General features: G+C 60.4%; 58 protein-coding genes and 1 tRNA gene (2 of these 59 cut by a window edge). 32 read left to right on the plus strand and 27 right to left on the minus strand.

Annotated features, from left to right (window positions below):
* Positions 1–1,060, plus strand: the 3' portion of a protein-coding gene (locus tag ACRWA7_RS20845; protein ID WP_438395834.1) for an autotransporter family protein. 386 nt of this gene lie to the left of the window's left edge; 1,060 of the gene's 1,446 nt are visible here — the last part of the coding sequence; its start codon lies off the left edge, out of view; the stop codon is at positions 1,058–1,060.
* Between the two features lie 195 nt (positions 1,061–1,255).
* Positions 1,256–2,215, plus strand: coding sequence for a hypothetical protein (locus tag ACRWA7_RS20850; RefSeq protein ID WP_438395836.1), 960 nt, complete (start codon positions 1,256–1,258; stop codon positions 2,213–2,215).
* Positions 2,216–2,313: 98 nt separating this feature from the next.
* Here the strand turns inward: ACRWA7_RS20850 and ACRWA7_RS20855 are convergent, their stop codons facing one another.
* From ACRWA7_RS20855 to ACRWA7_RS20870, 4 genes are all read right to left on the minus strand, one after another.
* The gene (locus ACRWA7_RS20855; RefSeq protein ID WP_060817078.1) at positions 2,314–3,432 is read right to left on the minus strand and encodes an ABC transporter ATP-binding protein; all 1,119 of its coding nucleotides are present in this window, start codon (positions 3,430–3,432) and stop codon (positions 2,314–2,316) included.
* A 123-nt stretch (positions 3,433–3,555) separates the two neighbouring features.
* Positions 3,556–4,413, minus strand: a complete 858-nt coding sequence (locus ACRWA7_RS20860; protein ID WP_075643223.1) for a carbohydrate ABC transporter permease — start codon at positions 4,411–4,413, stop codon at positions 3,556–3,558.
* Entirely contained in the window at positions 4,403–5,281 is an 879-nt protein-coding gene (locus ACRWA7_RS20865) for a carbohydrate ABC transporter permease (RefSeq protein ID WP_438396725.1), read from the minus strand. Before ACRWA7_RS20865 ends, ACRWA7_RS20860 begins: the two co-directional genes overlap by 11 nt.
* A gap of 219 nt (positions 5,282–5,500) precedes the next feature.
* A complete protein-coding gene (locus ACRWA7_RS20870) occupies positions 5,501–6,754 on the minus strand; it encodes an ABC transporter substrate-binding protein (protein WP_060817075.1) in 1,254 nt (417 codons plus the stop codon).
* Positions 6,755–7,284: 530 nt separating this feature from the next.
* On the opposite strand from ACRWA7_RS20870, the gene zwf reads away from it, so the two are divergent.
* From zwf to ACRWA7_RS20885, 3 genes are all read left to right on the plus strand, one after another.
* The gene (gene zwf / locus ACRWA7_RS20875; protein WP_438395838.1) at positions 7,285–8,745 is read left to right on the plus strand and encodes a glucose-6-phosphate dehydrogenase; all 1,461 of its coding nucleotides are present in this window, start codon (positions 7,285–7,287) and stop codon (positions 8,743–8,745) included.
* Between the two features lie 168 nt (positions 8,746–8,913).
* Positions 8,914–9,636, plus strand: coding sequence for a 6-phosphogluconolactonase (gene pgl, locus ACRWA7_RS20880; protein ID WP_438395839.1), 723 nt, complete (start codon positions 8,914–8,916; stop codon positions 9,634–9,636).
* Positions 9,614–11,542: a bifunctional transcriptional regulator/glucokinase gene (locus tag ACRWA7_RS20885; protein ID WP_438395840.1), complete on the plus strand. Its 1,929-nt coding sequence runs from the start codon at positions 9,614–9,616 to the stop codon at positions 11,540–11,542. Before pgl ends, ACRWA7_RS20885 begins: the two co-directional genes overlap by 23 nt.
* 568 nt (positions 11,543–12,110) lie before the next feature.
* Here the strand turns inward: ACRWA7_RS20885 and ACRWA7_RS20890 are convergent.
* From ACRWA7_RS20890 to ACRWA7_RS20905, 4 genes are all read right to left on the minus strand, one after another.
* Entirely contained in the window at positions 12,111–13,262 is a 1,152-nt protein-coding gene (locus tag ACRWA7_RS20890) for a porin (RefSeq protein ID WP_060817071.1), read from the minus strand.
* Between the two features lie 544 nt (positions 13,263–13,806).
* On the minus strand, positions 13,807–14,586 hold the full coding sequence (locus ACRWA7_RS20895) for an ABC transporter ATP-binding protein (protein ID WP_060817070.1): 780 nt from the start codon (positions 14,584–14,586) through the stop codon (positions 13,807–13,809).
* A gap of 20 nt (positions 14,587–14,606) precedes the next feature.
* On the minus strand, positions 14,607–15,320 hold the full coding sequence (locus tag ACRWA7_RS20900; RefSeq protein ID WP_438395842.1) for an ABC transporter permease: 714 nt from the start codon (positions 15,318–15,320) through the stop codon (positions 14,607–14,609).
* 59 nt (positions 15,321–15,379) lie between these two features.
* Complete coding sequence (locus tag ACRWA7_RS20905) at positions 15,380–16,069, minus strand: ABC transporter permease (protein WP_060817068.1); 690 nt, start codon at positions 16,067–16,069, stop codon at positions 15,380–15,382.
* A gap of 563 nt (positions 16,070–16,632) precedes the next feature.
* Here ACRWA7_RS20905 and ACRWA7_RS20910 point away from each other — a divergent pair.
* Positions 16,633–17,331 (plus strand): pirin family protein, encoded by a 699-nt coding sequence (locus tag ACRWA7_RS20910; RefSeq protein WP_438395844.1) that lies wholly within the window; start codon positions 16,633–16,635, stop codon positions 17,329–17,331.
* 100 nt (positions 17,332–17,431) lie between these two features.
* Here ACRWA7_RS20910 and ACRWA7_RS20915 read toward each other — a convergent pair whose 3' ends face one another.
* Positions 17,432–18,025, minus strand: a complete 594-nt coding sequence (locus ACRWA7_RS20915) for a periplasmic heavy metal sensor (protein WP_060817066.1) — start codon at positions 18,023–18,025, stop codon at positions 17,432–17,434.
* 256 nt (positions 18,026–18,281) lie between these two features.
* On the opposite strand from ACRWA7_RS20915, the gene ACRWA7_RS20920 reads away from it, so the two are divergent.
* Together ACRWA7_RS20920 and ACRWA7_RS20925 are read left to right on the plus strand one after the other, a co-directional pair.
* Complete coding sequence (locus ACRWA7_RS20920; protein ID WP_060817065.1) at positions 18,282–19,004, plus strand: response regulator; 723 nt, start codon at positions 18,282–18,284, stop codon at positions 19,002–19,004.
* On the plus strand, positions 18,988–20,334 hold the full coding sequence (locus ACRWA7_RS20925; protein ID WP_060817064.1) for an ATP-binding protein: 1,347 nt from the start codon (positions 18,988–18,990) through the stop codon (positions 20,332–20,334). The genes ACRWA7_RS20920 and ACRWA7_RS20925 overlap by 17 nt, the downstream gene beginning before the upstream one ends.
* A gap of 45 nt (positions 20,335–20,379) precedes the next feature.
* On the opposite strand, the gene ACRWA7_RS20930 is transcribed toward ACRWA7_RS20925, so the two are convergent.
* Both ACRWA7_RS20930 and ACRWA7_RS20935 read right to left on the minus strand, forming a co-directional pair.
* Positions 20,380–20,643: a double-stranded DNA-specific endonuclease gene (locus ACRWA7_RS20930; RefSeq protein WP_060817063.1), complete on the minus strand. Its 264-nt coding sequence runs from the start codon at positions 20,641–20,643 to the stop codon at positions 20,380–20,382.
* Between the two features lie 149 nt (positions 20,644–20,792).
* Positions 20,793–22,469, minus strand: coding sequence for a sensor domain-containing diguanylate cyclase (locus ACRWA7_RS20935; RefSeq protein ID WP_060817062.1), 1,677 nt, complete (start codon positions 22,467–22,469; stop codon positions 20,793–20,795).
* A gap of 588 nt (positions 22,470–23,057) precedes the next feature.
* Here ACRWA7_RS20935 and ACRWA7_RS20940 point away from each other — a divergent pair.
* The 3 genes from ACRWA7_RS20940 (at position 23,058) to ACRWA7_RS20950 (ending at position 30,080) form a co-directional block, all read left to right on the plus strand.
* The gene (locus ACRWA7_RS20940; protein ID WP_060817060.1) at positions 23,058–24,845 is read left to right on the plus strand and encodes an ABC transporter permease; all 1,788 of its coding nucleotides are present in this window, start codon (positions 23,058–23,060) and stop codon (positions 24,843–24,845) included.
* A 68-nt stretch (positions 24,846–24,913) separates the two neighbouring features.
* A complete protein-coding gene (locus ACRWA7_RS20945) occupies positions 24,914–26,269 on the plus strand; it encodes an ABC transporter ATP-binding protein (protein WP_438395847.1) in 1,356 nt (451 codons plus the stop codon).
* 334 nt (positions 26,270–26,603) lie between these two features.
* Positions 26,604–30,080, plus strand: a complete 3,477-nt coding sequence (locus tag ACRWA7_RS20950) for an autotransporter outer membrane beta-barrel domain-containing protein (RefSeq protein WP_438395848.1) — start codon at positions 26,604–26,606, stop codon at positions 30,078–30,080.
* A gap of 39 nt (positions 30,081–30,119) precedes the next feature.
* On the opposite strand, the gene ACRWA7_RS20955 is transcribed toward ACRWA7_RS20950, so the two are convergent.
* The 3 genes from ACRWA7_RS20955 to ACRWA7_RS20965 form a co-directional block, all read right to left on the minus strand.
* Positions 30,120–30,635: a hypothetical protein gene (locus ACRWA7_RS20955; RefSeq protein WP_438395850.1), complete on the minus strand. Its 516-nt coding sequence runs from the start codon at positions 30,633–30,635 to the stop codon at positions 30,120–30,122.
* Positions 30,632–31,186 (minus strand): hypothetical protein, encoded by a 555-nt coding sequence (locus ACRWA7_RS20960; RefSeq protein ID WP_060817057.1) that lies wholly within the window; start codon positions 31,184–31,186, stop codon positions 30,632–30,634. The genes ACRWA7_RS20955 and ACRWA7_RS20960 overlap by 4 nt, the downstream gene beginning before the upstream one ends.
* A 259-nt stretch (positions 31,187–31,445) precedes the next feature.
* Positions 31,446–32,522, minus strand: a complete 1,077-nt coding sequence (locus tag ACRWA7_RS20965; RefSeq protein WP_438395851.1) for a sigma-54 interaction domain-containing protein — start codon at positions 32,520–32,522, stop codon at positions 31,446–31,448.
* A 506-nt stretch (positions 32,523–33,028) separates the two neighbouring features.
* Between ACRWA7_RS20965 and ACRWA7_RS20970 the strand changes: the two genes are divergently transcribed.
* The 9 genes from ACRWA7_RS20970 (at position 33,029) to ACRWA7_RS21010 (ending at position 40,040) form a co-directional block, all read left to right on the plus strand.
* A complete protein-coding gene (locus ACRWA7_RS20970; RefSeq protein ID WP_438395852.1) occupies positions 33,029–33,364 on the plus strand; it encodes a hypothetical protein in 336 nt (111 codons plus the stop codon).
* Between the two features lie 56 nt (positions 33,365–33,420).
* A complete protein-coding gene (locus ACRWA7_RS20975; protein ID WP_438395854.1) occupies positions 33,421–33,738 on the plus strand; it encodes a DUF883 family protein in 318 nt (105 codons plus the stop codon).
* Positions 33,739–33,807: 69 nt separating this feature from the next.
* Positions 33,808–34,065 (plus strand): hypothetical protein, encoded by a 258-nt coding sequence (locus ACRWA7_RS20980; RefSeq protein ID WP_438395856.1) that lies wholly within the window; start codon positions 33,808–33,810, stop codon positions 34,063–34,065.
* A gap of 368 nt (positions 34,066–34,433) precedes the next feature.
* Positions 34,434–35,840 (plus strand): sigma-54-dependent transcriptional regulator, encoded by a 1,407-nt coding sequence (locus tag ACRWA7_RS20985; protein WP_060817053.1) that lies wholly within the window; start codon positions 34,434–34,436, stop codon positions 35,838–35,840.
* Positions 35,841–36,149: 309 nt separating this feature from the next.
* Complete coding sequence (locus ACRWA7_RS20990; protein ID WP_438395858.1) at positions 36,150–36,398, plus strand: hypothetical protein; 249 nt, start codon at positions 36,150–36,152, stop codon at positions 36,396–36,398.
* Between the two features lie 169 nt (positions 36,399–36,567).
* Positions 36,568–36,840, plus strand: coding sequence for a hypothetical protein (locus ACRWA7_RS20995; protein ID WP_060817052.1), 273 nt, complete (start codon positions 36,568–36,570; stop codon positions 36,838–36,840).
* Between the two features lie 198 nt (positions 36,841–37,038).
* A complete protein-coding gene (gene otsA / locus ACRWA7_RS21000) occupies positions 37,039–38,481 on the plus strand; it encodes an alpha,alpha-trehalose-phosphate synthase (UDP-forming) (RefSeq protein WP_060817051.1) in 1,443 nt (480 codons plus the stop codon).
* Between the two features lie 133 nt (positions 38,482–38,614).
* Complete coding sequence (locus ACRWA7_RS21005) at positions 38,615–38,971, plus strand: chemotaxis protein (RefSeq protein WP_244163910.1); 357 nt, start codon at positions 38,615–38,617, stop codon at positions 38,969–38,971.
* Positions 38,972–39,191: 220 nt separating this feature from the next.
* The gene (locus ACRWA7_RS21010) at positions 39,192–40,040 is read left to right on the plus strand and encodes a YihY/virulence factor BrkB family protein (protein WP_438396726.1); all 849 of its coding nucleotides are present in this window, start codon (positions 39,192–39,194) and stop codon (positions 40,038–40,040) included.
* Positions 40,041–40,092: 52 nt separating this feature from the next.
* Here ACRWA7_RS21010 and ACRWA7_RS21015 read toward each other — a convergent pair whose 3' ends face one another.
* On the minus strand, positions 40,093–41,577 hold the full coding sequence (locus ACRWA7_RS21015; RefSeq protein ID WP_438395860.1) for an RNA polymerase factor sigma-54: 1,485 nt from the start codon (positions 41,575–41,577) through the stop codon (positions 40,093–40,095).
* Between the two features lie 489 nt (positions 41,578–42,066).
* On the opposite strand from ACRWA7_RS21015, the gene ACRWA7_RS21020 reads away from it, so the two are divergent.
* On the plus strand, positions 42,067–42,399 hold the full coding sequence (locus ACRWA7_RS21020) for a BON domain-containing protein (protein WP_438395861.1): 333 nt from the start codon (positions 42,067–42,069) through the stop codon (positions 42,397–42,399).
* 171 nt (positions 42,400–42,570) lie between these two features.
* Complete coding sequence (locus ACRWA7_RS21025; protein WP_060817192.1) at positions 42,571–42,858, plus strand: hypothetical protein; 288 nt, start codon at positions 42,571–42,573, stop codon at positions 42,856–42,858.
* A 214-nt stretch (positions 42,859–43,072) separates the two neighbouring features.
* Here ACRWA7_RS21025 and ACRWA7_RS21030 read toward each other — a convergent pair whose 3' ends face one another.
* The 6 genes from ACRWA7_RS21030 to ACRWA7_RS21055 form a co-directional block, all read right to left on the minus strand.
* Entirely contained in the window at positions 43,073–43,528 is a 456-nt protein-coding gene (locus ACRWA7_RS21030) for a PA2169 family four-helix-bundle protein (protein ID WP_060817047.1), read from the minus strand.
* 193 nt (positions 43,529–43,721) lie between these two features.
* Positions 43,722–44,327 (minus strand): hypothetical protein, encoded by a 606-nt coding sequence (locus ACRWA7_RS21035; RefSeq protein WP_060817046.1) that lies wholly within the window; start codon positions 44,325–44,327, stop codon positions 43,722–43,724.
* Positions 44,328–44,380: 53 nt separating this feature from the next.
* The gene (locus ACRWA7_RS21040; protein WP_438395864.1) at positions 44,381–44,737 is read right to left on the minus strand and encodes a DUF1488 domain-containing protein; all 357 of its coding nucleotides are present in this window, start codon (positions 44,735–44,737) and stop codon (positions 44,381–44,383) included.
* Between the two features lie 71 nt (positions 44,738–44,808).
* Positions 44,809–45,363: a type 1 glutamine amidotransferase domain-containing protein gene (locus ACRWA7_RS21045; protein WP_438395865.1), complete on the minus strand. Its 555-nt coding sequence runs from the start codon at positions 45,361–45,363 to the stop codon at positions 44,809–44,811.
* Positions 45,364–45,476: 113 nt separating this feature from the next.
* The gene (locus ACRWA7_RS21050) at positions 45,477–46,844 is read right to left on the minus strand and encodes an MFS transporter (protein ID WP_438395867.1); all 1,368 of its coding nucleotides are present in this window, start codon (positions 46,842–46,844) and stop codon (positions 45,477–45,479) included.
* A gap of 137 nt (positions 46,845–46,981) precedes the next feature.
* Positions 46,982–47,485: a YbhB/YbcL family Raf kinase inhibitor-like protein gene (locus ACRWA7_RS21055; protein ID WP_060817042.1), complete on the minus strand. Its 504-nt coding sequence runs from the start codon at positions 47,483–47,485 to the stop codon at positions 46,982–46,984.
* 171 nt (positions 47,486–47,656) lie between these two features.
* Between ACRWA7_RS21055 and ACRWA7_RS21060 the strand changes: the two genes are divergently transcribed.
* Positions 47,657–49,156 carry a sensor domain-containing diguanylate cyclase gene (locus tag ACRWA7_RS21060; RefSeq protein WP_099050473.1) on the plus strand — a complete coding sequence of 500 codons (1,500 nt, stop codon included), beginning with the start codon at positions 47,657–47,659 and terminating at the stop codon, positions 49,154–49,156.
* A gap of 4 nt (positions 49,157–49,160) precedes the next feature.
* Here the strand turns inward: ACRWA7_RS21060 and ACRWA7_RS21065 are convergent, their stop codons facing one another.
* Positions 49,161–49,628 carry a hypothetical protein gene (locus ACRWA7_RS21065; RefSeq protein ID WP_438395869.1) on the minus strand — a complete coding sequence of 156 codons (468 nt, stop codon included), beginning with the start codon at positions 49,626–49,628 and terminating at the stop codon, positions 49,161–49,163.
* 236 nt (positions 49,629–49,864) lie between these two features.
* Here ACRWA7_RS21065 and ACRWA7_RS21070 point away from each other — a divergent pair, with 236 nt between their 5' ends.
* Positions 49,865–50,023, plus strand: coding sequence for a hypothetical protein (locus ACRWA7_RS21070; RefSeq protein ID WP_157766573.1), 159 nt, complete (start codon positions 49,865–49,867; stop codon positions 50,021–50,023).
* A gap of 45 nt (positions 50,024–50,068) precedes the next feature.
* Here ACRWA7_RS21070 and ACRWA7_RS21075 read toward each other — a convergent pair whose 3' ends face one another.
* Entirely contained in the window at positions 50,069–50,362 is a 294-nt protein-coding gene (locus ACRWA7_RS21075) for a hypothetical protein (RefSeq protein WP_060817039.1), read from the minus strand.
* An 82-nt stretch (positions 50,363–50,444) separates the two neighbouring features.
* Positions 50,445–50,843 carry a DUF1090 family protein gene (locus ACRWA7_RS21080; protein ID WP_060817038.1) on the minus strand — a complete coding sequence of 133 codons (399 nt, stop codon included), beginning with the start codon at positions 50,841–50,843 and terminating at the stop codon, positions 50,445–50,447.
* Positions 50,844–51,007: 164 nt separating this feature from the next.
* On the opposite strand from ACRWA7_RS21080, the gene ACRWA7_RS21085 reads away from it, so the two are divergent.
* The 4 genes from ACRWA7_RS21085 (at position 51,008) to ACRWA7_RS21100 (ending at position 52,007) form a co-directional block, all read left to right on the plus strand.
* On the plus strand, positions 51,008–51,229 hold the full coding sequence (locus ACRWA7_RS21085; RefSeq protein ID WP_438395871.1) for a hypothetical protein: 222 nt from the start codon (positions 51,008–51,010) through the stop codon (positions 51,227–51,229).
* A 47-nt stretch (positions 51,230–51,276) separates the two neighbouring features.
* Complete coding sequence (locus tag ACRWA7_RS21090) at positions 51,277–51,480, plus strand: hypothetical protein (RefSeq protein ID WP_060817036.1); 204 nt, start codon at positions 51,277–51,279, stop codon at positions 51,478–51,480.
* 90 nt (positions 51,481–51,570) lie between these two features.
* Positions 51,571–51,732 (plus strand): hypothetical protein, encoded by a 162-nt coding sequence (locus ACRWA7_RS21095; RefSeq protein WP_438395873.1) that lies wholly within the window; start codon positions 51,571–51,573, stop codon positions 51,730–51,732.
* A 104-nt stretch (positions 51,733–51,836) separates the two neighbouring features.
* Positions 51,837–52,007: a hypothetical protein gene (locus ACRWA7_RS21100; RefSeq protein ID WP_157766571.1), complete on the plus strand. Its 171-nt coding sequence runs from the start codon at positions 51,837–51,839 to the stop codon at positions 52,005–52,007.
* 71 nt (positions 52,008–52,078) lie between these two features.
* Here ACRWA7_RS21100 and ACRWA7_RS21105 read toward each other — a convergent pair.
* Together ACRWA7_RS21105 and ACRWA7_RS21110 are read right to left on the minus strand one after the other, a co-directional pair.
* Positions 52,079–52,153 (minus strand) — tRNA-Arg (locus tag ACRWA7_RS21105).
* A gap of 187 nt (positions 52,154–52,340) precedes the next feature.
* Positions 52,341–52,643 carry a hypothetical protein gene (locus tag ACRWA7_RS21110; RefSeq protein WP_060817033.1) on the minus strand — a complete coding sequence of 101 codons (303 nt, stop codon included), beginning with the start codon at positions 52,641–52,643 and terminating at the stop codon, positions 52,341–52,343.
* Positions 52,644–52,809: 166 nt separating this feature from the next.
* Between ACRWA7_RS21110 and ACRWA7_RS21115 the strand changes: the two genes are divergently transcribed.
* Both ACRWA7_RS21115 and ACRWA7_RS21120 read left to right on the plus strand, forming a co-directional pair.
* On the plus strand, positions 52,810–53,613 hold the full coding sequence (locus ACRWA7_RS21115) for a DUF4239 domain-containing protein (protein WP_060817032.1): 804 nt from the start codon (positions 52,810–52,812) through the stop codon (positions 53,611–53,613).
* An 11-nt stretch (positions 53,614–53,624) separates the two neighbouring features.
* A complete protein-coding gene (locus tag ACRWA7_RS21120) occupies positions 53,625–54,359 on the plus strand; it encodes a class I SAM-dependent methyltransferase (RefSeq protein WP_438395875.1) in 735 nt (244 codons plus the stop codon).
* Between the two features lie 19 nt (positions 54,360–54,378).
* On the opposite strand, the gene ACRWA7_RS21125 is transcribed toward ACRWA7_RS21120, so the two are convergent.
* Positions 54,379–54,561 carry a rubredoxin gene (locus ACRWA7_RS21125; RefSeq protein ID WP_060817190.1) on the minus strand — a complete coding sequence of 61 codons (183 nt, stop codon included), beginning with the start codon at positions 54,559–54,561 and terminating at the stop codon, positions 54,379–54,381.
* 372 nt (positions 54,562–54,933) lie between these two features.
* On the opposite strand from ACRWA7_RS21125, the gene ACRWA7_RS21130 reads away from it, so the two are divergent.
* A complete protein-coding gene (locus ACRWA7_RS21130) occupies positions 54,934–55,335 on the plus strand; it encodes a DUF4399 domain-containing protein (RefSeq protein ID WP_374728601.1) in 402 nt (133 codons plus the stop codon).
* A 211-nt stretch (positions 55,336–55,546) separates the two neighbouring features.
* On the plus strand, positions 55,547–55,624 hold the 5' end (the start) of the coding sequence (locus ACRWA7_RS21135) for an ATP-binding cassette domain-containing protein (protein ID WP_438395877.1). Its footprint extends 1,860 nt past the window's final position; only the first 78 of its 1,938 coding nucleotides appear in the window; its start codon is at positions 55,547–55,549; its stop codon lies off the right edge, out of view.

Here is a 55,624-nt window from a genome sequence, read left to right on the forward strand (position 1 = left end):
GGGTCCGTATGAGTATCGGCTGTTCCAGGGCGGCCAACAGGCTCAGGATGGCAACTGGTATTTGCGCACTGAACTTGAACCCACGCCTCCGACACCTCCCACGCCGCCCGCGCCGCCGCAGCCGCTTTTTCGGCCGGAAGTGGCGGCTTACCTGGCTAACCAGCACGTGGCCGCAGAGATGTTCGTCCACAGCCTGGATGACCGCACCGGCGGTACCTCGCAGACAACCGGCAGCGGGCCAGGCTCGGTCTGGCTTCGGATGGAAGGGCGTAACGAAGGCAGTAACAGCGCCGATGGCACCTTCCACGTCAACACGGATTCGTTCTTGATGAACGGCGGCGGCGAGCTGGTGCAGAAAAAGTTGCTCTCAAATGCCGATCTCCTGCATCTTGGACTGATGGCTACCTACGAGACGGCCCGAAGCAACGTGGAGGCCGCAGGCAATTCGGCGCGGGCAAGCGGCAACGTGGCGGGCTACAGCGTCGGAGCCTATGGCACCTGGTATCAGAATGAAGCGAGCCGGCTCGGCGCATACGCGGACACCTGGCTCCAATACGGCTGGTTCAATAACAGCGTGGAAGGCGACGAGTTGCAAACGGTGAATTACAACGCGCACGGATGGGCAGTGTCGGGCGAGTTGGGCTATGCGTTCCCCCTGATCAACGAATGGGTGTTCGTGCCGCAAGGCCAGTTGCTTTACGTGGACTATCACCAGAATTCACTGACCGAACCGAACGGCACACAGGTGGATGGCGCCAGTTCCAGCGGCCCCATCACACGGCTGGGACTGCGTTTGCAACGCACCTTTGAGCGCAGCGCGGGCAAGAAGGTGCAGTTTTATGCAACGGCCAATTGGTGGCACACGAGCACGGACAACACCATCTCGTTCGACCAGGTGCCGGTGGGCAATTTGTATCCCGCCAATCGTTATGAAGCGAAGCTGGGGTTCAACGGCGATCTGGGCAAGAACTGGAGCGCGTGGAGCAATGTAAGCGGCGCATGGGGTGCGCAGAGCTATCACGCCTATGTTGTGCGTCTTGGGCTCAAATATGCGTGGTGACGTGTCAAACCGTGCAATCCATCCGATGCGGCGAAGTATTGCGTCCGATCTCGGCAGAAGGATCCCGCCTGCAGCGCACAAACCGCTGACGATCAAGTCCGTCACAACGGCCGGGAAAGGCGCGGTCATGCCGGATATGCGTCAGCCGGAAGGAAGCGTGATGGCTCGCCGCCGGGAATAGTCGATGACAGCGGATTGTGCCTGTTCAACGCAGCGCACGTGCGCGCAACGGTTGCCTTGGCCAAGTTTTTCGAGATGTGTCGTTCCGCTAGAATGCTTTTCAGCTTGCTCCGGTGCGTGACGGCGGCGGCCCGAGGCGCAAAACCATCGATTTATCATTCCAAAGAAAAGATGACCACTATTGCAAGAATCCCCGCCAATGTTTTCGTGGCAACCCCCAGTTATGGGGGCCTGCTTACAAACGGCTACGTTTGCGGATTGCTGGACCTGTACGACACTGCGGATTTGCACGGGTTTGGTCTCAAGATCAATTTCAACTGCTTCGACAGTCTGATCACGCGGGCTCGAAACACAATGGTTGCCGAATTCCTCGCGGACGAGCAGTTCACGCATCTGATGTGGATCGACAGCGATATCGGTTTCAAAGGTTCGGACATTGTCCGCTTGCTTTTAGCCGATCGTCCGGTGGTGGCGGGTGTCTATCCGCTGAAATCTGATAACTGGCCAGAAACGGGCTTGCCGGAAGCGTTGCCAGCCGGCACGACTCATGCCGATTTCCGCGAACGTTTTGCCAGATATCCGGCTACGGGATTTGCGGACGCACTGGAACCCGATCACAGCGGTTTTGTCGATGCACTCCATGCACCCACAGGATTCATGCTAATCAAGCGAGACGTATTTTTGCGGCTCGTCTATGCCTTTCCCGAGCTTCAATACAAGGCCGGCCTGATCGACCGTCCGGATCACAACACCGGAAAGATGGCCAGATTTCACTACACATTCTTCGACACAATGATTGATCCAGAATCAGGCATCTATCTCTCGGAGGATTACGCCTTTTGCCGGCGGATCGCGCAAATCGGCATAACGCCGGCGATCGATGCACACTCGAACCTGACCCATCAAGGAACGGCGATTTTCAAAGGCGACTTCAACAGGTCGCTGGCCCGTCAACGCGCTTCAACGCCCACATAGGGCGTTCCCGGCGTTCCGTCATTCCCGGTTTGGCTCTAAAGAAAACGCCGCTGGTCCTGAAGACCCAGCGGCGTTTCGTTTATCCGGCCACAATCCGATCAAGCCAACCGCTCTTCCGTCTTTGCATCGAACAACACGGCCTTCGATACATCGAACAACAGCGTCATGTTCGTGAGCGGCTGCGGGTTTGCCGCCGGATGCACGCGGCTCACCACGCGCTTGCCGTTCACTTGCGTGAATACCAGCGTATCCGGTCCGGTCGGCTCGATCACGTCGATCTTCACTTCGACCGGCTGCAGGCGCGCGTCTTCCACGTTGTGCGCGCTGCGCGCATCCGTGATCCGCTCGGGGCGCAAGCCGAGAATCACGTTCTGGCCAATCTTGCCACGCACGGAAGTAGCGTCGAAGGGCAGGTTCAGCACGGAACGCGACACACCCGTGTCCAGCTCGATACCCACGCCCGACCCGGCCTCGACCAGTTTTCCATCGATAAAATTCATCGGCGGCGCGCCAATGAAACCCGCCACGAAGAGGTTCGACGGCGAATCATAAATGTCCTGCGGCGCGCCGAACTGCTGCACAACGCCGTCCTTCATCACCGCGATCCGGTCGCCGAGCGTCATGGCTTCGATCTGGTCGTGCGTCACGTACACAATCGTCGTGCCAAGGCGCTGATGCAGCAGCTTGATCTCCGAACGCATTTCAATACGCAGCTTCGCGTCCAGGTTCGACAGCGGTTCGTCGAACAGGAACATCACGGGATCGCGGGCGAGCGCACGGCCCATTGCCACGCGCTGACGCTGGCCGCCCGACAACTGGCCGGGCTTGCGGTCGAGCAGATGCTGGATCTGCAGCGTATCGGACACGCGCGTGACGATTGCCTGCTGCTCGTCCTTCGGCACCTTGCGGATATTCAGCCCGAACGAGATGTTCTCGCGCACCGTCATGGACGGATACAGCGCGTAGGACTGGAACACCATCGCAATGTCGCGGTCCTTCGGCGAGAGGTTGTTCACCGTCTTGCCGTCGATCATGATGTCGCCCTTGGTGACCGTCTCCAGTCCGGCGATCATGTTGAGCAACGTGGACTTGCCGCAGCCCGAACCGCCAACGAGGATCAGGAACTGACCATCCTCGATATCGATGTTCACGCCCTTCAGAACGGGAACGCCGTTCGCATAAGTCTTGTATACGTCGCGGATTGAAAGGCTTGCCATGCTATGAATCCTTTAATGTCTCTCGCGCGGAGTGTGATCGTCCGTGCATCTGTTGATCTTTATCGCGGAGCGCTGTTGCGGCTCGAACCGGTTGCACGGCGCCCCGCGGAAATCAGCCTTCGGCTAGCCTTTCACCGCGCCCGCCGTCAGGCCACGCACGAAGAACCGGCCGGCGACCATATAGACGAGCAGGGTGGGCAGGGCGGCAATGATCGCGGCAGCCATGTCGACGTTGTATTCCTTCACGCCGGTCGATGTATTCACGAGGTTGTTCAGCGCCACGGTAATCGGCATTGAATCCACGCCCGAGAACACGATACCGAACAGGAAGTCATTCCAGATCTGCGTGAATTGCCAGATCAGGCACACCATGAAGATTGGCAGCGATACCGGCAGCAAAATCTTCGTGAAAATGGTGAAGAAACCCGCACCGTCAATACGCGCCGCCTTCACCAGTTCCGCCGGAATGCTCACGTAGAAGTTGCGGAAGAACATGGTCGTGAACGCAATACCGTACACCACGTGGACCAGCACCAGCCCCGTTGTGGTGTTCGCAAGTCCCAGCAGGCCTTGCAGACGCGCCATGGGCAAAAGGATGGCCTGGAAGGGGATGAAGCAGCCAACCAGCAGCAGCGTGAACACGAGGTCCGCGCCACGGAAACGCCAGTGCGTGAGCACGTAGCCGTTGAATGCGCCGACTATCGATGAAATCAGCACCGCCGGGATCACCATGCGCACGGAATTCATGAAGAACGGTTCCATGCCGTCGCAACGCACGCCGGTACACGATTGCGACCACGCCTTGACCCACGGCGCGAACGTGAACGAAGTCGGCGGCGTGAGCAGGTTGCCGGTGCGCAACTGGTCGAGGTCCTTGAAGGACGTCGAGAGCATCACGTAGATCGGGAACAGGAAATACAGGGCAAACAGGATCAGCGCCGCATAGATGACGGCGCGGCTGATCGTCATCTTAGATTCCATTGCGGGTGCTCCTCGATTCCAGATACATGAGCGGCACGAGCACGGCGACGACGGTAGCAAGCATCATCATCGATGAAGCTGCGCCGAGTCCAAGCTGGCCACGGTTGAACGAAAACGTGTACATGAACATGGCCGGCAGCGACGACGACGTGCCCGGACCGCCCGCGGTCAATGCAACCACGAGGTCGAACGTCTTGATGGTGATGTGGCAGAGGATCAGCAGCACGGAGAAGAAGACCGGCCGCATGCTCGGAATCACGATCTTGCGATAAATGCGCGGCAAGGATGCACCGTCCATTTGCGCCGCCTTGAAGATCTCGCCATCCACGCCGCGCAAACCTGCAAGGAACAGCGCCATCACGAAACCGGTGGATTGCCATACGGCCGCGATCACGACGCAGAAGATGGCCTTGTCGGGGTTGCCGAGCCAGTCGAACGAAAAGCTCGTCCAGCCCCAGTCATGGAATACTTTTTCAAGCCCGAGGCCCGGGTTCAGGATCCATTGCCACGCCGTACCCGTCACGATGAACGACAACGCCATCGGGTACAGGAAAATTGCGCGCAGCGCGCCTTCATTGCGGATCTTCTGGTCAAGAAGGATGGCAAGGAAAAGGCCGAGTCCAACGCAGATTCCAATGAACGGAATGCCAAACCAGCCGAGATTCGCGGCGGACGTCCACCAGACGTCGTTGCTGAACAGCTCGGTGTATCGCTGGAAGCCGACGAAATCGTAGCGAGGCATCAGTCGCGAGTTCGTCAGCGACAGGTACCCGGTGATCAGAATAAAGCCGTACACAAACACCAGCGCGATCAACACACTGGGCGCGAGTACCAGCTTGGGAATATAAGTATCGGCAAGCGCCGCCATGGGCGACGTGCGGCGGGGCGGGGTGCGCGATGTCTTGCTCGCGATACCGCTAGGGGAGGCAGCCACTTCTCGACTCCTGAAAATTTGCCGGCAAGAGTCTCAGGCCGGAACAGGGATACAGCGGTTTTTACGATAATCAACTTGTGCTTTCGGGCGCGCACCTTCCGGAACGCGCCCGTGCGTCACAGTAAAACGCTTACTTCCGTTTCACTTCGCGCCTTACTTCGTCTTCGCTGCGTTCGCGAGAGCGGCAACTGCGCTCTTCGAATCCTGCGTCGAGTTCATGAACTTCGTGACCACGTCGGTAATGGCGCCTGCCGTTGCATCGCCTTGCGCCATGCCGTGAGCCAGCGAAGGAACATAACCACCCGACTTCAGAGCCGTTTGCTCGTCAGCGTAGGACTTCTTCGCGCAATCGTCGAACTTGGCCATCGGCACGCCCAGGCGAACCGGAATGGAACCCTTGTTCAGGCTGAACTGCTCCTGGAACTCAGGCGTCATGATGGTCTTCGCCAGCGCCAGTTGACCCGGCGTGGCATCCTTCGCGCCCTTCTGCTGGAAGAAGACGAACGAATCGACGTTGAACGTGTAAGCCTTTTCCGTGCCCGGAACCGCCACGCAAACATAGTCCGTACCCGACTTCTTGTTCGCGCCCGCGAATTCGCCCTTGGCCCAGTCGCCCATGAACTGCATGCCGGCCTTGCCGTTGATGACCATGGCGGTGGCGAGGTTCCAGTCACGGCCGGTGCGGCCGTTATCAAAGTACGACTGGACGTGGCGAACCGTGTCGAACACCTTGACCATCTGGTCGGAGCTCAGCGTCTTCTGGTCCAGATCCACAATCGCCTTCTTGTAGAAGTCCGCGCCTTGCGACAGCACGACGTCTTCCCACAAGGTCAGGTCTTGCCAAGGCTGGCCGCCTGCCGCCACCGGAACAATGCCGTTCGCCTTCATCTTGTCGGCGAGGGCGAAGAATTCCGGCCACGTGGTCGGCGCTTTGCCGCCTGCCTTGTCCAGCGCGTCCTTGTTGATATACAGCCAGTTCACGCGATGTACCGAGAACGGCGCGCCAACGTAGTGACCGCCTGCGTGCATGATCTTGTCGATTTCCGGCGGCAGGTTCTTCTTCCAGTCGCCCGTGACCGAGTCAATGTTCACCAGCACGCCCTGATCGGCCCATTCCTGGATCAGCGGACCCTTGATCTGCGCGGCGGACGGGGCGTTGCCCGAGATCACCTGCGTCTTCAGTGCGGTCATGGCCGCAGCGCCCGCGCCGCCGGCGACAGCAAAGTCCTTCCAGGTGTAACCCTGTTTGGTCATGTCGTCCTTCAACACGCCAATAGCCTTCGACTCACCGCCAGACGTCCACCAGTGCAGCACGGAAACGGCTTCTGCAGCCTGAACCGCCTGTGCCGTCACGCCGCACAACAGACCTGCAGCGCCGAGCGCGCCCATGAGCTTGCGAAATTTCATTGTTTATCTCCTCCGAACACCTGAACAAAAAACGATTGGCCCCTGATGCCGCCAGGAAGCGATGGCTGGAACTGAACAGACTTGAAGTGGCCGGAGTCGGCAATGGCAGCGGGATGAGACCGGTTGCCCCTGCAATGATCCGTGGGCGCGCCAGTCTGGCCGCAGACCGAACCTCGGCCGTACGGCTCTCAAGAGATGAGTGTGTCGAATCGCAACTGTGTCTCCTCTTTTGATTTTTGCCCGTTCACACTGGCAGGCCAGCGTGGCGTGCGTCGGGGGTTCTGCATCCTGCGGCTTTAGCCGTTGCCATGACATCACCCATGGTGAACCTTTCGGCAAAAGCGTCATTGGCGCAGGTCTATTACCATGCAACTAGACATGAATCTCCGGGAAAACACGCATGTTCTGATTGACTAAGTGTTTTTTTCCGAGATCACGTTACCCCTTGATTTGAATTGTAGTTAAACTACAATTCAGTGTCAAAAAAAATTTTATCGGACTACGGTCCTTCAGAACCCCTGCGGAGACACATGCAAAACGATTCGAATTTCACCTTCGTTCTGTTCGGCGGAACAGGCGATCTTTCGATGCGCAAGATCCTGCCGGCGCTTTTCGAAGCGCATCGTGGCGGCATGCTTGCCGAAGGCGGAAAGATCGTCGCGGTGGCCCGCGCGTCGGAAGATCGCGATGCGTATCTGAGCTGGGTCGACGAACACGTGAAGCCGCATGTATCGAAAAACGGGGTGGACGACGCGGTGTGGAAGGGCTTTCTTGATCGCATCGACTATGTGCGGCTGGATCTTGGCAAGCCGGAAGATTTCAAGCTGCTGCGCGATGCAGTGAACCGGCACGGCGGCACGCGGGTGTTTTACCTCGCGACCGGTCCGTCGCTGTTCGTGCCCATTTGCCGTGCGCTCGCCGACGTTGGCTTGAGCGAAAACGCGCGCATCGTGCTCGAAAAGCCGCTTGGGTACGATCTGAAGTCGTCGCAGGCCATCAACGACGCGGTGGGCGAAATCTTCGCGGAAGAACAGATCTACCGGATCGATCATTACCTCGGCAAGGAGCCGGTGCAGAACCTGCTCGCGCTGCGCTTCGGCAATGCGCTGTTCGAACCGCTGTGGCGTCGCGAATGGGTGGAGAGCATCCAGATCACCATTGCCGAGGAACTCGGCGTGGAAGCGCGCGGCGATTTCTACGACAATACCGGCGCCTTGCGCGACATGGTGCAGAACCACTTGCTGCAGCTTCTTTCCATCGTAACGATGGAACCGCCGCATTCCATGGACTCCGATTCCGTGCGCGACGAAAAGCTGCGCGTGCTGCGTGCGCTCAAGCCCGTCGATCCGCGCGACATCAGCAAGGTCGCGGTGCGCGGCCAATATCATTCGGGCGTGATCAAGGGCACATCGGTGCCCGCTTACGCGACCGAGCATGGCGTGCGGCCCGACAGTCACACGGAAACGTTTGTGGCGTTGAAGGTCGAGATCGAAAACTGGCGTTGGGCCGGCGTGCCGTTCTTCCTGCGCACTGGCAAGCGGCTCGCGGACCGCACGGCTGAGATTGTCGTGAATTTCAGGCCGGTGCCGCACTCGGCGCTCGGCGCCAACGCGTTGCGCGCCGGCATGAATCGTCTCGTGATCCGCCTTCAGCCGAACGAAACCATTCGCCTGTATTGCCTCGCCAAGCAGCCGGGCGAAGGCATGAATCTCGCGAGCGTGCATCTGGATCTCGCCTTCGACAAGTTTTTCAAGGAAGGGCAGATGGAGGCGTATCAGCGCCTGCTGCTCGATGTCATCAACGGCCGTCTCGCGTTGTTCGTGCGGCGTGACGAACAGGAAGCGGCGTGGCGTTATGTGGAACCGATCCTGGATGAATGGGCGGCATCGACAAAACCGCCGAAGCCTTACGCTTCGGGCACGTGGGGACCGGCTGCCGCGAGCGCGATGCTGGCGCAACACGGGACGTGCTGGCTCGAAGAAGAGAATTAAGCCCGTTCGGCATGCCGAACGGGTCGGTGGGGACGTGTTCCAGGACGTTTGTGCTGTAAACATGTTGCAATTAAAGCCGAGACAAATCCCGTCGGGCGGCGCTTCCGGGGTTTTGGAAGCGTCCACGGCGGGCGAAATGAAACCAAAACAAGGCAGCATGGAGGAGCAGTGATCCAGCTTCATACTTTTGATGAGCCAGGCGCCCAATCCGACGCATTGGCTGCAGCGGTGGGCGACGCGCTTGCCGCGACGCTCGCGGCTCGCGGAGCCGCGTCGGCGGATGCCGCCGTGTCGGGTAATCCAGCCCAGCACGCAACGCTTGCCGTTTCGGGCGGCACGAGTCCGAAGCCGTTCTTGCAAACGCTTTCCACGCATGCGCTCGACTGGGCGCATATCGATGTAACGCTCGTGGACGACCGCTGGGTGCCTGAAACGGATAGCGCCAGCAATGCGCATCTCGTGCGCGAGACGCTGCTGCAAAACTCGGCCAGCGGCGCCTATTTCCTGCCGCTCGTGGATACGAACCGTCCGCTGGACGCACACATTGCCGACCTGAACGCCGATGCGCAACGCCGCGTGCCCGACGTCGCCGTGCTGGGCATGGGTGAAGACGGCCACACTGCGTCCATTTTCGCCGATGCCCCCGAGTGGGATTTCGCGATCACCACGGCAGACCGGTTCATTTCCGTTCATCCGGGCAGCGCGCCGCATGCGCGCGTGTCGCTGTCCATGTCCGCGCTCAAGGGTGTGCAACACCTTTTCCTGTTCATCAGCGGGCAAAAGAAACTCGACGTATTGAACGCCGCGCTCGCCGCACCGCAAAAAAACGCCATCTCCACGTTGGCAAAAGCAGAAGGAGTCAGGCTCGATGTCTACTGGTGTGCAAAGTAAGGCCGTAACGATAGCGGCCGGAAGCCAGCACGCTGACGGACCCCGGCTTTTGGCTGACATCGGCGGCACCAACGCGCGTTTCGCGCTCGAAACGGCGCCGGGCGTGATTGGCGAGATTCGCGTGTATCCGGGCAACGATTACCCGGGCATTGCGGAAGCCATGCAGCAGTACCTGAAGGATACGAAAGTCAGCCGCGTGAATCATGCGGCCGTGGCGATCGCCAATCCGGTGGACGGCGATCATGTCGCGATGACCAATCACGACTGGAGCTTCTCCATTGAAGCCACGCGCCGCGCGCTTGGTTTCGACACCTTGCTGGTCGTGAATGATTTCACTGCATTGGCCATGGCGCTGCCGGGCCTGACCGATGCCCAGCGTGTACAGGTCGGCGGCGGATCGCGCCGGCAGAACAGCGTGATCGGCTTGCTTGGGCCCGGTACGGGCCTGGGCGTTTCCGGCCTGATTCCCGCCGATGACCGCTGGATCGCGCTTGGCAGCGAAGGTGGCCATGCGAGTTTTGCGCCATCGAATGAAACGGAGGACATAGTCCTGCGTTTTGCGCGCCGGAAATTTCCGCATGTATCGTTCGAGCGCGTGGCGGCGGGTCCTGGCTTGCTGCTGATTTACCAGGCGCTGGCTGAACGCGATGGCGTGGCCGTGCCGGACGACCTGGAATCGGCGAGCATCACGCAGCGCGCGCACGATGGCGAGCCGCTCGCGCTGGAAGCGGTCGATTGTTTCTGCGGCATTCTTGGCACTTTCGCCGGGAATATTGCGGTGACGCTGGGTGCGCTGGGGGGCATTTTCATTGGCGGCGGGGTGGTGCTGAAGCTGGGCGAGCTCTTCACGAAGTCGTCGTTCCGTGAGCGTTTCGAGGCGAAGGGGCGCTTCCAGCAATACTTGTCGAGTGTGCCCACGTTCATCATTACCGCTGAATACCCGGCGTTTCTGGGGGTATCGGCGATATTGTCCGAGCAGTTGTCCAATCGTGCGAATGGGGGATCGTCCGCTGTATTCGAGCGCATTCGCCAGATGCGCGATGCATTGACGCCAGCCGAGCGCCGCGTTGCTGATCTTGCGCTGAATCATCCGCGTTCCATCATCAATGATCCGATCATCGATATTGCGCGTAAAGCCGACGTCAGCCAGCCGACGGTGATTCGCTTTTGCCGCTCGCTTGGTTGCCAGGGATTATCCGATTTCAAGCTGAAGCTGGCGACGGGTTTGACGGGGACGATTCCGGTGAGCCATAGCCAGGTACATCTTGGCGATACCGCCACGGATTTTGGCGCGAAGGTTCTGGACAATACCGTTTCCGCGATCCTGCAATTGCGTGAGCATTTGAACTTCGATCACGTGGAGCGTGCCATTGATATTCTGAATGGAGCGCGCCGGATCGAGTTTTATGGGCTGGGCAATTCGAACATCGTGGCGCAGGATGCGCACTACAAGTTCTTTCGTTTTGGCATCCCGACGATTGCGTATGGCGATTTATATATGCAGGCGGCGTCGGCGGCGTTGTTGGGCAAGGGCGATGTGATTGTGGCGGTATCGAAGTCGGGGCGCGCGCCGGAGTTGTTGCGTGTGCTTGAAATTGCGATGCAGCAGGGTGCGACGGTGATTGCGATCACGTCTAGCAATACGCCGTTGGCCAAGCGTGCGACGGTTGCGTTGGAGACGGATCACATTGAGATACGTGAGTCGCAGATGTCGATGATTTCGCGCATCCTGCACCTTGTGATGATTGACATTCTGGCGGTTGGCGTAGCGATCCGCCGGGCGGTGCCGAACGTGAGTGCGGATGTCAGTGAAGCGATGACGAAGGTACGGGAAGCGGGCGATGACGACACGGGTGCGGTGTTGGATTGGCTGAGCCACGGCGCGGCGGGCATAGCTCGAGATTAAGAAAAAACGAGGTATCAACAACAAGGAATGCCGCCGATGCGAAAAGCATCGGCGGCATTTTCATTTGAAGCCGGAAATAGAACTGTCCCAACGAGCAAGCGCATGAACTAGCCCGAGAACACGGAAGGCGAAGCGTGTGGATGTAGGGATACGGAGGGGGAGGGTTTCAACTATCCAGGGTTATGCGCTGAGCGTTCTTTTGAAGTCCCAAGCAGATGTCACTGCACGCTCGGGCCTGTAGGAATGAGTGGTTGAAAGGCGTTTTCTTTGCTTCGTTTCTTTTTCGCCGTTTGGAAAAAGAAATGAAGTCCCGCCACGGACAGTGGCTAACAGTGCTAAAAAATTCAGCTAAGACGAAATGCGCGAAGACCTGAAACCAGCGCCCAAATCACCGGGTGCCACCCAAATAAAAAACGGTGCGATGCCCTTCCGGACACCGCACCGATACGCGCCTCTCGCAGCAGCGTGAAAACCAACTAAAACTAAAATTAAAGCTATAGCTATAAAAACCTACGCTTTAAAAAACCAAACTCTCTCTGTCGTTATCGCCCGGGCAAACCCGTTCAGATTAGAACGAGTGCTGGATACCGGCATAAACGCCGGATTGGCTATGACCCGGCAGCGGGTTATCGGTACTGACTGCCGTACCCGGGTTATTCGCATTCAGGCCATAGTTAGCACCCTTGCTGTTCTGTGCCGTCGCCACTTGAATATCCAGCAACGTGCGCTTCGACAGGTTATACGAGCCGCCGATCGTGTAGATCGTCGCGTTGCCTGCGCCGTTGTTGCCGTTCACGTGATACGCCGCTGCAATGATTGCAGCCGCCGGCGTTGCTTGCCACGTAATACCGCCCCATTCGTGATCGAGCGTCGTCGGCTGGCCCGGCAGAACGCCCGTTGCGCCCGAGGTACGGATCGCCTGATAAGCGCCCTGGATCTTGAACTGACCCAGGAACACGTTCACAGCAGCCGTGTACTCGCGCGATGCTGCGAACACGCCGCCTGACACGTTGCCTGCATTGATGTCGCCCGGGTTGCCGCCGTACAGGCCACCATTGTTCGCGTTGCGGATTTCATCGTACAAACCGCGGATCTGGAACAGGGGCGTCGTGTAGGTGATCTGTGCGCCTGCTTCACGGCCTTGCGGCGTTGTGCCATTACCGTTGAAGTTCGTCGCATTCGAAAACGCGTATTGACCGTAGAAGTCAAAGCCCGCGACCTTCGGCGACTGGTACGACACGTTGTTGCTCGATTGCGGCCAGTTGCGGCCACGAACCAGCGAAGCCGACGACCAGTTCGACTGACCGAACGGGTCGAAGTCCCACACGCCGTTGGAGATGAACAGTTCACGACCCAGCAAGAAGGTACCGAACTGGTCGTTGGCGACACCGACCGTCGCCCAACGATTGAAGATGCCGTTGTTGCCCGGGCCTTGACCGGTCATGGTGTTGAAGCTGCCTTCCAACTGGAACACGGCCTTGTTGCCGCCGCCCAAATCTTCAACGCCCTTCATGCCCCAGAGGCTGGTACCCCAGTCGCCGCTTTCCGCACGGAAACGGTGTCCGCTGCTGTTGGCAGCGCCGGCAGCATTCGCGCCAGTCGGCACGCCCGTCATGTATTCCAGACCAGCGTCAAGCCGGCCATAGAGCGTCACGCTACTTTGAGCGTGTGCTGCAACGCCGACCGTCAGCAGCGAAGCCGCGAGCAAAGCTTTCTTCATCATCTCCTCCAACCCTGTCAAAAAATAGAAGCCCAAGTGCGGCGGTAGTGGTTCAGCGCCAGCGCGCCAAACCGGAAACTATTTAGAGGGGTGACACGCGAAGGGGCGGTGTCCGTGATTCAGACGGTTAAAGAGGCCGCCCACGTCACAACCGACCCGTCGGATCGGTGTCTCCTCAGTTCTTTTTGAAGTAAAACTACTTTTAATGAACTTCGTTTCCGTACTTTGATTACTAATTTAGCAAAATACCTTTGTGCCGCCAAGAAAATTGTTGTCTGGCTACTTTCTGTCTCGAAAATGCAATGGTTGGTGTGTTGTGAGTTCGCACAAAATGACGCAAATAACGCCTAAAGGCTTATGCGATAAGGCAGTGCGAGATTTGAGGGCTTAACGCTATGGATTGCATCTATTGACTGGGGGATGCATCTGCGGCTAAAGCGCGAACGCTAAAAAAACGCCACATGTTTAGAGATTCAAACTAAAAAAGCGCCCGTCAGGACGCTTTTGAATTTGATCTATATCAGCAGATGGAAACCTTGTAGTTTTACTTCAGACTTCCCGACAGGAACTGCTTCAGCCGATCGCTGCGCGTATTTCCAAAGACCTCGTCGGGGTGACCTTCCTCTTCAATCAATCCCTGGTGCAGGAATATCACGTGGTTGGACACATTGCGGGCGAATGCCATTTCGTGCGTGACGACGATCATCGTGCGGCCCTCTTCGGCTAGCGTCTGCATGACCTTCAGGACTTCGCCCACGAGTTCGGGATCGAGCGCGGAAGTGGGTTCGTCGAAGAGCATGACGTCGGGATGCATGGCGAGCGCCCGTGCAATGGCCACGCGCTGCTGTTGGCCGCCCGACAAGTGCGACGGATATTGCTTTTCCAGCCGCGGCGCGAGCCCGACCTTCTCGAGATATTTGCGCGCGCGGTCCTGGGCCTCCTGTTTCGATAACCCCAGCACCTTCACCGGCGCTTCCATCACGTTTTCGAGCACGCTCAGGTGCGACCACAGATTGAAGTGCTGGAACACCATGGAAAGCCGCGTGCGCATGCGCTGCAACTGTTTGGGTTCGGCTACTTTCAGCGCGCCGAATTTGTCCTTGAGCGTACGGATTTCCTCGCCGTCGACAAAAATCCGGCCCTGGTTCGGCTGCTCGAGAAAGTTGATGCAGCGAAGCATCGTGCTTTTACCCGACCCTGACGAGCCGATCACGCTGATTACGTCGCCAGCCTTCGCCTTCAGCGACACACCCTTGAGGACTTCGTGATCGCCATACTGCTTATGAAGGCCATCGACGAAAAGCTTGGTTGCGGGAGAGTTCATGTGTGCCTGATCCATGAGGCTTATTTACCTTGCGGCCGCAAGTAAGCGAGCCAGCGATGTTCCGCGCGGCGGAACATCCACACGAGCGCAAACGAAATGCATAAATAAAGCAGTCCGGCGATGCCGAACGCCTGGAACGATTGATACGTGGCCGAGTTCACATCGCGGGCGATCTTGAGGATGTCCGGCACGGTCGCCGTGAACGCAACCGTGGTTGCGTGCAGCATCAGGATCACTTCGTTGCTGTAATAGGGAAGCGCCCGCCGCAATGCCGAGGGCAGGATGACGCGCCGGTACAGCGTGAACGACGACATGCCATACGCGCGCGCGGCCTCGATCTCGCCATAAGGCGTGGCGCGAATGGCGCCGGCGAAGATTTCCGTGGTGTATGCGCACGTGTTCAGCGTGAACGCGAGCAGCGTGCAGTTCATGCCGTTGCGGAAAAATTCGTTGAGCAGGACGTGATCGCGGACCACTTGCAGGCTGTAGAGGCCCGTGTAGCAGAGCAGAAGCTGAACGTAGAGCGGCGTGCCGCGAAAAATATACGTGTAGACCCAGACGCCGCGCGAGAGCAACTTGTTCTTCGACACCCGCGCGACCGCGAGCGGAATGGACAGACAGAAGCCGAGCACGATCGATACAACCAGCAGCCACATGGTGATGGCAAGACCGGTGATGCGATAACCGTCGGTGAAAAGATAATTGCGCCAGTATTCCTGGATGATTTCGAGCATGGATTCCGCCGCGTGGGATGTGCCGGGTTTCTTTTAGGAAGCGTGATCGGTGCCGTGGCCTATAGATCGGCCTTGCGCACGCCGGAGGAATAGCGCTTTTCCAGCCACATCAGCACGAGATTCGACAGTGTCGTGATGACGAGATAAACGGCGCCCGCGAGCAGCGTGAAAAAGAAGAACCGCAACGTGCCCTTGCCGGCGTCCTGCGCGGCCTTGACGACATCGGCGAGACCGATGATCGACACCAGCGCCGTCGCCTTCACCATCACCTGCCAGTTATTGCCAATGCCGGGCAGGGCGAAACGCATCATCTGCGGAAACATGATCCGCGAGAAGGTCTGCCACGGCGTCATGCCATAGGCCGCGCCCGCTTCGAGCTGGCCGCGCGGCACGGACAGGAACGCGCCGCGGAAGGTTTCGGTGAAATACGCGCCGTAGATGAAGCCGAGCACGATCACGCCGGCCACGAACGGATCGATATCGATCTGGTCCCAGCCAAGCAAGTCGGTCAGATGATTCAGCCAGATCTGGATGCTGTAGAAGAGCAGCAGCATGAGCACGAGATCGGGGACGCCGCGCACGAGCGTGGTGTAGACCGTGCCGACGCCCGACGAGATGCGGTTGCGCGACAACTTCGCCGCCGCCCCGATCAGGCCGATCACGAATGCGAACACGAGCGACAAGACCGCCAGCTTGACGGTTTGCCATGTGCCCGAGAGGATGAGCGGCCCGTAGCCTTGCAGAAACATGGTGATTCCTTGATGACGTGCGCGTCGGCGCTGGCTTTTTGCCTTGTGCCCGCGCCTTTGCCTGTTCAGCCGCGCTTTTTGCCCGGATTGCGTTCAGCCGCTTTCTACTAGCGCGTTTGCGGCCCGGCGGATGTCCGGTCCTTCGCGCCTTTGCCTTTGGTTTGCGCTTTCGCTCCGTTCCGTTCCACCCGTCGCCGGCGTGCCCCGCGTGCCGTAAGCAGGCTCGGGCGATGCCTATTCTAGATGTCCAAAATTGGTGCGCAGTATTTGAAAGGCTGTTGAAAAGATAAAAAGCGCTTTCTGGCTGGCGCGTGGAAGGATGTCCAAGGCAGCTTTCGGGGTTCCAACGATCCGCCCGGCACCAGCCGGTCCCGAAAAGGCCGGTATTCTACCTGAAGCCGTCGCGCGCGCGAGTGCCCGCGCGGCTCGCCGATCCGTCTTGCGGTTTGTGGGCCGTATCGATTGCATGCATTTTCAGGACGGTGTGGTGCCTGTGCAGGCGATTGTTCCGGAGCGTGTGCGCCCTTACATTCTCTCCATCGCAATATCAACGGGAGTTCGAAATGTTTGAGATTCGACGTGCCAATGAACGCGGCCATGCCAACCACGGATGGCTCGACTCGTATCACAGTTTCTCTTTTGCAGGCTACGACGATCCCGAGCACGTGCATTTCGGCGCGCTGCGCGTGATCAACGAAGACCGCATCGCGGGCGGGCAAGGGTTTGGCGCACACGGGCATCGCGATATGGAAATCATCAGCTATGTGCTCGAAGGCGGTCTCGCTCACAGGGACAGCATGGGCAACGGCTCGACCATCCGTCCCGGCGACGTCCAGCGCATGAGCGCCGGCACGGGCGTGCGGCACAGCGAATTCAACGGTTCCGCCACCGAACCCGCGCATTTCCTGCAGATCTGGATCATCCCGGACGCCGAGGGCAACCCGCCGGACTACGAAGAAAAGCATTTCGACGATGCCGAAAAGCGTGGCCGCCTGCGGGTGATCGCCTCGCCGCAAGGGCGCGACGGCGCGGTGAAACTGGGCGCGGACGCCGAGCTTTACGCCGGTCTTTTCGATGGCGACGAACGCGCCGAGTTTGACGTTGCCGCCGGGCGCCGCGTATATGTGCACGTGGCGCGGGGCGCGGTATCGGTGAATGGCGAAGCGCTGTCAGCCGGCGACGCCGCCAAGCTCGAAGGGGTGTCGAAGGTGACGCTGGACCGGGGAACCGGCGCGGAAGTCATCTTGTTCGATCTGGCCTGAGCGCAGGAAGTACCGCAGTCAGTCGCAGGCGACGAAAAAGCCGTGGACCAAACAAACAGGTCCACGGCTTTTTTCATGCGCGGGCTACCTGGTCAGTGCATCAAGGCTGAACCGCCGATGCACCAGCGGCCGGCGCGCCATGATGCTGGCCCCAACGCTGATGCATTTTTTCCTGACGCTCATGCATCTTCGCGAACCGGGCTTTCAACGCCGAGCTGACCGTGGTCTTTTGCTGGTCATTGAGCGCGTTGTAGAAATTGAGCCATGCGGCGCTGGTCTGGTCGCGCAACTGGGCATTCTGTTGCTCGATCTTCTGATGCGTCGCATACATGGCGTTCAGGTCCAGGATCGGCTGCTGTTTCATGGACTCCATCTGCGCGCGCATTTGCTGATGGCTCGCGCGCATTGCCTCATGATTTTGCTTCATGGTTTGCAGCGCGGATTGCCACAGCTTTTCCTGGTCGGCGTTGAGATTCAACTGGCTGTGCAGCTTGTCCAGTTCCTTCTTCATGCGCATTTCCATTCCGTGCCCGCGATGAGCGCCGGGACCGCCGGGACCGCCTTCGGCCATCATCATGCCCGGGCCGCCCGGGGGCGGTGCATCCGGGGTCGCCGCACTCGCGACGTTGGCTGTACCTATGGACAGCGCGAGCGCCGCAGCGGTGATGGCGAGGAATCGGGACTGCTTCAACATGGCGTACTCCTTTTTGATTTGCGGAGCCCCAGCGGCCAAGTGCCGAACTGAACTGGAGCTGATCCGATCTGGCTGTGTCGACTGGGTCGTCGCGCCTTCGGTAAGACACAGCGTAGAGAGTTGGCCGGATACGCGTGTTACGAGCCGCTATTGCGTTATTACGCCGGTTTACGCGCCGCTTTCGCGGTAACACCCGGTAACTGTTTACGGAGGTTTTGCGGCATCTTGAGCTCGGACTGGCGTTAAACTGCGTCGCATGGCTACTCAAATACTTGTCGTCGACGACGACTCCGAACTGCGCGACTTGTTGCGCGACTATCTGGTCCGGCAGGGCATCGAGGTATCGGTGCTGCATGACGCGGGCACGCTCGAACGGCGCCTCGAACGCGAGCGCCCCGACCTGATCGTGCTCGACCTCATGATGCCGGGTGTCGATGGACTGACCGCGTTGCGCAAGCTCCGCGCATCGGGCGACGACATTCCCGTGATCATGCTGACGGCACGTGCCGACGACGTGGACCGCATTGTCGGACTTGAACTCGGCGCTGACGATTATCTCGGCAAGCCGTTCAATCCGCGGGAGCTGCTCGCGCGCGTGCAGGCCGTATTGCGCCGCCGCCGCACGATTCCTTCCGCCGCACCCGAGCAGCGCGAGCCATTTTCGTTCGGGCGTTTCAGGCTCGACTTCCAGTCGCGCACGCTGCATCAGGACGAGACGCCGCTTACGCTGTCGGGCAGCGAATTCGCGCTGCTGAAGATTTTCGTCAATCACCCGATGCGCACGCTCACGCGTGAACGGCTGCTCGAACTGTTGCACGGTCCGGAATACGACGGCACGGACCGCGGGATCGACGTGCAGGTGTGGCGTCTGCGCCGGATCCTCGAGACCGACCCGTCCACGCCGCGCTTTATACAGACAGTGCGCGGGCGTGGTTACGTGTTCGTGCCCGACGGCGAGCAAAATGCGCCGGCCCATTGATTCGTTATTTGGCCGGCTGGTTGTGCTGGTCATCGGCGTGCTGGTGTTGTCGCACGTCGCGTGGTTCGCGGTCATCCGGGTCGAACGCGATCAGACGCAAACGCGTTACGCAGTAGAAGAAGCCACGTTCCTGGTCGACGCCGTGCGCCAGCACATCGCGAATTCGCCGGATCAGCCGCTGCCCTCGAGCGTGCACGTGGTTGCCCCGACCAGTCCCGACGTTCCCCGTCCAATCGCCGACGCCGATACAGATCGCGTGCCGCCGCCGTTTGCGCGGTTTATCGACGACTTGCGGGACCGTCTGCCCGATGGCACCGACGTCCGTGTCAGCGAGCCCGGCGGTCCACCGAGCTTGTGGGTGCGCGGCGCACGCGACGCGAACTGGATCGTCGTGCCGGTCCAGCCCCTGCGTCCGCCGCGTTCGCGCGACCGCATGCTGCTGTGGCTTGCGATCATTTTCACAACTGCGGTCATGGCGGCGCTCCTCGCCGCGTGGCAACTCCAGACGCCGCTGCGCTCGCTTGCGCAGGCAGTGGGACGTTTCGGCCGCGGCGAGCCTACGCCCGCCGTCCCCGAGCGCGGTCCCCGCGAGTTGCGGCAGTTGACGCACGGTTTCAACCAGATGGTGCGTGAGGTGGCGCAGGCGGAAAGCGACCGCGCGGTCATGCTCGCGGGCGTGGCGCACGATCTCAAGACGCCGCTTGCGCGCTTGCGCCTGCGTGCCGAAATGATGGAAGAGGCGAAGCTGCGCGATGGCGTGGTGCGCGATGTGGACTCAATGGCGCACATCGTCGATCAGTTTCTGGTGTTCGCGCATGACGGAACGGATCGCAGCGAACCGGTTGAAGTCGACCAGCAATGCGAGAGAGTTGCGCGCAGCTACAGGGCGGTCGCCCCCGGCGGCCAACCGATTCGGACGCGGCTCGCGGCGGGACGCGGCTTTGCCCTGCCGGCGGCGACGCTGGACAGATTGCTCTCGAACCTGCTCGACAATGCACATGCTTATGGGGCGCCGCCCATCGAGATCGAAACCTTGCGCGCGGCCAATGGCTGGGTCTTGCGCGTCACTGACAATGGCGGCGGTATTGCCGCGCAGGATCTCGTGAAGGCCAGCCGGCCGTTTGTCAGGCTTGATCCCGCGCGCGGCGGCAGCGGTCATAGCGGGCTGGGGCTCGCCATTGTGGATCGACTGGTGCGGCGGGTGGGTGGTGAGTGCGACATTCGCAATCGCGAGGAAGGCGGATTGCAGGTCGCCATGACTTTTCCGTTCGATATCGTGGCAAAGGCGGCAGATCAGCTTCACGTCGATGGCGTGCTCAAGCACGCCTAGGGCGGGGCGCTGGAGCAATCCCGCCCCAACGATCCGCTTGCGCTTTTAATCGAACAGGGTATTCAGCGCGGAAGCCGCTTCACTATCGACGGTGTTGTACGTGACCGTGGCGGCTTCGAAAATATAGTGCGTGGTGTATTTCCCCAGCCGCCCGAGAATCTCCTCCTGAATGATTTCCGGCGCGACGTCGAGCCTCAGATACCAGGCGGTGGATGAGAGCCGCGTCTGGAACGCGCCATATTCGGCCAGCAAGTGATCGAATGCTTCAGCGTCCTGATCGCGGCAGACAATGACCAGATTTCCCTTCATTCACCCCTCCTGATAACGGCAGATATCCGACTTCGAGTATCGATGATACCTGCTGTCACGCTGCTTGCCCCAGTCGGCCTTCAGGCCAACCCGCGCGTTTGGCGTGCATCTGGAGCAAAAAGGAAGCGTTGCAAAAGGCCGGGCGCGCGTCAGGCGGTCTCGGGATGACGCGGCATTGGCGGAATGTTGTCGGCTGGGTGCACTTCGCTACGATCGCGGCCGCCCGATTTCGCCGCATAGAGCGCCAGATCGGCGCGCTTGAGCAGATTCTCCGCGGTGTCGCCCTCGCTCAATGCGGTGATGCCGATACTCACGCTCAGCGCGGTGTCATCGGGTAGATGGGCGCAATGTTCCTGGTTGAAGCGCTTGCGCAGGCGCTCGAGCACCGCGTGGGCATCGGCGAGAGAGGTTTGCGGAAGCAGCAGGCCGAATTCCTCGCCGCCAAGCCGCCCAACGCCGTCGCTCGCGCGCAATTGCTCCTCGCACATGCGCACGAAATGCTCGAGCGCGCGATCGCCGGTTGCGTGGCCAAAGCGGTCATTGACCTGCTTGAAGTAGTCCAGGTCGGCAATCGCGACGGATAAAGGCGTACCGGCGGCACCGGCGATATCGACTTCGCGGCGCAAGGTATCGAGGAAATATCGCCGCGACAACGCGCCAGTCAGCGCGTCATGGCGGGCTTCCGCCGAAAGCAGCGTATTGGCCGACTGCAACTGGTTCGCGAGATGCCGCGTCGCGCGGTGCAGGCGGCGCTCCCGCAAGTAGGACACGGTGATCACCACGGCCAGCCCGACCACGCCAAGCGCCGTCAGGAACACGAGCAACTGGTCGCGCCGCTGGTTGCGCACGATTTCGGCCCAGTTCGGCAGCGGATGCACGATATGCGCGGCAAGTCCCGAATTCAGCCCGGTGCGTTCGTCGTAAAGCGCGGGCGCCACGCCGTTATTGGCGCTGAACAGGCCGCTCGAGAGCGTTGGCGACAGCCACGGCGCATCCGCCCGCACGCGCTCCCCTACGTTCGTGATCCGCAAGGTCTGGAAGTCGACGCGGCGGTAAGCATCGAGCCGCTCGGCGCGCGACATCTTCAGCACGGGCGAATTGGGCAGCACGCGGTTTTCCAGCCGGCTTTCGTTGGCCATCACCACCACGCCGTTGCTGTCGGTCACGAACGTTCCGGGACGCGACACCCAATGCCGCAAGCGGTCGATGCTCACTTTCGCAATCACCGCACCGACAAGAAGTCCGTCGCGGTAAATCGGCGTCGCGATAAAGATTCCCGGATCGCCGTTCGAGCGGCCCACGCCATACGTCTCGGTGAATGCGCCGAGCAGCGCCTTCTGAATATATCCGCGCGCCCGCATGTCAATGCCGACAAAGCTGTTCGAATCAGTGGAATTGCTCGATGCCACGCAAAAGCCCTGCGTATCGACGACCCAGACGTAATCCAGGCCGGTAAAACCGCGCGCGTTGTGCAGGAAGTTATCGACTTTTTGCAGCGCGGGCGAGGCGAGCCACCTGGCTCGCCGCTCGGCGACGCTCAGCGCGGCGTCGGCGGCGGAGCCATGCGGCTGAACCAGCGCGAGCTGGATCATGTCCATTTCCGCGATGGTCGCTGGAATCGCGCGGGACATGGCGAGGTCGCTGGCAATGATCTGCGCGGTGTTGTCGACAATGGACGCCGCCATTTGGCGTTCTACGTGCATCGACGTAGCCAGTTCTTGCTGTACCATTCGGTCCGACACCAGTCCGGCCGCAACCCAGCACACGCATGCAAGCAATGCGCAGCCAAGCGCTGCGATCGCACGGTGGAAGGTTGTCTTGTTCATCTATTCTGGCCTGTCTGACTGTCCCGCGGCCCCGCGCGACGAGCAATGTTATGAGTTTTGTGCCGGCACACGAGCATCTTACCGGGCGCGGCCACGCGCGCCGATGGTACTTGCCCCAAGTGCTGTTGCTGATCGCCGACAGTGGCGCCCGTTGCGAGAACATGCTTGGTCTCGCGAAGAGCTGTGAACCGCGTCGGCAACGGTTTAAAGCCGGCTTCGGTCTGCTTTGGGACGGCGCGCGGCTTCGCGTTTGAATTGGACGACGTTTTCTTTCGTCCATCAAGTTTCTTATCGGCGTGAACGTGGTTTTCTGAACCTTGCCGCGCAGTTTGACGAACGGGCGCAACGCTTTGCGTACGCGAGCGGAAACCGCCCGGCTGCCTTGCCCGGCGTGACGCCAGATAACGAAACGTAAACCGGCTGGCCGAGGTTGTGCCTGAAACAAAGGTTGGTGTAGTGTCGTGCGATTCTGAAACGGGCGCGGCGTAGATTGCCGGCGCACAGGAATACACACAGGAATACAGACGCCGGAGAATGCCCTGACGAGGGCGCTCCGGCCGCAACAAGCCTCAACGGAGAGGGCGTGCAATGGATTTTGGCTTCAACCTGACTCGCACGGCGAATGCTTCGGCGTGGCGTCTATTACCGAATCGATGGGACTTCGTCGCGTTCCCACTGATCATCTGCATCCTCGCGCTGACCGCGGTGGGCTTTCACGAGACGCTTGCGCCCATCTCAACGCTGCAGACGCAGGCTATTTCGCTGGATCCGTCGAATTTGCCCGAGTACGCGCTGCGCACCACGCTGCGCATGCTCGCCGCGATGGTCGCATCGCTCGTATTCACGCTGATCTATGGCACGCTCGCGGCCAAGAGCAGGCGCGCGTCCATCGTGCTCGTGCCGATTCTGGACATCCTGCAGTCGGTGCCGGTGCTCGGCTACATCTCCTTTACCGTCACGTTTTTTCTCGCGTTGTTCCCCGGGCGCGTTTTCGGCGCCGAACTCGCGGCGATCTTCGCCATCTTCACGAGCCAGGCGTGGAACATGACGTTCAGCTTCTACCAGTCGCTGCGCACGGTGCCGCGCGACCTGGATGAAGTCTCGCGCGGCTTTCACCTCACCAACTGGCAGCGCTTCTGGAAGCTCGAAGTGCCGTTCTCCATGCCGGGCCTCATCTGGAACATGATGATGTCGATGTCCGGCGGCTGGTTCTTCGTAGTCGCCTCGGAAGCGATCGTGGTGGGCAACCGTACCATCGTGCTGCCGGGCATCGGCGCGTATCTGGCGACCGCTATTGGCGAGCGCAATCTCGGCGCGATCGGCTGGGTGATCCTCGCCATGACGGTCGTGATCCTCGCCTACGATCAGCTCATGTTCCGCCCGCTCGTTGCCTGGGCCGATAAATTCCGCATGGAAAACACGAGCTCGGGCAATGTGCCCGAATCCTGGCTGCTCGACCTGATCCGGCGCACGCGCCTGATTCACCAATTGCTCGTCCCCGCAGGCTGGCTGATCGGCAAGCTGGCGCGCGTGCCGCTCAGGCTGCCGTCGCTGCAAGGCGTGAAGCTGCCGCTCCTGGCGAGCGCGGCGTCGGTGTTTACATCGACGCCGGCGAGAGCCCGGAACGCGTCGCGCATCGGCGACATCGTCTGGGCGACGATTGTCGTGGCGCTGACCGCGTTCGTGGTCTGGAAGGTCACCGTGTTCGTCTCGTCGGGCGTCTCGTGGCGTGAAGTCGGGCACGTCTTCTGGCTTGGGTTGATCACCCTGTTCCGCGTGGTGGTGCTGATTGCGATTGCGTCGGTGATCTGGGTGCCGATCGGCGTGCTGATCGGGCTGCGGCCCGCGCTTGCGAGCAAGATCCAGCCGCTCGCGCAGTTTCTCGCCGCGTTCCCGGCGAACCTGCTGTTCCCGGTGTTTGTCGTGGTGATCGTGAAGTTCAACCTGAACCCGGATATCTGGCTCTCGCCCCTGATCGTGCTCGGCACGCAGTGGTATATCCTTTTTAACGTGATTGCCGGCGCGACGTCGTATCCGAACGACTACCGCGAGGCCGCGACCAATTTCCAGATCAAGGGCTGGCAGTGGTGGCGCCAGGCCATCTTGCCGGGCATCTTCCCTTACTACGTGACCGGCGCGATCACGGCGTCGGGCGGCGCGTGGAATGCGAGCATCGTGGCCGAAGCGGTATCGTGGGGAAATACCAAGATCGTGGCGCACGGACTGGGCGCGTACATTGCGGAAAGCACGGTCAATGGCGATTATCCGAAGATCATCCTAGGGATCGCGGTGATGTCGCTGTTCGTCACGCTTTTCAACCGGCTCCTGTGGCGTCCGCTGTTCGCCTTCGCCGAAGCGCGATTGCGCCTGGATTGAACGCCCGGTAAAACCCCTGGATTTTCAACGCTGGTCGCCAGCGGCCACATCATCTTGTAATCAGTAACATGCGAGCGCCCATGCCAACGCAGACGAATCCGACCACTCCAATGCCGCCGTCTCCCTCCACGCCTGCTCGCCTCGGCAAGGAAATTCTTCACGTCGACCAGGTGAGCCGCGGTTTCAACAAGACGCAGGGCGAACTGCTCGTGCTCGAGGACGTCAACCTGAAGCTGCACGAAGGCGAGATCGTAGGTCTTCTCGGCCGGTCTGGATCGGGGAAATCCACGCTGTTGCGGATCATCGCGGGCTTGATCGAGCCAACGGGCGGCCAGGTCACCTATCTGAACGAGCCGCTCGCCGGCCCGGCGAAAGGCGTGGCGATGGTGTTCCAGACCTTCGCGCTGTTTCCGTGGCTCACCGTTCTGCAGAACGTGGAAGCGGGGCTGGAGGCGCAGGGCGTGCCGTCGAAAGAGCGGCGCGAGCGCGCGCTGGCGGCCATCGACCTGATTGGTCTCGATGGGTTCGAAAACGCGTACCCGCGCGAATTGTCGGGCGGGATGCGCCAGCGCGTGGGCTTCGCGCGCGCGCTGGTCGTCGATCCGACGCTGCTGCTCATGGACGAGCCGTTTTCCGCGCTCGACGTGCTCACCGCCGAGAACTTGCGCACCGATCTGCTCGACCTCTGGACGCAAGGCAAGATGCCGATCAAGTCGGTGCTGATCGTGACGCACAACATCGAGGAAGCGGTGTTCATGTGCGACCGGATTCTGGTGCTGGCGTCCAACCCGGGACGCGTGATGGCCGAGATCCGCGTGCCGTTCAAGCATCCGCGCAACCGTCTCGATCCGGCGTTCAGGCGGCTTGTCGACGATATCTACGCCAAGATGACCGCGCGTCAGGTTGGCGAAGAGAAGAAGAAGGGGCTTGAGTTGAGCAGCTGGCTGCCGCAGGTTTCGACCAACCTGATGGCGGGTTTGATCGAAACGCTTGCCGCCGATCCTTACCATGGCCGCGCCGACATGCCGGAAATCGCGCGCACGCTGCATCTGGAAGTGGACGATCTGTTCCCGGTCGCGGAAGTGTTGCAGCACCTTGGATTCGCCGATGTCCGCGAAGGCGATATTTTCCTGACGCCGCCCGCGCGCGTATTTGCCGAATTCGGCACGCAGGAACGCAAGATGATGTTCGCGGAGCATTTGTTGCGGCACGTGCCGCTCGCCGCGCGGATCAAGAAGGTGCTGAACGAACGACCGGGGCATCGTGCGCCGCGGGTTCGCTTCGAGCAGGAACTGGAAGACTTCCTCTCAGATAAAGCCGCCGAGGAAACGCTTGACGCCGTCATCAACTGGGGCCGCTATGGCGAGATTTTCTCGTACAACGACCAGACGGAAATCTTCAGCCTGGAAGACGTGGAGTCGTGATGCCACGCTGAGGCATGCGCCTTACGGCGGTGCACGTTAAAAAAAACGCGGCGGTTCTGGAAACAGACGCCGCGTTTTTTGCATTCAAACGTTCTGGTTTCTGAAGCCAATCGGTCGCCTTGCTTCGTTTGCATGCGCGAAATCCGGCCATTGTGTTTCTCGACGGCAACGTCCGGCAAGGTCGTTTCGCATCGGACGCAAACCCTTGTCCATTATGGTGCCGTTCGTTTTCGACAGGCCGCATTGAATCGATTTCCACAAGATTGCCGAAGCGCAAAACGTACTCTACGCTGGACGCCCTGCCTCGTTGGCTGCAAACAAGGAGCTCGAAACGATGCCCGCAACCACGCCCAAGCCGCGTTTGCCGTTACCCCATGCGAGGTTCCTGCGAACAAGGCGTCTGCCGGGTTTGGCTATCGGTGTGACGTGCCTGCTGCGCATGCCGTCAGCGCTTGGTAATTGCGATAACTTCGCGCCCGTCAGCGGCGAATCCGTGACGTGCGATTCGGGGTTGCCGAATCCATCGGCGGGAGTCGTGGCTGTTGGCGGAAGCACGGGTGTCAGCGTGCTCGTTCAGCCGGGTGCGGGCATCAGCGTGAGCAACAGCAGTGCGGTCGGTGTGCGGGATTCGAGCACCGTCACGAATCTCGGCACGCTGCAGGTCACAGGCGATACCTTCGACGGCATCACCTCCGAAGGCACGCCGTCCGGTTTCGGACATAATACGCTGACCAACGCGGGTTCGATCCACACCACCGGCACCGAGTCTGAAGGCATGTACAACGGTTCCGCCGCAGTCACCATGTTGAACGCGGCGGGCGGGGTGATCGGCACGAGCGGGGCGAACTCGGCCGCGATGCTCGATTTCTCCACAGCAGGCGGCGGGACGCTGACCAATAACGGCACGCTGACGACATCCGGCGACGGCTCGTATGGCATGGCGTCCCAAACCACCGGCGACGCGCTCGTCAACAATGGTTCCATAAGCACAACGGGCGCGAATTCGCACGGCCTCTTTGCGAACGGAGCGGCGGGCAACAACACGCTGACCAACCACGGTTCCATCGATACCTATGGGTCGAACGCACACGGCATTGTTTCACTCGATGCCTCGCCGGGTCTCATCACGAACACGGGGTCGGTGGTCGCGCACGGAACGGACGGGCTTGGCGCTTTCTTTTCGCATGAGGTCACGCTGGTGAACGCGGCCGGGGCGCGCATTGCGAGCGATCTGAACAACGGTATCGATGCCAACGGCGGCGGCAGCTTCACCAACGCCGGGACGATTTCGGGCGGCAACGTGGGGATATCGGTCGTGGGCGGCAACGCGGATATCGTGAATAGCGGCGTGATATCGGGCGGCAGCAATCTTGCTGTTTCATCGACCGGGCCTTATGTCATCACGATCACGAACACTGGCCAGATTTCGAGTGGCGGCGGTATTGCGGTCTGGACCGATACCGGCACGAACACGTTCAACATGGATGGCGGCACGGTCAGCGGCCTGATCCGGCAGGGCACCGGCATCAATACTTTCGTGATGCGCGCAGGACAGGTCGATGACGTCGACCAGGGTGGTCCGCAACCGCGCTTCACGCTCAGCGGCGGCCGCGTGATGGGAGGCCTGACCAACGGCGGCGTGGCGGACATCACTGGCGGGCGCATTGGCAGCGTTGGACTGACGGCCGCGCAGAACACCTTTACGATGTCCGGCGGGGCAATCGACTCGGACCTGACAGCCGGTGCGGGGGATACGTCCGTGGCGTTATCGGGCGGGACGATTGGCGGCGCGGTGACGCTTGGCAACGGCACGAACGCCGTCACGGTCTCGGGCGGTTCCATTGCGCGCGGCCTCACGGCGGGCGATGGGCAAACCACGTTCAAATGGCTCGACGGCGGCACGATCACCGGCGCTGTCACGTTTGGCTCGGGACAAACCGAAGCCACGCTGTCAAATCTGAGCGACGCGCAACTCTCGTCTACGTCGATCTTCGATGCCGGCGCGGGCCGCGACACGCTCACGTTCAGCCACGTCGATGCAAGTGGATCGAGCCGCTTTGTGAACTGGGAAAGTGTGGCGATAACGAACGCCAGCCGCGTGACGCTCGATGCTCAAGGCCTCACGCTCGGCGACGCCGGAACGCGAACGGGCGCGCTCGACATCGATTCAACCAGTTCGCTTGCGTGGAATGGCGGCGGGACATCGGCGATCATGGCGGCCGTGGCGGGCGCGCGGGTATCGGTGGGCAATGCGGGTGTGATCGACCTGAGCGGCAGTACACGCAACACCCTTGTTGTGAACGGCGATTATGCGGGGCGCGCCGGCCGGCTACTCGTGGACAGCGTCCTTGGCGCGGATGGTTCGCCGAGCGGGAAACTCGTGATATCGCAGGGCAGCGCCACCGGCGATACGTCGATAGGCGTAAGGAACGCGGGCGGCGCGGGCGCCCAGACGATATCCGATGGAATCATGGTCGTGCAGACACTTCAGGGCGCAACGACGGCGGCGACGGCGTTTTCGTTGGCGAGCCCGGTCAAGGCGGGAGCGTTTACGTATGCCCTGTTTCGAGGCGGCGTGACTGCGGGAAGCGGAGACAACTGGTATTTGCGGTCGAGTGTGACGACGGCGCCGCCTGTGCCGCCGACACCACCTTCGCCGCCGTCTCCGCCCGCGCCACCGGCCCCTCCTGCGCCACCGGAACCGCCCGCCCCGCCAGTTCCGCCTGCGCCACCGCCAACCGATCCAACAGCGCCATCCGGTCCCACCGAGCCCCCCGCGCCGCCACCACCCACGGGGCCAACCACGCCAACGTCGCCGCCGCCGGACGCGCCGTCTTCACCCGCCACAACAACGCCGCTTTACCGCATCGAAGTCCCGCTCTACGCGGCGATCCCATCGATCACGCGCGAGCTTGTCATCGATCAGATCGGCACTTTTCACGATCGGCACGGCGACCAGTCGCAACTCGACGAAACCGGCACGCTGCCCGCAACCTGGGCTCGCGTCTGGGGCAATCATGCACGCGTTGGCAGCGACACCGGCGTCGATCCGCATTTCAGCGGTTTTACGGGCGGCACGCAGATTGGCCAGGACATCTACGCCAATACAACGCCGTCAGGAAATCGAAATCACTATGGTTTGCTGCTGGGCGCTGCGCGCGCTTCGGGCGATATCAGCGGTTTCGCGCTTGGCATGCCGTCGGTTCAGGCAGGCAGTGTGGACGTGGATTCGGCGAGTGTGGGCGCGTACTGGACGTACATCGGCCCGAGCGGCTGGTACACGGACACCATCGTCACGGGCAGCGCATTGACGATCAAGCCATCGTCCAACGATGGCATCAGCGTGACCACGCACGGCCATTCGATAGCCGGATCAGTGGAAGGAGGATTGCCGCTGGCGTTGCTGGCTGGCGTGAGCATTGAACCGCAGGCGCAGGTGATCTGGCAGCGCGTGTCCATCAACGACCTGAACGACGGCGTCTCGCCCGTCACCTTCGATAACCCCAGTTCGCTCGCCGCACGGCTGGGGCTACGCGTGGCAGGGCGCTGGCAAGCGGGCGGGGCGACCTGGCAGCCGTATGCGCGTGTGAATCTGTGGCGTTACTTCGACACATCGAGCCACGTGGGTTTCGGCGATTCCACCACGATTCCGGCACCGTCATCGGCGACGCTGGTCGATTTCCAAACCGGCGTGGCCATCAACATCGGCGCTCGCGGCAGCCTGTTCGCCAACGTCCATTACGCGATGAACGTCGGCGGAGCCACGCGCGCGGTCATAGGCGGCGACGCGGGCGTGCGCTGGCGCTGGTGAGCATGTCGGCGCGCACGGCGGCGGGCATGCGCCGCCGCGTTATTGCAGATTTCCCCAACGCGCCACGGCCGGTTCCGCCGATGCCCATTTCCATCCGCCGCTGTTGTCGTTGCCCTTGCAGGCTTGCGCGAGGAACCAGTCCTGATGTGCATCGGGCTTGTCGCCATCGGCAACCGAGAAAGCGAACTCGCGGCATGTCGCAAGCGCGCTGCTGAACTCGCGCAGCACGCGCACATTGCCATGGCCGTTTTCCACCGGCAGCGTGTGCTTCACCTTCCACGCTTTTTCGTCGCCGATGGGAAGGTCGCCCGCGGTCGTCGCAATGGCGATCTGTTGATCGCTGTGCAGGCGCTTCATGAGACGCGCGACGGCTTCGTCGGTGGCGGCCTGGACCGCGATGCCCACGCCGAAGCCAATCGCCGGATTGCTCGTCACCACGCCAGTCGATACACCCGCCGCCGCGCCCGCCGCCGCACCAATCGATGCACATCCGCTCATGAATACGCAGCTCGCAGCAACGCCTGCCGCGAGCATCAAGCTCAGGCCGGGCCTCATTGCAGCGCGCCCCAACGAGGCGTGGCGGGTTCTGCCGACGCCCACTTCCACGTCTGTCCATCGCGGCAGATCGAAGCTACGTAGAAGCCGCTATCGGCAGGCTTGTCCTTGGTGGCGTCGGTGTCCACCGAAAAGACGATTTCCTTGCAGTCGAGCGTGCCCGTGCTGATGGTGCGGCTGACCGTCACGCGGCCTTTCTCATCCGGCTCTATAGGCACGGTATGCACCGCCGCCCATGTCGCTACGGCGCCCACGGCGAGAGGACCGGCTGCGCCCGCGATCCGGTCCTGCGTATAGGTGTGCATCACGCGCTCGCTGTACTGAACGCCTGCTTTGGCAGCAGCAACAGCGCCCAGGCCGATACCTGTCGCAACAGCCGCATTGCGCGTCACGCTGCCCGCGACCGCTGCGCCGGCAATACCGGCGCCTGCCACGGCGCCTTCGCTATATAGGGAACTGCAACCTGAAAGGGTGGAACACGCGATCGCTCCGACTAGAAGCGTTGCCAGTGCCGCGGCGTGAGCTGGACGCCGGTGAATCGTTTTCTGCATGGTGCTATTCCTTCCTCGCCTTTCCTTATTCTTTCGATGACGGCAACCGCTTTGCTCGTGCGAACACTGATCGGGCAACACTTAAGCAATCGGAGCGCCCGCGCATTTTGAATGACATAGCGAAACGCCGGGCATAGAAATTTGCAAGAAATTGCAAATGCGGGGAACGTGGTGCGCAAAATGAAAAACTGGCGTGACAGTTGGCTGAACGCAATCGATGAACCGACGAACGATTCATCGATTGCACATTGACTTGCACTCAGCTTTCGGCAGCCTCGGAACCGGAAGCTGAAGGCTCTCCTTCGCCACCCTCGTTTTCATAAGTGCCGAGCCGGTTGTAAAGCGTCTTCAGGCTCACGCCGAGCGCTTTTGCAGCGCGGCGTTTGTCGCCGCCGCAATGCTTGAGCGTACCCAGGATGATCTGCTTCTGCGCATCGGCGAGAGGCGTGCCGACCCAGACGTTCATGGCATCGCCCTGCGTGACGGGCTTCTTCACACGTGACGCCAGATGCGGATGCGCAATCTCCACGGTCTTTTCGGCAAGAATGAACGCACGATAGATCGTGTTCTTCAGTTCGCGCACGTTGCCAGGCCATGAATACGTCCGCAACATCTCGATCGCGCGCTTGCTGAACGACTTGTTGGTCCCCTCTTGCGCGTTCATCTCGGAGAGGAAATGCTGCGCGAGAAATTCGCGGTCGCTGTCGCGTTCGCGCAGCGGCGGCGCGCGCAACGGAAACACAGCCAGCCGATACATCAAGTCCTCGCGCAAGCCATTCTCCTTGACCGCCACAATAGGATCGCGATTGGTCGCGGCGATGACCCGGACATCGGAGTGAATCAGCTCATTGCCGCCAACTCGAAAGAACGTTCCGGTTTCAAGCGCGCGCAACAGCTTGACCTGACGCACGGGCGACATCTCGGTGACTTCGTCCAGAAACAGCGTCCCACCATTGGCATGTTCGAAATAACCAAGGCGTCCCTGAACAGCGCCGGTAAAGCTGCCTTTCTCATGTCCGAAAAGTTCGGGTTCAATGAGGTTATCGGGGATTGCACCGCAATTGACCGCCACGAATGGCGCGTCGCGTCGCGCGCTTTGATCGTGAATGGTACGGGCAATCAACTCCTTGCCGGTTCCCGATTCACCAATGATCAACGCGGTGGCGTCTGTTGCCGCCACGCGTTCTATCTGCGAGTAAAGCTCCATCATGACGGGCGATGAACCGTACAGAAGTCCGTATGACTTCAATCCGGCAATCTCTCCCGCGTTACGTTTCTTCTGCGATGGCGTATCGCCGGAGGCGACGGCCGGCGAGTCCAGATCGGTTGACGCCATGAGTCTTGTGTCCTGCAAAGTTGTTCGGGCGACGGGGGTTGGCCGCTGGCCCCAAGACAGGGATGAAGCGCAGCGATGCACGCATTGCGCCGTGTCAGTGGCAGGCTAGGGTCCCACTGCCGCTCGAGTGGCGAAGCAATGTTGGAGGGCCGTTTCGATGATCGGCGCGAGCGTGCAACTTATCTCGTAAACCGTATTTAACCATCCGTAACGACTTAGCGGCAACGTGCTTTGCTCGGCTTGGGTAATCGGGGCTCAAATAAATCCGCAATCCATCATATTGCGCTCACCCAGCGGAAAGCTTCACCGATCTCGCCCCTCCTTTACACACGACCGGGCGTAATTGTTACGCGTACTCCGGACGCGACCGGGGTAGCCAGCGGGTTGCGCGGCGCCAAGCGGCACGGCATGAACGACCAGATATTACGGCGCTTTGGGTCGTATGGCACGGAATCTGCGTTGCATGTGTTATCTGCAATCGAACGGCCGTGATACGGCAGACAGCCATGGAAGATTCTCTTCACTTCGACATTCATGTGCAACAGCGCACGCGCCCGGCACGTCGCGAACGCGCCTCGCAACGCGTCGATGAACGTCAGGAACTCCTCACGGCCGAGCCGATCAACGCCTATCACTGGGCCGCCGTGGCGTTCGTGACCGCGCTCATGTGCGTGGTGATGGCGTGGGCCGCGGGCACGCCGGCGCTTTCGCGCGCAGCGGGCGTGACAAGCTTCGTGTTCGCCTCGTTCGGCTGCGCGCTGGTGCTTGGCGGCATGCTGCGAACACTGCGTGAACGTCAAGGCGACACCGCGGCTGCAGCACTCGACCAGCACGCGTCATGAACCGTATGTCGCTGCCGGCCGATCAATCACAAGTCAATGGCAAGGGGTTTCACAACATGAGTCAAACGACAGTCCAGATTTCTTTGGGCAAGCAGAAGATCATCGAAGACATCAAGGTCTTGCTGAACGATTCCGAGGAACTGGTGCGCCTGAGCGCGTCGCTGCCGGCGGAAGGCGTGGATGCGTTGCGTGCGCGCTTGCGCGATCACGTCGATACCGCCCGCCACGCGCTCGAAGCGGCGCAGACGGGCGCGCAGGACCGATACCGCGCGAGCCTCGACGGCACGGTCCGCTATACACGCGACAACCCGTGGCAGGCGCTTGGCATTGCTGCGGGCATTGGCTTCCTGGCTGGCATTCTCGTTTCCCGATAAACCCTGCAAACAGGCCACATATCGAGGCCGCACGAAGGCCTCGATCATCTGAAGATAAGGAGATGCACAATGGCACGACCGAAGATCGGCTTGTTCGGAGCGTTGTTCGCGGTTGGCAGCGTACTCGCATGGAAATGGGCGCAGGCGAGGCGCGACACAGCGACACGCGCCCCGCGCGACTTGAACCGATGGGAGGACGAAGGCGGCAAGATCGTTACGCCGGCATCCGCATCGGCGTCAGTTGACGCAAGGCCGGCCAGTGCGGCGAGCAATGGCAACGGCGTAGTGGGCGGAACGCCCGACGCCTGGCATTTTCCGCATAGCTAGAGCGAACGAAGGCGAACGAAGGCAATTGCCGTCTGCTTGCGCAGGCCAGAACGTTGGCTCAAGACATGATCCAAACGCACGCTCCGGCGTGCGTTTCATCTTGATAAAGCCTTATAATCGAAGAACACACTGCAATAACTACGCTATATGGCAATAATTGCGTAATGCGGTGACATGTAGCCAGTCAATCGGGAAGTATTTCATCTTTCGGCGTACTTGAGTTCCATCGGTGCGCATTCGGCCTGGTGGGCGAGCCTTCATCGCGGTACGTTGATGCGTACGGGCAATGCAGGGTCCGCGCTCCCAGAGACCTCCGCGGCGCGTTCAGCGTCGTGTGACCCTCAACGCTTTGGATAAATTCGAGACGCATGCCACATGTATTGATTGTCGATGACGATCCCAGTACCCGCGAGGCACTAGCCGCGATCATCGGCGAAGATGGACTGACGACTGCAACTGCTGGCGACCTGCGCGAAGCGCGGATCCAGCTCGTGCGCCAGACGCCTGACGTCGTCTTCACCGACCTTAAATTGCCCGATGGATCGGGCGTCGACCTGTTCGAGGACCTCGATCCGCGTTCGGGCGTGGAAATCATCGTCATTACCGGCCACGCGACCGTTGAGTCCGCCGTGAATGCGTTGAAGATGGGCGCGACGGATTATCTCGTCAAACCCATCAACATGCAGCGCGTGAAGGCGATCCTGAGCCGTCTGCCGCGTCCCGGCGACCTGAAGGCCGAGATTGGCACGCTGCGCGGCGAACTGCGCCGCATGGGCCGTTTCGGTTTGATGCTCGGCAATTCGCCCGCCATGCAAACCGTCTACGACCAGGTTGGCCGAGTCGCACCCACGGCGGCTTCCGTGCTGTTGATCGGCGAATCGGGAACCGGCAAGGAAGTCGCCGCGCAGACGCTGCATGAGCTGAGCTTGCGTCGCAAGCATTCGTTCATAGCCGTGAACTGCGGGGCGATATCGCCGAACCTGATCGAGTCGGAAATGTTTGGCCACGAGCGTGGATCGTTCACCGGCGCCGACCGGCAACACAAAGGTTATTTCGAACGCGCGAACGGCGGCACGCTGTTCCTCGATGAAATCACCGAGATGCCCATCGAACTGCAGGTGAAACTCCTGCGCGTGCTGGAAACGGGCATGTTCATGCGCGTGGGTACGACCAAGGAGCTCGAGACCGACGTGCGCCTGATCGCGGCCACGAACCGCGATCCCGAGCAGGCCGTGCTCGAAGGTAAGCTGCGCCTCGACTTGTATCACCGGCTCAACGTGTTTCCGATCAACCTTCCGCCGCTGCGGGATCGTGGTACGGATGTGGAACTGCTCGGACAGGCGTTCCTCGACGAACTCAATTCCCGCTACAACACCAAGAAGACGTTTCCGGCGGCCGTGCGCGACATGCTGGCTTCTTACCCGTGGCCGGGGAATGTGCGTGAGCTGAAGAACTACGTGCAGCGCGCCTACATCATGTCGGGCGCCGAGTCGGACAGTACCGCCACTGTGCCGTTGCAGATCTCGTTGTCGAAGCCATCGGCGGGAACGGCGGTGACCATTCCGTTCGGCACGTCGCTCGCCGAAGCGGACCGCCAACTGATCCTCGCGACGCTCGAACAGTGCGGCGGCGTGAAGACGCGGGCGGCGGAAATTCTCGGTATCAGCCTGAAGACGCTCTATAACCGCCTGGTCGAATATGGCGACGATGCAGCCAGCAAAGCGGCTGAAAGCGAAGCCAGCGAAGTAGGCGACGCAGGCGCCAACGGCCGCTAAACAGCGTTCGGGTTACAGGTTTTTGGCTACAACGCCCGTTCATTGGGATATCGAAAGATGTCCGCTTTGGACGGGCGTTTTTCGTTTGCACATGCAATATGAGCGCGGATAATGTTCATGGCTGATGTAGCCGCGTGGGATAAAGCGAAACGCAGGGCATGGCCCTTGCTGTGAGGAGATGTTTGGCTCGCGCGGGTTGCCGGAGATAAACGCGCGACGTGCGATGCGAGCCTAACAAGGAGTCCTTGGCCGGATTCGATTTTTCGGGTTCGTACGAGTGTCACCATCACAAGATCCAGGGAGCCCGCCATGACTGATCTCGCTTCGTCTTCGTCCCAAAGATTGTCTCGTGCTGAATTGCTCGGAGGCGTGTATGCACAGACGCCCCAGCCGCCGGATCCTCCGTTCACGCCCGAGCAGCCCCTGCCGTCACCGCAGGAGCCGCCCGACACCGTTCCCGATCCGACGCGCGAGCCACCGTCGCCGCCCAGTCAGCCGATCGGTGATCCGCCTCCGGCGCCGAACGAAACGCCGCACGTATCCGGCACGTTTCATTGATACGACGCTGCACTGGTTTTCTTGAAGAATTTTCCATCTCGCTGTAGGCATTACAACGCATCAGGCAATAGTGACCGTATAGCTGAGTTCGTTTCGGTCATTATTGCTGTTTCGCACAGCGATCTGCCGCCGATCCACTTCTCCGACGGCCTTCTTCCTGGAGGCATCCATGAGACATCCCGCACTGCGCCGTTCCGCGCGCCATACGTCGCGCCGTGAGGCGCGCGCCGAGTCCGTCAAGTCTTCGGTCCCGCCGGACATCGCGGCAATCGATTCGACGCAGACCGCTCCGGCAACCAGCAACGATGAACCATCGCATGACCCGGCAGGGCAGAACCGTCCCGTGCCTGGCGTACCGCCGGACGGCGATCACAATCAAGGTGGAGTGCGCAAGGAAGGCATCGACTACCAGCGAGACCTGGGCTCGGAGCAAGACGCCTGACTTGAAGAATCGGCCCGGGCAATCCGTGCCGATAACCACCAAAATTTTCTGCGCCGTGACGAGGTGTCGGATGTTTTTGTTCGTCTGTCACATTTATACACAACTTTTATTTTATAGATTGTAAAAAACGGCACGTCTCTTGCATTGCTATTCCGGTCAATTCGAACGAGCAACGACAACTGATGAGGTGAAGCAGTAATGAGCAGATTGATCGTGGTATCGAATCGCGTCGCACCGATCCAGGAGGGCAAGCCCGCAGCCGGCGGCCTGGCAATCGGCGTTCTGGACGCGCTAAAGGAGACAGGCGGCGTGTGGTTCGGCTGGAGCGGCGAGATTGTCGGTGAAGCATCGGCTCCCGTGGTAGAGAAGCGCGGCAACGTCACGTATGCGACCGTCGGGCTGACGCGGCGCGATTATGACCAGTACTACCGCGGCTTTTCAAACGCGACGCTGTGGCCGACCTTTCACTATCGCAATGACTTGTCGCGGTTTGATCGCGAGGAATATGCCGGGTACGCGCGCGTCAACGCGAGTCTTGCAAGGCAACTGAAGCCGTTGCTCGAGCCCGATGACATCATCTGGGTTCACGATTATCATCTGCTGCCGTTTGCACAAGAGTGCCGCGCCGCCGGCATCAAGAATCCGATCGGTTTTTTCCTTCACATCCCGTTTCCCGTTCCCGAAGTCCTGCGCACAGTGCCGCCTCACGAAGAACTGATCAAGGCAATGTGCAGCTATGACATAGTCGGATTCCAGACCGAGGCGGACAAACAGTCGTTCGTGGATTACATCGAGCGGGGACATCTCGGGCATCTCAGCGAAGACGGGATGTTGCAGGCGCATGGACACATGCTGAAGGTCGGCGCCTATCCGATCGGTATCTATCCTGACGCCATTGCGAAGGTTGCAGAGCAGTTCTCGAATCGCAAGCCGGTGAAGAGCCTGCGCGACAGCTTGCGCGGCCGCAAGCTGATCATGAGCGTGGACCGCCTCGATTATTCAAAAGGCCTTGCCGAGCGCTTCCAGGCGTTCGAACGCTTGCTGCTTCATGCGCCGGGATGGCATGGCCGGGTATCGATGGTGCAGATCGCGCCGCCTACACGCTCCGATGTCCAGACCTATCAGCGCATCCGGCAAAACCTGGAAGGCGAAGCCGGGCGAATCAATGGCCGCTTCGCGCAACTCGACTGGACGCCGATCCAGTACCTGAATCGCAAGTACGATCGAAATTTGCTGATGGCGTTGTTCCGATTGTCGCAAGTGGGTTATGTCACGCCGTTGCGCGACGGCATGAACCTCGTCGCGAAGGAATATGTGGCGTCGCAGGATCCCGCCGATCCGGGCGCGCTCGTGTTGTCGCAATTTGCCGGTGCAGCCGATCAGTTGCCGGGCGCGCTGGTGGTCAATCCGTTCGACCTGTCCCAGATGTCCGAGGCGCTGGAACGTGCGTTGTCGATGCCGCTGGCCGAGCGCCAGGCGCGTCACACCGACATGATGGCGCCGTTGCGCGAGAACAATCTTTCCGTTTGGCGCGATTCCTTCCTGCGCGATCTGCGTAGCGTGGCCGCCGCGGCGTCGGTGACGAAAAAAGCGGTACGGCAGGTTTCGGAAGCGAAGCGGCCGGCGCGTGCATCGAGCTGAAATACGTTTTTGCTTGTTCCCTGTGTAGCGAGGCCCCGCACGTGGTTATGCCGTGCGGGGTTTTTATTTGCGCGGGCAGCGCTTCGCGGAACGGGTTTTGCGTTGATGAGTACACGCAAATCAGGAGGTCATCATGAGTGGAAGCACATTGGATCCGGACGAAGAGGGCGGTGTCGAGGTTGGCAAGGGGCATGGAACCGGCGCACTGGGGCCGAGCGATTCGTCGGACAGCGGCTCGGACGTGCAGGGCGAAAAGCGCTATCCGGGCGACATTGAGGACGAACTCGATCAGCACGCGCTCGGCCAGTCCGCCGCGGAACTGAACAGCGACACCGACCGCTATGGAACGGGCGAGACGGCATCCGCGGATGGCGATAACAACCTCGAACCCGACTCGGATATCCTGCCGGACGAAGTAGAAGACGAAACCCGCGCAATCGATGACGAGACGGCCGACCCGGCCAACGATGAGAACGAGGAACAGCCGTAAAATCTCGCGGCTTCATGCAAAAACGGCGCGCCCTTCGAGGCGCGCCGTTTTATTTTGCGCGTAAAAATCAGCGATGCTAAGCAAAGGCGGCCCGACCCACTCCCGCCGATGAATCCGCGATTCCGCGCTACCATCGCGGGGAAAGGACACTACGGACATTTTGCGGGAGCGCTATTTCTTGACCACGGCAACATCGAAACCCAAAGGCCAAAGACTTAAATTGTTCTGGTCCTGGATCCAGGAGCCGGTCGTCCAGTGGTCGCAGGATCACTGTGTCATGTTCTCTGCCGCCATCGCTTTCTTTGCGGCGTTTTCAATTGCACCCACGCTCGTGATCATCATCGCGGTCGCGAGTATCTTTTTTGGCGCCGATGCAGTGCAAGGGCGATTGTTCGGCGAGATTGCGGGCGTGGTGGGAACGGATGCGGCGCATGCCCTGGAAGCGATCGTGGCAAATGCATGGCACGCCGACATTGCAGCGCGCACCGCGATTCTTTCCGGCGTGGGCGTGCTGGTCGGTGCGTCAGCGACGTTTTCCTCGCTTCATACGGCGCTCAACGTAATCTGGCCCGCGCCGATTTCGAGCACGCGCGACAGCATTCTCGCCATCCTGCGCGTGCGGGCGATCTCGTTCGCGTTCGTGATCGGCGCGGGTCTGCTGATTGTCGCGTTGCTCGTGCTCGATGCCGTCGTAGTTCTGGTCGGCCAATGGGTGCTTGGCACGAATGGTCCATCGTTCCTGATCGCGGCGCTTGCACAACGCGCAATCTCGCTCTTCATGATGATGCTGGCGTTCGCGGTGCTGCTCAAGTTCCTGCCGAGTTCGCGCATGAAATGGCGTGACGCGGCGCTGGGTGCATCGGCGGCTGCGTTGCTGTTTGAATGCGGCAAACGGCTGTTCGCGTTTTACTTGCAGCATGCAGGCATGACGAATACTTTCGGTGCAGCGGGATCGCTCGCGATCATCCTGATGTGGTTGTATTACTCGGCGGCGGTGTTCTTGCTGGGCGCGGAAGTCGCGGCGACAGCGGGTCGCAGACGCACGCAATATATGTCCGGCTGGCGATAAAAAAACGCCCTTGAATCCACTTCAAGGGCGCTTTTTGCCACCGTGCCTTCGTTCAAGCGCGACGCAGTTCCGCCGGGGGCACCTTCATGAGGTGGCGATATTTCGCCACTGTCCGGCGCGCGACGATCACGCCCTGGTCCGCGAGCATCTTGGCGAGGCTGACATCCGAAAGCGGCTCGCTGCTGCTTTCTTTCGCGATCATTTCCTTGAGCAACGCACGAACAGCTGCCGCCGAACACGTGCCGCCGCTTTCCGTGCTCAACTCGCGCGGGAAGAAGTGCTTGAACTCGAAAATGCCGCGCGGCGTCGACATATATTTGTTGCCCGTCGCGCGCGAGATGGTCGATTCGTGAAGTTCGAGTTCGTCGGCCACGTCCCGCAGGACCAGCGGCTTGAGCGCGATTTCGCCATAGTCGAAGAACGCTTTCTGGTGCGACACAATGCATTCCGCCACGCGCTGAATGGTCGTGAAGCGCTGCTGCGCGTTACGGATCAGCCAGCGTGCTTCCTGCAATTGCTGGGCAAGCGGCGAACGGCTTGCGCCAGCGGATTGCGCGAACAGTTCCGCGTACATGCGATGAATGCGCGCGCGCGGCAGCACCGCGGGGTTGATCGTCACGACCCAGTTCTTCTTGACCTGACGCACGATCACGTCGGGCACGACGTAATTGTCTTCTGCGGCGCCATAGTTCGAACCCGGTTTCGGATCGAGTTTGCGCACGAGAGCGCAGGCAATGCGCAACTCGTCGGCGCTGCAGCCAATCTTCTTCTGCAATTCAGCCTGCTCGCGGCGCGCGAGCCTTTCCAGATGATGCGTCACGATTTCGAGCGCCACGGCCCGTCCGGGCGTTTCCGGTTCCAGCGCCTCCAGTTGCAGGCGCAGGCATTCGGACAATGTGCGCGCGCCAACACCCGGCTTGTCGAGCGATTGCACAAGCTTCAGCGCAATATTCAGTTCGTCTTCGGACAGCGCGGGTTCTATGTCGACCAGTTCCGACAACTCCTGAAGGTCCTGACGCAAATAACCGTCGTCATCGAGCGCTTCAATGATGAGTTGCGCCACGGCGCGGTCACGATCGTTGATCGGATAAAGGCGCAGCGTGTCGTGAAGCGTTTCATGCAAGGACGGTTCGATGCGAACCCAGTCCGCAGGATCGGAGCCTTCACCATCGCCGTTGTTTCGTGTCGATGTGCGGCCAAACGGATCGGACGAGAACTCGCTCATGGAGTCTTCGTGCGACTGCGAATCGCTGGTGTCGGAACCGTCTGCGCTGCCTTCTGAGGCCATGGGTGCATCGACCGGCGCTGTGGCTTCGCCGAGCGTCGGCGTGTCGCCTATGGAACTTCCGTTGTCGGTGGACAGCGCGTTGTCTTCTGCTTGCGTCTCGTCGTACTCGAGGAAGGGATTCGTATCGAGCGCGTTGCGCAATTCCTGCTGAAACTCGAGCGACGAAAGCTGCAGTAGACGAACCGACTGCTGAAGGCGCGGCGTGAGCGCGAGGCTTTGCTTGGTACGTAGTTCGAGGGAAGGCGGCATTGCGTATTGTTCCTCAGTATTGGGTCTTTCGTGCGACCTCTAAGAGCAACACTCGTGCCATGCGATCGATGATTGTTGTGCAGCGTGCGTGAACACACGATTCAATGCAGATTTCCGGGAGTGGCATCTGGCTGCATGTCGTTAATGCGAGCTGGTTTCGCGCACTTTTTACACGCATATCGGCAAAGCGCGGCGGTCCTGAAGTTTGGGACTGTGCAGCGTGGGGACAGAAAACATCACATGTAAAAACAGGCGTCATGCTTTGCCACATATGGCCCTGGCAATTCGTGCGCGGCGTGTCCACGAGTTACCGGACGCGTCCCGGCATGCTACTTGCGGTAGAGGGAGCGACCAGGGTGTTTGACACTCCCGGTATGAAACCGAGCAGGTTAATGCAGCAACGAAGCTGCGGCCGTACGAGGCGGCCTGCGATTCAGCCAGGACAGCGGACTCCGCAGTTCTGTTAATTCGATAAAAAGGAGAATTTCTATGAAGTCGACCCAATTCCTGAAGGCAGCTGGCGGTATTGCTTGTGTAGTGTTCGCGCTGAACGTCAACGCGCAGACCGCTACGCACGCAACAGGCGCTTCCACGTCGATCGGCACCAAGGTCGATGACTCTGCAATCACGACGAAGGTCAAGGCTGAGTTGCTGGGCGCGAAGAATGTCAAGTCCACGCACATCCACGTTAAGACGCGTGCGGGAATTGTTTCGCTGACGGGCACGGTGCCGACGGCCGACGACAAGACCGGTGCTGAAGATGTGGTGGCAAAGGTTGATGGCGTCGAGTCGGTCAAGAATCACCTGAAGGTTGTGCAGTAAGCATTAAAGAGAAGATGATGCGGACGCGCTGAGAGGTCGTCCGCATTTTTACTCTGACCGTTGATGATATGACGGCGGACATAATTGATCAGAACTACGAATAACATGACTGGATTCCGGAGTGTCTGGTTTTATCGCGGATGCCCGGCTCACAAGGAACTGGAGATGACCATGAAAAATACGAAGAAATTTGCTTTGCTTGGTGCAGTGGCTTTTGCTTTGGCGGCCCCGGCGATGGCCCAGTCGGGCGGAGGAGCAGCGGGCGGTGGTGGTGGCAATTCAGGCGGACCGAGTGATGCAGACAGCGCGATGGCAGCGTCGGGCACAATGAGCATGCATAAGAAAGGCATGGGCGGCACGACCCTGCATCAGCAAGACAAGAAATCGCATCTGCACGGCGCGTCTGCAGCAGCAGCGGCGTCAGCGATGGGCACAAACGACAAAGGCGCGCCGCATTGACGTAGGCGCAATCTTATCAAGAGTCTTGAAAGAAAAGCCGCGCTCGGCAACGAGCGCGGCTTTTTAGTTTTTCGAGCTTCGATCTTCGCGCGCGCTGGAATGAATGGCGGAGCCGGACGCCTCACAAACTTCCTTTCGTGCCACTCCAATTAAAAAAGCCGCCGCGCTGTGACAGCGCGGCGGCTTTTTTCATGCACTACAGCCCTGGTCTAAATCAGGACTTGGCAGCCGCTGCGTATTGGTCGCGAAGATCGCGGATGCGATCGTGGTTCTGGATCACGCCTTGGTACTGACGTTCGACGACTGCGCGCACATCGGCGGGCAGTTCCTTGTCCAGTGCTTCGCGATAATTCTTCTTTGCGACGTCTTCACCGCGCTCGCATTCCTCAAGGATTGCATGATCGGTACGGTGGCTGACCGCCGCCTTCACGTCCACCCATCCACGGTGCAACGCACCGCCCACGCTTCCGCCAGTTTCCGGCTTGCCGCCCAGTCCCTGAACCACGTTTTGAAGTTCGCTCGCGCCGCGAGCACAGTCGTCCGCGCGGCCCGTGAACAATTGCTGAAGCGACGCATCCTTCGTATCTGCTGCCGCCTTCCTGAAGCCCTTTTCGCCGTCCTTCGACGTTTCAATCAGATCGTTGAGTACCGAGACGATGTTCGTGCTCATGTGGAACCTCCTGTGAGTTATCGAAGATGGCCCGCGGCCGGGTCTTGCGAAAGATATTCCGCAAAATCCTATCGGACCGTGGTCGCAAGTACAGTCGCAACGGGCGTGCCTGAATGACCTTGTGACACATAAAAAGAAGGACCGCTGGCGGTTGATGCACGCACGGCGGTCACGAACAACTTCAGCGTGTTTCTCAGGGCCGCGGTTCAGCGAATTCCTTGACCGGCTCCGGTGGCTTGACCGGATCGAAATCGGCCCAGCGTCCGTTTCTCCACTGTCCCGAGGCACGTTCTACTTCCATGCCGCCGGCGTCCCGGAGAATCGATGCGGCTTCCGTCTGCTGCTCCGGGGCGCAATGCACCGCCACGAGAACGCCGGATTGGCGCGCATCGATTGCATTCGCGGAGCCGTGGTTGTCGGCGCTGGTTGCATCCTGCGGGGCGCGCTTGCCGGACTTCGATTGCGCCATGGCGCCCGCCAGCGACCCGACGTACGCGCCCACGCCCGCTGCGACAACTGCGGCAAGCCACGGCGCCTTGAACACGAGAAAAACGGCTGCACCGACGATTGCACCGAGCACGGCGCCGATTGTCACGCCTTTACCCGCGCCTTTCGATGAATCTTTGGCGCCGGCATTGGCACTGTGGTCGCCGCCGGTATTGAGGCGCGAGTGCTGGCCGCTCGGTGCAACGTAGAACAGCGTGACGTCCTCCTCCACAAACCCGCGTGCGAAGAGGCGCTGTGCCGCGGCCTCGGCTTTTGGAAATGTTTGAAATCGTCCAGCGATGATCAGCGACATGAGGATCTCCCGGAAAACGTTGAATCGAGTCAATCGAGCGCGGGCTCAAGCCGTCATTCCGGCTCCATGCCCGCGACACGGAACAAGCCACTGCGCAGCACGACACTTTCCCCGCCATTGCGATCGAGCGCTTCCGTGCACACTGAGAGAATCCGCGCGCGACCTTGTGCGAATGCGTTCCTTAGATCGTCTTCGCGCGCTGACGCCGCGCCAAAATGATCTTCGAGCGCTTCGGCGGAAATGGAGCAGACAACAGGCTCCGCGTCGACCAGGGCGGTGAAGTGAAGCGCGAAATCGTCGCCGTCGTAGACGGGTTGATCGTCGGAAAACTGGATTTGCATGGTCGAATCCTCGTAGGCCAGCCGGTGTTGCGGATCGTGTGGAACAGCCCTGTCCTGAATGGCGGTCATGGTGAGATGCCCCTTGGCCTGGCGATGTGCCGCGCTCGAGAAGATCGGACGCGAGCCGAACTCGCGAACACTCAGGCCGCCTTCGGCCGCTCGTTCAGCGCCTCGATGATGGCTTTGTTGAACGCGGGAATGTCGTCGGGCTTGCGGCTTGTGATGAGATTGCCATCGCGATGCACTTCCTCGTCAACCCACGTTCCGCCCGCGTTCCGGATGTCGTCCTGCAGCGTGGGCCAGCTTGTCATCGTCCGTCCTGAAACAATGCCCGACGAGATCGGCAACCAGCCGCCATGGCAAATCACGGCGATGGGCTTGCCATCCGTGTTGAATTGCTTGACGATGCCTTGCGCCTTTGTATCGATGCGGATCGCGTCGCCATTCACCACGCCGCCCGGGAGCACGAGCGCGTCGTAATCGGCGGCATTGATCTTGTCGAGCGTGATGTCTACGTTGGCTTTGTCGCCTAAGTCGGTGTGAACGAAGCCCTGGATCTGCCCCGGCTTTTGCGACACCACATCGACTTTCGCGCCGGCCGCCTTGAGCGCTTTCTGCGGCTCGACGAGTTCGGCTTGTTCGAAGCCATCGACGGCAAGGATCGCGACCTTGTAACCGTTCAGGGAAGCGGTCATGTGTAAGCTCCTTTGATGCATTGAAGGACCGGTTCTGGCGTCCAGAACCGCATTCGATCAACGCAGCAAAGGGTGTGCCTAAAGGCTTGAGCGGCTTGGGCGGCGAGCGTGGTTCAGGCGGCGGCCGAAGTCTTGTTGTGGGACATGCGCAACAGGCTGACGCCTGCAGCGGCTGCTGCAAAACAGGCTGCAACGATCAGCGTGATCGTGGGCCCGTGCAGCGGCGCGACACCAAAGATCAACGCGACGAGCGCCGCGCCCAGTGTTTGTCCGGAAAGCCGCGCGGTGCCGAGCATGCCGCTCGCGCCGCCGCTACGGTTGCGTGGCGCCGACGCCAGCATCTGCCGGTTGTTCGGCGACTGGAAGAGCCCGAAGCCGAGGCCGCAAAGCGCCATGCGCCACGCTATGTCGAAGGGAGCCGGATGCGCGCCCGTGCTCGCGAGCAGCAGCAGGCCGGCGCTCAGCAAGGCCAGCCCGATCCCGCCAAGCACTCCGGCCGAATACCGGTCCGAGAGCATGCCCGCGAGCGGCGCTATGAAGACGATCACCAGAGGCCAGGGCGTCATCAGGAAGCCTGTCTGGACCTGCGTCATGCCGAGCGTGTTCTGCAGCAGGAAAGGCAGCGAGACAAAAGTCAGCATTTGCGCGGTGAATGAGCAAAACGATGTCGCGACCGACAGCGCGAAAGTCGGAATGCGCAGCAAGTCCACCGGCAGCAGCGGCGCCGTTTGCGTCAGTTGCCGACGCACGAAGAAGTAGCCGATAACGCCCGCCACCACAAATTCAGCAATCACGAATGGACGATGCTCGCCGTGGCCAAGCCCGTCGACGGCGGTGATCGCGAGGCCGAACACCACGGCGTTCATCAACGCGCTGATGTAGTCGTAAGGCCGGCGATGGCCCGGCATGTGCGGCAGCGCTTTCCAGCCCACGGCGAGCGCCGCGATGCCGATGGGCACATTGATCGCGAAGAGCCAGGGCCACGGCGCGATGGCGAGCACGCCGGACGCAACCGTTGGCCCGATCACGGACGAGACGGCCACGACCGATGCGTTGATGCTGACGCCGCGGCCAAGGTGTTCGGGCGGATAGATCATGCGCACGAGCGCGGTGTTGACGCTCATGATTCCCGCCGCGCCGAACCCCTGGATCACGCGTGTGATCGCAAGCGACGTCAGCGACCCCGACAGTGCGCATCCAAACGATGCCAGCGTGAACAGCGCCAGCCCCGCCATGTACACGCGCGGATAGCCAATCCGGTCGCCCAGCGAAGCAAGCGGCAATAACGAAACCGTGATGGCAAGCTGATAGGCGTTGACGACCCAGATGGAGTCGGCGGGACTGGCGTTCAGGTTGCGTGCGATAGTCGGAAGCGCGACGTTCGCGATAGCGCCATCAAGCACTGCGAGCGTGATGCCAAGCGCAACGACCAGGATGGCCCAATAGCGCTGGGGATACGGAAGGCCTTGTTCTGCGTCCATCGATAGGGAAGAGGAGGGGAGCCGCGAAGTGTAAGGCGTGCGCCTTTCAGTCAGTTTACTTCGAGCGGCAGCATCGCCGCGGCCGCTGGGTCCTTTCGCACCCGAGCGGCTGCCAGCGATGCGCCGGGAATCCGAACTTATTTCAGTTCGTAGAGCCCGGTGTACGTTGCGGAATCGATTTCGTTGAGATGGATCATGAAGCGCGCGACTGCGTTTGTCGTGGCGGAATCCACGGGCAAATGGGCCGCCTTCAGCGCATGGATCCGGAAGATGTATCTGTGCGCTTTGTCGCCGCGCGGAGGCGCCGTGCCGCCAAAGCCAACCGTTCCGTAGTCGTTGCGCAATTGCAGCGCGCCGGCCGGCAGCAGGCTGCCATCCGCTTTCCCCGCGTTCTGCGGGAGCGAGTGCGTCCCGGCCGGAATATTAGCGACCACCCAATGCCAGAAGCCGCTGCCCGTGGGTGCATCGGGGTCATAGACGGTCAGCGCAAGGCTCTCCGCTTCGGGCGGCACGCCTTCCCACTGCAGTGCGGGCGAGAGGTTTTCACCGTCGACGCCGAATGCCTGCTGATCGAATTCATGTGTCTTCGACAGATAGCCGTTTGCTGCGAATTCATCGGACCAGATACGAAAATCAGCCATGGGACATCGCCTCCTTTGACGGTTGAGTATTTGAACGCCGCGTGCAGCAAACATGCCTGACAAGCGCAAGTGGCAGACCCGGGCGCGGGACTTTTGGCTTGCGGCATATTTTTGAGACGTGTGCGCATAAAATACTAATACCTGAAACGCTTCACGCACGTTTTTGAAAGGATGGACATGCCGAATAGCTTGGGGCGCGCATTGCACAGCGTGACGCCGGCGCCGAATCCGGCCGCCGATGACGCCGATATGTTCGAACTCGCGCCCGTCTCGTTATGGCTCGAAGATTTCAGCGCAGTGCGCGAAGTGTTCGAAGGCTGGCGCGCGAACGGCGTTGCTGATCTGCGTACATTCCTGCGAGCCGATACCTCGCGCATTGCCGAGTGTTCGTCGCGCATCCGCGTGATCAAGGTCAATCAGCGCACGCTCACGCTGTTCGGTGCAAGGGATTTCGACCATCTGGTGGACAGTCTCGGCGCGGTTTTCCGCGACGACATGCTGCTCACTCACGCGGACGAACTGGAGCAGCTCTGGTCGGGAAAGACGCAGTTCCTGAGCAAGACCGTGAACTACGCGCTCGATGGAAAACGCCTCGACGTCCTGCTCAAGGCGGTCATTCTGCCGGGCCATGAAGCGACCTGGGACCGTGTGCTCGTGACAGTCGAGGACATCACGGAACTCGAAAATATACGGCGCAAGGCTGCGCTCAGCGAGCTCTACGCGCGCGGCCTGTTCGAGCATTCGCCGGTTTCGCTGTGGGTGGAAAATTTCAGCACGGTGAAGTCGCTGCTGGACGATATCCGCGATCGGGGTATTGTCGATTTCCGCACGTTCACGAACGTGCATCCGGAATTCGTCGAGCGCTGCATGCAGGAAATCCACGTGCTCGACGTGAACCAGCACACGCTCACCATGTTCGGCGCCACGGACAAAGCCATGTTGCTCAGCCGCCTCGGCGAAGTTTTTCGCGACGAGATGGTGGGACATTTCCAGGAACAGCTCATCGATCTTTGGGAGAACCGCCTCTTTCACCAGCGCGAAGTGATCAACTATTCGCTCGAAGGCCATCAACTGAACGTGCATCTGCAGTTTTCGGTCTTCCCCGGACATGAAGCCGAGTGGGATCTCGTGCTGGTCGCGTTGACCGACATTACCGCGCGCAAGAAAGCGGAGGCGTACCTGGAATTCCTCGGCAAACACGACGCGCTGACGAAGCTGAAGAACCGCTCGTTTTATATCGATGAAATGAACCGGCTCGAGCGCAAGGGTCCGTTCCCGGTGACGGCCGTGGCCGTGGACGTGAATGGCCTCAAGGCCGTCAACGACCAGCTAGGACACGCCGCCGGCGACGCGTTGCTGCGGCGCGCGGGCGAAGTGTTGGGCAAGGCCGTGGAGAAGCCAAGCCACGCCGCGCGCATTGGCGGCGACGAGTTCGTGCTGCTGTTGCCAGGCGTGGACGAACGCGGCGGCGCGGCGGTGATCGACAGCATCCGGCAACTGGTGGAGGTCAACAACCAGTTCTATTCAGGCATGCCGTTGAGTTTTGCCATGGGCGCGGCCACCGCGCAGGACGGCGAGCGCCTCGAAGCCATGATGCAGCGCGCCGACGCCGCCATGTACCTCGAAAAGCGCGCGCATTACGGCACGCCTGACGAAACGCCGAGCGCGTAGCGGGTTACTGGCCCGCCGTCGATTCATCGATACCGCGCGAGAGCGCCGGGCACGCCTCGCCGATCTTCCGCGCATACTCTTGCGGGTTGCTTGTCTTGAGCGCGGCGAACCGGTCGACGGTCGATTGCGCTTCCTTGTAGCCGAGGTTCCATTCGCCGTCGAAATCGGGCGCATCGGTGAAGTTCTTGCGCGCCACGGCCTTGAAGCGCGCTATTTTCGCTGCATCGATATGGCAGATATCCGCCGCGCCTCGTGCAATGTTCGCGCTCGTGCGCACGCCTTCGGCCGCGACGCTTTGTGGTGACGGCTGCTGCACGGCGGGATGTCCCGGCGGCAGCATCTGGGCAGGGGAAGGCTGCGCGGATTGATTTTGCGCATGGGCGCTCATTGACGGCGGCAAGGTCAGGGCGCAAGTCATAACGCATGCAATCAGCGCGGAATTCACGCGCGGCGCGGCGTGCTTGAGAGTCATGCAAATCCTTTTATCGGGGCGCAAATCGAAGCTTGAACGTGGGTGCGCAAGTATAGCCAAAGTGCCCAGGGCGCTATTTGCGAGCTTGGCCGGGCAGTCGGAAAACCTATGAAACAAGCGTTATACCGCTGGTTCGAATTCGTGTTCGACAGCGCGGTACGCGGCTTTTCCGATTACCCGGTTTTCATCGCGTGACCTATGCTTGTACATGGCTGTCGACCGAAGCGGAGGGCGCCATGAACGGACTTGAACATATTCTCGTTGGCCTGGCGTTGCTGGCCGCATTGGCGATTGGCTTGCTTGCGCACGACTGGCGCGACGAATTTCGCGAGCGGATGATGGGCCGCTCGGTCCACGATTCCCTGCATGACTGGTGGATGCGCCATCGCCACTGACACGTGTTCGGCGGATATCTGGCAAATTTCCCGGGCGGGGAGTGGTTATTTGCCGGTATCGGGCGTCAGCCGGGGTGCATCGAGCATCGTCCGATGACTCGCCTCGTATGCATCGATCTGCAAATACAGCCTATGCACCGTCTGAATCTGCGTGTGCGACAAGTGCGATCCCCGTGCTATTAACGCTAGCCGTTCCCGCCAGTACGCCGGCGGGAGAATAGGGCTCAGCGCGTCGTCAATGAGCGAACGCCGCAGCACCAGTTCGAGGTGCGTCAACTCCTGGTCCGCCAGAAGCGCAGAAAACGCGCCCTGCGGCTTCGTGTCTGTGACGAGGTCCATCAATGCTAAACGGCTCCGGCAAGTAAAACTTTAGGTACACGTGTGTCGGTACAAACCCTTGGGGCCGTAATCTGCCTGATTGCTATTGAATGGGTCGCGCGATTGCCCGGTCGAGGTCCGCGCGCGCCCGGTTCACCTTGCGTTGCCATGCCGCGATATTAAGCTGGTCCGTACCTTTCTTTTGCGCCCTCGCCAGTTCGGCTTCCCAGGCGCGCAGCGTGTTCCTGGCTTGCGCGATGGCGTCGTTGTGACGCCTGAGTGCGTCGGCCTTGCGTTGCGCGATGGCGTCCGGTGTGCATTCGGCGTTGGTCTTGTCGAGCGCGGCTTGCAGCGTGTCGAGTTGGGCAGAGTCTTCGCGGTTCAGCGCGATGGCCATCTGCCGTTCCAGGCTTTGCCGATGAGCGTCGCATGCATCGGTTTCCGGCGAGGCGCGAGCGACGGAGAAGCACATGCAGAGCGCGACGGCGACGAACAATTTCATGGCGAAATCCGTGACTGACTAGATTGACCTTGAGGGCCGGTATGTGTCCCGCCGTTATCCTGAGCGGGCGAGGTCGGCGTATTTTAGCCAGATGTGGAATGCGCGCGGAACGAGTTTTGCGCGTTTGTTCGTGGACTGCTTACTTTTTCGCGAGGAATACGTTCATGCGTTTCGACTATGAGGGCTTTCACATCGACTGCCGGTCACGGCACGATCAGGATGGCCTCTACTACGCGCAGGCGCACATCACCAAGGCGGCCGCCCGAGCCAGTGGCCATCCTGTACGACACGAGTCGGGCGATATCGATGCATTCGATAACGACAACGACGCCATTGCTTGCGCGCGGGCGTGGGCTATCGACTGGTGCAGCGAACATGCGGGCTGATGCCGTGCGCGGCGTGCTAGGATCGCGGCCTGCCAACGGGAGAAGCCATGCGTTATATGCACCGCGAACATGCCATTGACGTGTTCGTTGAAAAGCGTGGAGACCGCTGGGACTGGTCGGTACAGGCGGGCGCGCTGCCGCTCAAGACCAACGCGGGCGAAATGGCGCCGACCAGCAACGTTGCCGAAAATGAAGCGCTGATGTGGGCGAAGCGCGAGCTGGACCGGCGCTTTCCAGCCGAGCGGGAATAGGGTGGCGGTTGGGCCGGGGTTTGACGTCATGCCGTCGGTCCTTGGCGCGCGGCGTTTAAAGTTGAGCGCGGCCGCGCCGTTATTAGTGACATGGAACCCTTGAACCCCACATTCGATACCTCCCGCGACTTGATCCGGGCAGCCGGCGAGACGCTCGAACTGATTTGCCGCCTGCGCGGAATTCCGATAGAAGCGCTCTCCGACGACGAACTCGGCGAGTTTTTCCTGAACGCACTCGCGGGTGATGCCTGACGGCGGTACGCGTTCGCTTATACGCTGCGCTCCGCGGCGACGCGCGAAATTTCCTGCATTTTTCTAAAGTTACGTCCAGCGCGGCCGTTAGCCGAGTCATGGACATGAATAATCCCACCGCGACCGCGTTCCGCAATCTCGTGCTCGCCGCCGACGAGACCCTTCATCTGCTCTGCCGCCTGCGCGGCATCACTATCGATGATCTGTCGGAAGACGCGCTGGAAGCGTTTTTCTTCGAAGCGCTCGATGACGAGTTCTGGATGGGTTCGCGGTAGATTCCAGCAACAAAGCCGCATAAGCGGGTGCCGGACCCGGGATGGCTCTGTTGGAAAGAGCCGGGATTATCTGGTCCCCCTGGCAGGAATCGAACCTGCATCTAGCGCTTAGGAGGCACTTGTTCTATCCATTGAACTACAGGGAGATGGATATAAGCGTACGTTCCGGCTAACCTGCTTCTTCCTAAACGAAGCGCCGTAACGAGCCTTGAAGCCGAGCCTTGAATCGTAATTTACCGGCTACGTAACCGGTTTGCCCGGTTGCAGCGGCCAGAGTATATCAAAGACATTTCGCGCAAAACCCGTCATTTGCGTCTAAGAGCCGCTCCACGCCTACAACGCCGAATTTTCGCCGCAAACTTTCGTCAGCGCCATGTGCTCTGTCCCGCCGGCCATTCCCTTGATCACATTCAGCGCGAGGCGCAATGCATCGTCGGAGGCAGTATTGTCGTTCGGCCTGGCGAACGGCTGGATCGAACGGTTCGTGCATTCGTTGCCAAGCGTGGCGTGGTTGAGCGGCGCGGCGCTTAGCCGGATGTTATCGGCGGCGGTGTTGGCGTTCGCGTTCGACACCATGCAGGCTAAACCGCATGCGCTCAGAACGACTGCAGCCATCGGGGGCATTTTCTTTTTCATTGGTCGATCTCGTCATGTGAAAGCGAGTGGGCCAGGCCGGGCAGATTATCGTTCGAGTTGGTAATAGCGTCAATTTCGAACATACGTTCAATAACGTAGCTTATTACATTACTTATGGCGACCGATCGCCAAGAGGCCAGCGATAACCTTCTCGTTCCCATTGCCAATGACCGAATTCGAAACCGCCTCTGCTGTTTTCTTCTTTTTACTTGCGGCGTCTGGCTTTGGCGTATTCGTGCGCCCGTTATTGCCCAAAGAGCACACGGCGTTTGAAACCGTGCAGTTGCTGAAGCTCGTGATTGGCATGCTCGTCACGTTCGCGGCGCTCGTGCTGGGCTTGCTCACGGCATCGGCGAAAACCTTGTTCGATACCACCAACAACGACATCCGCACCTACGCCACCGCGCTGATTCAGCTCGACAACAGCCTGCGCCAGTACGGCCCCGACGCCGATTCGCCGCGCCAGATCCTGCGCGCGTACACGGCGGCCGCGATTGCTTCGACCTGGACGCAGGAACCGCCGCCCCCCGGCGATTACTTCCCGAAAACCATCGCACCCGATCCGCGCGCGCATCATCTGGACAGCCGCGAACTGGGCGGGCTTCTCGAACGTGCGCAGCGGGAAGTGCGGGAACTGCAGCCGCGCGACCCTTATCATCAGAGACTCGATAACGAAGCGCTGATCCAGTTCAACGATCTCATTGAGCAACGATGGAAAATCGTCGAGGAGGCGCGCGGCTCGATATCGACGCCGTTCGACCATATCCTGGTCTTCTGGCTGGTCGTCATTTTCCTGTGCTTCGGACTGATCGCGCCGCGCAACGCGCTGGCGCTCGTGCTCATCACGCTCGGCGCGCTGTCCATAGCGTCCGCCGTGCTCGTGATCCTCGACCTGGACACGCCGTTTACGGGGTCCATACTCGTGCCCAGCCAACCCCTGCGCGACGCGCTTGCGTATTTGAGCCGCTGATCCTGATCCACATGCCATCGACCCTTTACACCGATCCACGCCTCGTCGCGCTCTATGACACGCTCAATCCCGCCGCCGCCGATACCGCCTTTTACCTCGCGCTCGCCGCCGGCAAGCGCCACGTGATCGATCTGGGTTGCGGCACCGGTTTGCTTGCATGCGAGCTGGCGGCGCAAGGCGCTCGCGTGATCGGCGTTGATCCGGCGCGCGCAATGCTGCAGGTTGCGCGCAAGCGCCTGCATGCCGGGCAGGTGGACTGGATCGAAGGAGATGCAGGCGCGCTTGCCCTTTTGCCGCCGGCGGATCTGGCGCTGATGACGGGACACGTGGCGCAGGTTTTTATCGATGACAGCGCTTTTCTCGCGACACTGAAGGCCGCCCGGCACGCGTTGCGTACGGGCGGCGAACTCGCCTTTGAAAGCCGTAATCCGGCGGCGCGCGCGTGGGACGCGTGGACGCCTGCGCGCTCGCTGAGGAAAATCGCGGTGGAAGGAGCGGGCGAAGTAGAAGTCTGGCTCGACAATGTCAGCGAACACGCGCACTCAGTCGTACGCTTCAGCACGCATTACAGGTTTTCGGCGTCGGGAGAAGAGCTGATATCGCAAAGCGAACTTCGATTTCGCAGCCAGGACGAACTTGTCGCGCTGTTGCACGAGGCGGGTTTCGGCAAGCTTCAATGGTTTGGCGATTGGGATGAGGCAGCGGTATCGGCCCAAAGCCGCGAATTGATTGTGATCGCGCGCTGACGTGGCGCGGACAAAGCGCTCAGAATTCGACCGCCACGAAATCTTCCTTGCCAACGTCGCATAGCGGACACCGCCAGCTTTCCGGGATATCGGCGAAACGGGTGCCGGCTGCAATGCCGTCTTCCGGCAAGCCATCTTCTTCGTTGTATATCCAACCACAAATCAGGCAAACCCAACTTTTATATTCTAAGACTTCGCTCACGACAGACTCTTTTTTCTCGTTCAACAAAAATAGTGAATTTTCCTGCCGGCCGATTTGGCGGCAAGAATACAGTTCTACAACGGTGCAACATTGCCATCGGTACGTCTGGCGCACCGCATGGTACCGGAATGTGGGAACCGTCTCATCGCAGGTAAAACATGGCGAATAATGGATGCTAAAGACGCTGGAAAGGGGGAGCTTCATGCGACGTGCGTTCTATCACAGGCTCGGTGTATCCTCTGCCGGCGGTTTTTGTGTGTTTTCGCGAGGTCTTGCGCCGTCTGGGCGACATGCATCACGTAACGCACGAAGCCGTTTTGGCTGCTGAATTCGCAGATCGGCAGCCGCACTCTTCTTGGGAGCAAAAAAATGATGTTTAAGAAACTGTTGTCGGGATTGGTGTTGTCGAGCATGTTTCTCGTGGCCGCCGCGGCGCACGCAGAAGCACGTGTCTTTTTTGTGCAGCCGAAAGACGGCGCGACGGTTACAAGTCCGGTGCACGTGGTGTTCGGACTGGAAGGCATGGGACTCGCACCAGCGGGAGATACCGATCCGACCAAGGGCCACCATCACCTGCTGATCGATGCCGGCCCGATGCAAAAGGGCCTCGTCATCCCCGCGAATGAAAAATCACTTCATTTCGGCAAGGCGCAAACGGAAGCGGACATCAAGCTGCCTCCTGGCGATCACACACTGACGCTGCAATTCGGCGACGGCGCGCACCAGTCGTTCGGCCCCGAAATGAGCCAGACGATCAAGATTCACGTGAAATAAGCAGCCGCAAGGCTGTTGGGCGGTCTTCGCGAGGACGTCGTGCCGACGTTTCCAGGAAGTCCGCCCGAATCTCAAAATCCCGGGAATCGATTCGTTTAGTTGTAACCAGACAGGCGTCTTTACTAGACCTGATGGCATAGGGGTCCGGGCGCACCGGCCAAGACCGGTACAATGGCCGCTTCCAGTATTTGCACTTTTCCGGCTGCCTCCCATGTCGCTTTATTCCATTTCCGACGCGCAACTCGCGTTCGGCCACGTCGCGTTGCTTGATCACGCTGACTTTTCACTC

Origin of the sequence: Caballeronia sp. DA-9, assembly GCF_051615025.1 — a bacterium.
Classification (GTDB): Bacteria; Pseudomonadota; Gammaproteobacteria; order Burkholderiales; family Burkholderiaceae; genus Caballeronia; species Caballeronia sordidicola.

Coding starts and splice junctions, on each gene's coding strand:
- ACRWA7_RS20855 (WP_060817078.1), bottom strand. CDS start 3,432: ATGGCAAGCCTTTCAATCCGCGACGTATACAAGACTTATGCGAACGGC.
- ACRWA7_RS20860 (WP_075643223.1), bottom strand. CDS start 4,413: ATGGAATCTAAGATGACGATCAGCCGCGCCGTCATCTATGCGGCGCTG.
- ACRWA7_RS20865 (WP_438396725.1), bottom strand. CDS start 5,281: ATGGCGGCGCTTGCCGATACTTATATTCCCAAGCTGGTACTCGCGCCC.
- ACRWA7_RS20870 (WP_060817075.1), bottom strand. CDS start 6,754: ATGAAATTTCGCAAGCTCATGGGCGCGCTCGGCGCTGCAGGTCTGTTG.
- zwf (WP_438395838.1), top strand. CDS start 7,285: ATGCAAAACGATTCGAATTTCACCTTCGTTCTGTTCGGCGGAACAGGC.
- ACRWA7_RS20885 (WP_438395840.1), top strand. CDS start 9,614: ATGTCTACTGGTGTGCAAAGTAAGGCCGTAACGATAGCGGCCGGAAGC.
- ACRWA7_RS20890 (WP_060817071.1), bottom strand. CDS start 13,262: ATGAAGAAAGCTTTGCTCGCGGCTTCGCTGCTGACGGTCGGCGTTGCA.
- ACRWA7_RS20895 (WP_060817070.1), bottom strand. CDS start 14,586: ATGAACTCTCCCGCAACCAAGCTTTTCGTCGATGGCCTTCATAAGCAG.
- ACRWA7_RS20900 (WP_438395842.1), bottom strand. CDS start 15,320: ATGCTCGAAATCATCCAGGAATACTGGCGCAATTATCTTTTCACCGAC.
- ACRWA7_RS20905 (WP_060817068.1), bottom strand. CDS start 16,069: ATGTTTCTGCAAGGCTACGGGCCGCTCATCCTCTCGGGCACATGGCAA.
- ACRWA7_RS20910 (WP_438395844.1), top strand. CDS start 16,633: ATGTTTGAGATTCGACGTGCCAATGAACGCGGCCATGCCAACCACGGA.
- ACRWA7_RS20915 (WP_060817066.1), bottom strand. CDS start 18,025: ATGTTGAAGCAGTCCCGATTCCTCGCCATCACCGCTGCGGCGCTCGCG.
- ACRWA7_RS20920 (WP_060817065.1), top strand. CDS start 18,282: ATGGCTACTCAAATACTTGTCGTCGACGACGACTCCGAACTGCGCGAC.
- ACRWA7_RS20925 (WP_060817064.1), top strand. CDS start 18,988: ATGCGCCGGCCCATTGATTCGTTATTTGGCCGGCTGGTTGTGCTGGTC.
- ACRWA7_RS20930 (WP_060817063.1), bottom strand. CDS start 20,643: ATGAAGGGAAATCTGGTCATTGTCTGCCGCGATCAGGACGCTGAAGCA.
- ACRWA7_RS20935 (WP_060817062.1), bottom strand. CDS start 22,469: ATGAACAAGACAACCTTCCACCGTGCGATCGCAGCGCTTGGCTGCGCA.
- ACRWA7_RS20940 (WP_060817060.1), top strand. CDS start 23,058: ATGGATTTTGGCTTCAACCTGACTCGCACGGCGAATGCTTCGGCGTGG.
- ACRWA7_RS20945 (WP_438395847.1), top strand. CDS start 24,914: ATGCGAGCGCCCATGCCAACGCAGACGAATCCGACCACTCCAATGCCG.
- ACRWA7_RS20950 (WP_438395848.1), top strand. CDS start 26,604: ATGCCCGCAACCACGCCCAAGCCGCGTTTGCCGTTACCCCATGCGAGG.
- ACRWA7_RS20955 (WP_438395850.1), bottom strand. CDS start 30,635: ATGAGGCCCGGCCTGAGCTTGATGCTCGCGGCAGGCGTTGCTGCGAGC.
- ACRWA7_RS20960 (WP_060817057.1), bottom strand. CDS start 31,186: ATGCAGAAAACGATTCACCGGCGTCCAGCTCACGCCGCGGCACTGGCA.
- ACRWA7_RS20965 (WP_438395851.1), bottom strand. CDS start 32,522: ATGGCGTCAACCGATCTGGACTCGCCGGCCGTCGCCTCCGGCGATACG.
- ACRWA7_RS20970 (WP_438395852.1), top strand. CDS start 33,029: ATGGAAGATTCTCTTCACTTCGACATTCATGTGCAACAGCGCACGCGC.
- ACRWA7_RS20975 (WP_438395854.1), top strand. CDS start 33,421: ATGAGTCAAACGACAGTCCAGATTTCTTTGGGCAAGCAGAAGATCATC.
- ACRWA7_RS20980 (WP_438395856.1), top strand. CDS start 33,808: ATGGCACGACCGAAGATCGGCTTGTTCGGAGCGTTGTTCGCGGTTGGC.
- ACRWA7_RS20985 (WP_060817053.1), top strand. CDS start 34,434: ATGCCACATGTATTGATTGTCGATGACGATCCCAGTACCCGCGAGGCA.
- ACRWA7_RS20990 (WP_438395858.1), top strand. CDS start 36,150: ATGACTGATCTCGCTTCGTCTTCGTCCCAAAGATTGTCTCGTGCTGAA.
- ACRWA7_RS20995 (WP_060817052.1), top strand. CDS start 36,568: ATGAGACATCCCGCACTGCGCCGTTCCGCGCGCCATACGTCGCGCCGT.
- otsA (WP_060817051.1), top strand. CDS start 37,039: ATGAGCAGATTGATCGTGGTATCGAATCGCGTCGCACCGATCCAGGAG.
- ACRWA7_RS21005 (WP_244163910.1), top strand. CDS start 38,615: ATGAGTGGAAGCACATTGGATCCGGACGAAGAGGGCGGTGTCGAGGTT.
- ACRWA7_RS21015 (WP_438395860.1), bottom strand. CDS start 41,577: ATGCCGCCTTCCCTCGAACTACGTACCAAGCAAAGCCTCGCGCTCACG.
- ACRWA7_RS21020 (WP_438395861.1), top strand. CDS start 42,067: ATGAAGTCGACCCAATTCCTGAAGGCAGCTGGCGGTATTGCTTGTGTA.
- ACRWA7_RS21025 (WP_060817192.1), top strand. CDS start 42,571: ATGAAAAATACGAAGAAATTTGCTTTGCTTGGTGCAGTGGCTTTTGCT.
- ACRWA7_RS21030 (WP_060817047.1), bottom strand. CDS start 43,528: ATGAGCACGAACATCGTCTCGGTACTCAACGATCTGATTGAAACGTCG.
- ACRWA7_RS21035 (WP_060817046.1), bottom strand. CDS start 44,327: ATGTCGCTGATCATCGCTGGACGATTTCAAACATTTCCAAAAGCCGAG.
- ACRWA7_RS21040 (WP_438395864.1), bottom strand. CDS start 44,737: ATGACCGCCATTCAGGACAGGGCTGTTCCACACGATCCGCAACACCGG.
- ACRWA7_RS21045 (WP_438395865.1), bottom strand. CDS start 45,363: ATGACCGCTTCCCTGAACGGTTACAAGGTCGCGATCCTTGCCGTCGAT.
- ACRWA7_RS21050 (WP_438395867.1), bottom strand. CDS start 46,844: ATGGACGCAGAACAAGGCCTTCCGTATCCCCAGCGCTATTGGGCCATC.
- ACRWA7_RS21055 (WP_060817042.1), bottom strand. CDS start 47,485: ATGGCTGATTTTCGTATCTGGTCCGATGAATTCGCAGCAAACGGCTAT.
- ACRWA7_RS21060 (WP_099050473.1), top strand. CDS start 47,657: ATGGACATGCCGAATAGCTTGGGGCGCGCATTGCACAGCGTGACGCCG.
- ACRWA7_RS21065 (WP_438395869.1), bottom strand. CDS start 49,628: ATGACTCTCAAGCACGCCGCGCCGCGCGTGAATTCCGCGCTGATTGCA.
- ACRWA7_RS21070 (WP_157766573.1), top strand. CDS start 49,865: ATGAACGGACTTGAACATATTCTCGTTGGCCTGGCGTTGCTGGCCGCA.
- ACRWA7_RS21075 (WP_060817039.1), bottom strand. CDS start 50,362: ATGGACCTCGTCACAGACACGAAGCCGCAGGGCGCGTTTTCTGCGCTT.
- ACRWA7_RS21080 (WP_060817038.1), bottom strand. CDS start 50,843: ATGAAATTGTTCGTCGCCGTCGCGCTCTGCATGTGCTTCTCCGTCGCT.
- ACRWA7_RS21085 (WP_438395871.1), top strand. CDS start 51,008: ATGCGTTTCGACTATGAGGGCTTTCACATCGACTGCCGGTCACGGCAC.
- ACRWA7_RS21090 (WP_060817036.1), top strand. CDS start 51,277: ATGCGTTATATGCACCGCGAACATGCCATTGACGTGTTCGTTGAAAAG.
- ACRWA7_RS21095 (WP_438395873.1), top strand. CDS start 51,571: ATGGAACCCTTGAACCCCACATTCGATACCTCCCGCGACTTGATCCGG.
- ACRWA7_RS21100 (WP_157766571.1), top strand. CDS start 51,837: ATGAATAATCCCACCGCGACCGCGTTCCGCAATCTCGTGCTCGCCGCC.
- ACRWA7_RS21110 (WP_060817033.1), bottom strand. CDS start 52,643: ATGAAAAAGAAAATGCCCCCGATGGCTGCAGTCGTTCTGAGCGCATGC.
- ACRWA7_RS21115 (WP_060817032.1), top strand. CDS start 52,810: ATGACCGAATTCGAAACCGCCTCTGCTGTTTTCTTCTTTTTACTTGCG.
- ACRWA7_RS21120 (WP_438395875.1), top strand. CDS start 53,625: ATGCCATCGACCCTTTACACCGATCCACGCCTCGTCGCGCTCTATGAC.
- ACRWA7_RS21130 (WP_374728601.1), top strand. CDS start 54,934: ATGTTTAAGAAACTGTTGTCGGGATTGGTGTTGTCGAGCATGTTTCTC.